The 44,021-nt window shown below is 42.2% G+C and carries 39 protein-coding genes; 25 read left to right on the top strand and 14 right to left on the bottom strand.

Features of this window, described 5'->3' with window-relative positions:
- Nucleotides 1–646: 646 nt before the first annotated feature.
- The gene (tsgA, locus tag L2748_RS17625) at nucleotides 647–1,828 is read left to right on the top strand and encodes an MFS transporter TsgA (RefSeq protein ID WP_220782864.1); all 1,182 of its coding nucleotides are present in this window, start codon (nucleotides 647–649) and stop codon (nucleotides 1,826–1,828) included.
- 278 nt (nucleotides 1,829–2,106) lie between these two features.
- Here tsgA and L2748_RS17630 read toward each other — a convergent pair whose 3' ends face one another.
- The gene (locus L2748_RS17630; RefSeq protein ID WP_220782865.1) at nucleotides 2,107–3,639 is read right to left on the bottom strand and encodes an Ig-like domain-containing protein; all 1,533 of its coding nucleotides are present in this window, start codon (nucleotides 3,637–3,639) and stop codon (nucleotides 2,107–2,109) included.
- A 197-nt stretch (nucleotides 3,640–3,836) separates the two neighbouring features.
- Here L2748_RS17630 and L2748_RS17635 point away from each other — a divergent pair, with 197 nt between their 5' ends.
- Complete coding sequence (locus L2748_RS17635; protein WP_220782866.1) at nucleotides 3,837–4,370, top strand: MarR family winged helix-turn-helix transcriptional regulator; 534 nt, start codon at nucleotides 3,837–3,839, stop codon at nucleotides 4,368–4,370.
- A 93-nt stretch (nucleotides 4,371–4,463) separates the two neighbouring features.
- Here the strand turns inward: L2748_RS17635 and L2748_RS17640 are convergent, their stop codons facing one another.
- A complete protein-coding gene (locus L2748_RS17640) occupies nucleotides 4,464–5,822 on the bottom strand; it encodes an MATE family efflux transporter (protein ID WP_220782867.1) in 1,359 nt (452 codons plus the stop codon).
- A 35-nt stretch (nucleotides 5,823–5,857) separates the two neighbouring features.
- Here L2748_RS17640 and L2748_RS17645 point away from each other — a divergent pair, with 35 nt between their 5' ends.
- Nucleotides 5,858–6,472, top strand: coding sequence for a riboflavin synthase subunit alpha (locus L2748_RS17645; RefSeq protein WP_220782868.1), 615 nt, complete (start codon nucleotides 5,858–5,860; stop codon nucleotides 6,470–6,472).
- Between the two features lie 73 nt (nucleotides 6,473–6,545).
- Here the strand turns inward: L2748_RS17645 and L2748_RS17650 are convergent, their stop codons facing one another.
- Complete coding sequence (locus L2748_RS17650; RefSeq protein ID WP_220782869.1) at nucleotides 6,546–6,746, bottom strand: CPXCG motif-containing cysteine-rich protein; 201 nt, start codon at nucleotides 6,744–6,746, stop codon at nucleotides 6,546–6,548.
- Between the two features lie 2 nt (nucleotides 6,747–6,748).
- On the bottom strand, nucleotides 6,749–7,486 hold the full coding sequence (locus L2748_RS17655) for a pteridine reductase (protein WP_220782870.1): 738 nt from the start codon (nucleotides 7,484–7,486) through the stop codon (nucleotides 6,749–6,751).
- Between the two features lie 552 nt (nucleotides 7,487–8,038).
- Here L2748_RS17655 and thrS point away from each other — a divergent pair.
- The 5 genes from thrS to L2748_RS17680 all read left to right on the top strand — a co-directional run bounded on the left by thrS (nucleotide 8,039) and on the right by L2748_RS17680 (nucleotide 11,946).
- Complete coding sequence (gene thrS / locus L2748_RS17660; protein ID WP_220782871.1) at nucleotides 8,039–9,967, top strand: threonine--tRNA ligase; 1,929 nt, start codon at nucleotides 8,039–8,041, stop codon at nucleotides 9,965–9,967.
- A gap of 3 nt (nucleotides 9,968–9,970) precedes the next feature.
- A complete protein-coding gene (infC, locus tag L2748_RS17665) occupies nucleotides 9,971–10,513 on the top strand; it encodes a translation initiation factor IF-3 (RefSeq protein ID WP_220764059.1) in 543 nt (180 codons plus the stop codon).
- Between the two features lie 87 nt (nucleotides 10,514–10,600).
- Entirely contained in the window at nucleotides 10,601–10,795 is a 195-nt protein-coding gene (rpmI, locus tag L2748_RS17670; RefSeq protein ID WP_012155497.1) for a 50S ribosomal protein L35, read from the top strand.
- Between the two features lie 18 nt (nucleotides 10,796–10,813).
- The gene (gene rplT, locus L2748_RS17675; RefSeq protein WP_012155496.1) at nucleotides 10,814–11,173 is read left to right on the top strand and encodes a 50S ribosomal protein L20; all 360 of its coding nucleotides are present in this window, start codon (nucleotides 10,814–10,816) and stop codon (nucleotides 11,171–11,173) included.
- Nucleotides 11,174–11,370: 197 nt separating this feature from the next.
- A complete protein-coding gene (locus L2748_RS17680; protein WP_220782872.1) occupies nucleotides 11,371–11,946 on the top strand; it encodes a GNAT family N-acetyltransferase in 576 nt (191 codons plus the stop codon).
- A 146-nt stretch (nucleotides 11,947–12,092) separates the two neighbouring features.
- On the opposite strand, the gene trxB is transcribed toward L2748_RS17680, so the two are convergent.
- Nucleotides 12,093–13,043, bottom strand: coding sequence for a thioredoxin-disulfide reductase (trxB, locus tag L2748_RS17685; RefSeq protein WP_220782873.1), 951 nt, complete (start codon nucleotides 13,041–13,043; stop codon nucleotides 12,093–12,095).
- Between the two features lie 290 nt (nucleotides 13,044–13,333).
- Here trxB and L2748_RS17690 point away from each other — a divergent pair, with 290 nt between their 5' ends.
- The 3 genes from L2748_RS17690 to L2748_RS17700 are packed head-to-tail and all read left to right on the top strand — an operon-like array spanning nucleotide 13,334 to nucleotide 15,085.
- Entirely contained in the window at nucleotides 13,334–14,461 is a 1,128-nt protein-coding gene (locus L2748_RS17690; RefSeq protein WP_220782874.1) for a M14 family metallopeptidase, read from the top strand.
- Between the two features lie 28 nt (nucleotides 14,462–14,489).
- Nucleotides 14,490–14,807 carry a zinc ribbon domain-containing protein gene (locus L2748_RS17695; protein ID WP_220782875.1) on the top strand — a complete coding sequence of 106 codons (318 nt, stop codon included), beginning with the start codon at nucleotides 14,490–14,492 and terminating at the stop codon, nucleotides 14,805–14,807.
- Nucleotides 14,804–15,085: a YeaC family protein gene (locus tag L2748_RS17700; RefSeq protein WP_220782876.1), complete on the top strand. Its 282-nt coding sequence runs from the start codon at nucleotides 14,804–14,806 to the stop codon at nucleotides 15,083–15,085. Before L2748_RS17695 ends, L2748_RS17700 begins: the two co-directional genes overlap by 4 nt.
- A 70-nt stretch (nucleotides 15,086–15,155) precedes the next feature.
- Here the strand turns inward: L2748_RS17700 and ansA are convergent, their stop codons facing one another.
- Both ansA and sppA read right to left on the bottom strand, forming a co-directional pair.
- Nucleotides 15,156–16,172: an asparaginase gene (ansA, locus tag L2748_RS17705; RefSeq protein WP_220782877.1), complete on the bottom strand. Its 1,017-nt coding sequence runs from the start codon at nucleotides 16,170–16,172 to the stop codon at nucleotides 15,156–15,158.
- A 247-nt stretch (nucleotides 16,173–16,419) separates the two neighbouring features.
- A complete protein-coding gene (gene sppA, locus L2748_RS17710; protein WP_220782302.1) occupies nucleotides 16,420–18,261 on the bottom strand; it encodes a signal peptide peptidase SppA in 1,842 nt (613 codons plus the stop codon).
- 155 nt (nucleotides 18,262–18,416) lie between these two features.
- Between sppA and L2748_RS17715 the strand changes: the two genes are divergently transcribed.
- Entirely contained in the window at nucleotides 18,417–20,432 is a 2,016-nt protein-coding gene (locus tag L2748_RS17715; RefSeq protein ID WP_220782303.1) for an NADPH-dependent 2,4-dienoyl-CoA reductase, read from the top strand.
- A gap of 195 nt (nucleotides 20,433–20,627) precedes the next feature.
- Complete coding sequence (locus L2748_RS17720) at nucleotides 20,628–20,990, top strand: NirD/YgiW/YdeI family stress tolerance protein (protein ID WP_220782304.1); 363 nt, start codon at nucleotides 20,628–20,630, stop codon at nucleotides 20,988–20,990.
- 393 nt (nucleotides 20,991–21,383) lie between these two features.
- On the opposite strand, the gene yfaE is transcribed toward L2748_RS17720, so the two are convergent.
- The 5 genes from yfaE to ubiG form a co-directional block, all read right to left on the bottom strand.
- Nucleotides 21,384–21,806, bottom strand: coding sequence for a class I ribonucleotide reductase maintenance protein YfaE (gene yfaE, locus L2748_RS17725; protein ID WP_220782305.1), 423 nt, complete (start codon nucleotides 21,804–21,806; stop codon nucleotides 21,384–21,386).
- The gene (gene nrdB, locus L2748_RS17730) at nucleotides 21,775–22,905 is read right to left on the bottom strand and encodes a class Ia ribonucleoside-diphosphate reductase subunit beta (protein ID WP_220782306.1); all 1,131 of its coding nucleotides are present in this window, start codon (nucleotides 22,903–22,905) and stop codon (nucleotides 21,775–21,777) included. The genes yfaE and nrdB overlap by 32 nt, the downstream gene beginning before the upstream one ends.
- A gap of 72 nt (nucleotides 22,906–22,977) precedes the next feature.
- Nucleotides 22,978–25,266, bottom strand: coding sequence for a class 1a ribonucleoside-diphosphate reductase subunit alpha (nrdA, locus tag L2748_RS17735; protein WP_220782307.1), 2,289 nt, complete (start codon nucleotides 25,264–25,266; stop codon nucleotides 22,978–22,980).
- Between the two features lie 457 nt (nucleotides 25,267–25,723).
- On the bottom strand, nucleotides 25,724–26,392 hold the full coding sequence (locus L2748_RS17740; protein WP_220782308.1) for an HAD family hydrolase: 669 nt from the start codon (nucleotides 26,390–26,392) through the stop codon (nucleotides 25,724–25,726).
- Nucleotides 26,385–27,095 carry a bifunctional 2-polyprenyl-6-hydroxyphenol methylase/3-demethylubiquinol 3-O-methyltransferase UbiG gene (gene ubiG / locus L2748_RS17745; protein ID WP_220782309.1) on the bottom strand — a complete coding sequence of 237 codons (711 nt, stop codon included), beginning with the start codon at nucleotides 27,093–27,095 and terminating at the stop codon, nucleotides 26,385–26,387. The genes L2748_RS17740 and ubiG overlap by 8 nt, the downstream gene beginning before the upstream one ends.
- 290 nt (nucleotides 27,096–27,385) lie before the next feature.
- Here ubiG and gyrA point away from each other — a divergent pair, with 290 nt between their 5' ends.
- A complete protein-coding gene (gene gyrA / locus L2748_RS17750) occupies nucleotides 27,386–30,097 on the top strand; it encodes a DNA gyrase subunit A (RefSeq protein WP_220782310.1) in 2,712 nt (903 codons plus the stop codon).
- 294 nt (nucleotides 30,098–30,391) lie between these two features.
- On the opposite strand, the gene L2748_RS17755 is transcribed toward gyrA, so the two are convergent.
- The gene (locus L2748_RS17755) at nucleotides 30,392–31,549 is read right to left on the bottom strand and encodes a serine hydrolase domain-containing protein (RefSeq protein ID WP_220782311.1); all 1,158 of its coding nucleotides are present in this window, start codon (nucleotides 31,547–31,549) and stop codon (nucleotides 30,392–30,394) included.
- A 315-nt stretch (nucleotides 31,550–31,864) separates the two neighbouring features.
- Here L2748_RS17755 and serC point away from each other — a divergent pair, with 315 nt between their 5' ends.
- Complete coding sequence (serC, locus tag L2748_RS17760; protein ID WP_220782312.1) at nucleotides 31,865–32,956, top strand: 3-phosphoserine/phosphohydroxythreonine transaminase; 1,092 nt, start codon at nucleotides 31,865–31,867, stop codon at nucleotides 32,954–32,956.
- A 114-nt stretch (nucleotides 32,957–33,070) separates the two neighbouring features.
- On the opposite strand, the gene L2748_RS17765 is transcribed toward serC, so the two are convergent.
- Nucleotides 33,071–34,264 carry an amino acid aminotransferase gene (locus L2748_RS17765; protein ID WP_220782313.1) on the bottom strand — a complete coding sequence of 398 codons (1,194 nt, stop codon included), beginning with the start codon at nucleotides 34,262–34,264 and terminating at the stop codon, nucleotides 33,071–33,073.
- 446 nt (nucleotides 34,265–34,710) lie between these two features.
- Here L2748_RS17765 and aroA point away from each other — a divergent pair, with 446 nt between their 5' ends.
- The 10 genes from aroA (at nucleotide 34,711) to L2748_RS17815 (ending at nucleotide 43,932) form a co-directional block, all read left to right on the top strand.
- Nucleotides 34,711–35,991 carry a 3-phosphoshikimate 1-carboxyvinyltransferase gene (aroA, locus tag L2748_RS17770; RefSeq protein WP_220782314.1) on the top strand — a complete coding sequence of 427 codons (1,281 nt, stop codon included), beginning with the start codon at nucleotides 34,711–34,713 and terminating at the stop codon, nucleotides 35,989–35,991.
- 179 nt (nucleotides 35,992–36,170) lie between these two features.
- On the top strand, nucleotides 36,171–36,863 hold the full coding sequence (gene cmk, locus L2748_RS17775) for a (d)CMP kinase (protein WP_220782315.1): 693 nt from the start codon (nucleotides 36,171–36,173) through the stop codon (nucleotides 36,861–36,863).
- Between the two features lie 96 nt (nucleotides 36,864–36,959).
- Entirely contained in the window at nucleotides 36,960–38,627 is a 1,668-nt protein-coding gene (gene rpsA, locus L2748_RS17780; RefSeq protein WP_220782323.1) for a 30S ribosomal protein S1, read from the top strand.
- A 73-nt stretch (nucleotides 38,628–38,700) separates the two neighbouring features.
- The gene (gene ihfB, locus L2748_RS17785) at nucleotides 38,701–38,988 is read left to right on the top strand and encodes an integration host factor subunit beta (protein WP_220782316.1); all 288 of its coding nucleotides are present in this window, start codon (nucleotides 38,701–38,703) and stop codon (nucleotides 38,986–38,988) included.
- Between the two features lie 123 nt (nucleotides 38,989–39,111).
- The gene (locus L2748_RS17790; RefSeq protein ID WP_220782317.1) at nucleotides 39,112–39,444 is read left to right on the top strand and encodes a LapA family protein; all 333 of its coding nucleotides are present in this window, start codon (nucleotides 39,112–39,114) and stop codon (nucleotides 39,442–39,444) included.
- A gap of 1 nt (nucleotide 39,445) precedes the next feature.
- Entirely contained in the window at nucleotides 39,446–40,606 is a 1,161-nt protein-coding gene (gene lapB / locus L2748_RS17795) for a lipopolysaccharide assembly protein LapB (RefSeq protein WP_220782318.1), read from the top strand.
- Nucleotides 40,607–40,667: 61 nt separating this feature from the next.
- Nucleotides 40,668–41,363 carry an orotidine-5'-phosphate decarboxylase gene (gene pyrF / locus L2748_RS17800; RefSeq protein WP_220782319.1) on the top strand — a complete coding sequence of 232 codons (696 nt, stop codon included), beginning with the start codon at nucleotides 40,668–40,670 and terminating at the stop codon, nucleotides 41,361–41,363.
- A 74-nt stretch (nucleotides 41,364–41,437) separates the two neighbouring features.
- Nucleotides 41,438–42,244, top strand: coding sequence for an SDR family oxidoreductase (locus L2748_RS17805; protein ID WP_220782320.1), 807 nt, complete (start codon nucleotides 41,438–41,440; stop codon nucleotides 42,242–42,244).
- Nucleotides 42,245–42,283: 39 nt separating this feature from the next.
- Complete coding sequence (locus tag L2748_RS17810) at nucleotides 42,284–42,826, top strand: DUF2058 domain-containing protein (RefSeq protein WP_220782321.1); 543 nt, start codon at nucleotides 42,284–42,286, stop codon at nucleotides 42,824–42,826.
- Nucleotides 42,827–43,467: 641 nt separating this feature from the next.
- Nucleotides 43,468–43,932, top strand: coding sequence for a DUF6985 domain-containing protein (locus tag L2748_RS17815; protein ID WP_220782322.1), 465 nt, complete (start codon nucleotides 43,468–43,470; stop codon nucleotides 43,930–43,932).
- Nucleotides 43,933–44,021: the final 89 nt, after the last annotated feature.

Raw genomic sequence — 44,021 nt, forward strand, 5'->3', positions numbered from 1 at the left:
GGCGGGGGATGGAGCAGTTTGGTAGCTCGTCGGACTCAACTTTTTATAAAAGATAGGTGAAGGTCGTTGCCAAGCTTTTATGAAAAGTAATTCAGCTCCCGCAACCAATTCTTTTATTAAAAGAATGATGTGATATGTAGGCCAGCGAAAGCTGGTTTTTTTGTGCCTAAAATTAGGCGCTCTCGTCATCTGTGTTTCATGGGCGGGGGATGGAGCAGTTTGGTAGCTCGTCGGACTCAACTTTTTATAAAAGATAGGTGAAGGTCGTTGCCAAGCTTTTATGAAAAGTAATCCAGATCCTGCAACCATTCCTTATTTAAAGAATGATGTGATATGTAGGCCAGCGAAAGCTGGTTTTACTAGTTTCTATATTAATTCAATTATGGGAATTAAAAAGTTGCAAAATAATTAGAGAAATCAAATTGCCTCTCCCTCTTTGTGTTAAATAGCAATCTTGTTGTAAGTGTTATTTGTTGCTTGGTTATTCGAGGGTTAATAATATGTAATGGGAGGCCTTTTTAAAATAATTGATATGGATATTTTTTAATTTAATTAATGTATCAATCTGTATCGTGCTAAAATAACTTAGTTTGAATCGACTTGTAGAGGTCGATTTTTTATTTATTTTAATGATACAGGGCTCGCTATGACCGACAGGAATCGCATCCTACTTACATGGATAAGCTTTTTATCCTATGCATTAACAGGATCTTTGATTATTGTTACCGGTATTGTGATGGGAGATATTGCTAAGTTTTTTAACTTACCAATATCTAGCATGAGTAACACTTTTACATTCTTAAATACTGGTGTATTAATTTCTATCTTCCTGAATGTATGGCTAATGGAAATTATTTCACTGAAAAAACAACTGATTTTTGGTTTTATTTTGATGGTACTGGCTGTACTGGGGTTAATGTTTGGCCACAACCTCGCAATTTTTTCTGGTGCTATGTTTGTTCTCGGTGTAGTGAGTGGTATTACAATGTCAATTGGTACATATTTAATTACTCGTCTATATCATGGTAAGCAACGTGGTTCACGACTGTTGTTTACCGATTCATTTTTCAGTATGGCAGGCATGATATTTCCGCTAATTTCGGCCACATTTCTAGCAAATAATATTGCTTGGTATTGGGTATATGTTGCTATTGGCATTATTTACGTTGCAATTTTTATACTGGCACTCATTTGTGAATTTCCTTTGTTGATTAAGTCTGACGAGAAGCAACAAGTGGGAAGAGAAAATTGGGGGGTAGGTATTCTATTTTTAGCGATTGCTGCACTTTGTTATATCTTAGGGCAAATGGCTTTTATTTCGTGGATGCCTGAATATGCAATTAAATCTTTGGGTATGAGTTTAAGTGAAGCCAGTAAGTTACTGAGTTATTTTTGGGGTGCATACATGCTTGGTATGTGGGGATTTAGTGTGATAATGAAGCGATTTGATATTCAATATTTTGTATTGGCGCTTTCTGCTTTAGCCACAGGTCTAATGTTCTGGTTCAATATGGATAAAAATACAGAACACTTACTTACCATTATTTCAGTATTAGGTTTCTTTAGTAGCGCTATTTATACGACTATTATTACGCTTGCATCACAGCAGACTAAAATTGCGTCGCCTCGTATTGTTAGTTTTATTTTATTCTGTGGCAGTATCGGCACTATGTTGACTTTTGTTGTTACCAGCCCAATCGTAGAGAATTATGGTGCCCATGCAGCATTGCTGACAGGTAATGGTCTATACGGAGTGGTCTTTATAATGTGTTTATTAGTTAGCTTTGTAACTAAACACCGTATTCATGGCCATTCATCGTGCCATTAACCCTAGTTAACTAGTAGGATTATCTCCCATGCATCTAAGTTTATTAATTCTAAATTTACTTAGATTTTAAACAAGACGGGAGAAAAATTTATTTTTTAACCTGCGTTATGTAAGATTTAAGGTAGACTTAGAAGAGTTAGTTTAATTCAATGATTAAAAGAGCTAAGTTACTAACCTTAGCTCTTTAATTACTTGACCTGTTAACCCTCTTTTTAACTATGCTAGATTTTCAAGTTATCTTTACTAGTTGAATAGCTAACCGGGTCAATTGATTTAGTTTAGTTATGCATAACCTTAATTGTTGCAGCCAATTCATCATAGTTATCATGACAACTGCCACAGCTATCTTTTGCTATGTTCCAAGGCTGAACATATTGACGATCTTCTGAGAAGTTCTCAGGACTATCTGAGGTAAACTCAAGGTTTATCTTAAAGAAGTGATTACTCTTAGGCATATGGCAGGTCGTACACTTTGCCTTCGCTTCATGCGCCTCTAAACCTGATATAAAAGTCTTCTCTCCATGGCAATCTATACAATTCTTGACCATTGCATCTTCATGCCCAGGTTGATCTTCATTCGCTTTTGAACGGTGCGGGTTGTGGCAAGTATGGCATGCCATTTCACGCTTCTTACCTGTTGCAACTCCAGTATTCGCATCTAAGCCAAGCATTTGATCGCCTGCCAGTCTTCCTCCATCGAAGTAGGGAATTGAGCGACCACCAATAGTATCTCCACCAAAGTCTGCGTTATGCTCACTGACAAAATCAGGATAGTGACGATTTGTTTTCTTGGAATGACACTCTGAACAAGTGATTGCAAGACCGTAACCCATGTCATCTTTTGTTAAATCAGCTCTAGAGCGTCCTTGGGCAACACGGGAAATATGCTCAGAAGATTGTGTTTTAATGTGAATACTGCCGGCGCCGTGACAAGCTTCACACTGGATCCCCGCTTGATTGAATGTCCCTGCAAACCCTTTTAGATTATCTTGGCGATGTGGGTTCAGATCAGAGTCTGCGGTGTAATCTTTCCAGCCTGTTGAATGGCATAGACCGCAATTAAACAACTGCGAATCGGGTGCTGCATCTGGCTGGTAACCTTGTATATGATTGATGCTGATATCATCACCATTTTGTGGCATTGAAACTGCGACACCTTTACCCGCCAAAATATACCCGTCTTTATCTAAAAAGTTTGCCCATGTATCGTAACCGCCAATAACATAGCTAATATCTTCCCAGCTGTTTGGTGTGCCTAAGCTATTGGTCGCGTCAAACATAAGTTCGACAGCACCATCGATATTACTGAAAGGATACTCTGGCGCTTTTCCATCGATGACTTTATTAAGTTTAAAGTTATGTCCTGTTTCAAAGAAGGTGTCTTTATCACTATGACAGCTAACACAGGTTTTTGAACCGACAAAATCTGCGGTTGCCTGCATCGGATCGACTACAGTAATAGTTAATGAACCGATCGCTTCTGCGCCTTTGGTGTCTGAAATTGTATAGCTTATAAGTGTGGTGCCAGTTGCTTCAGGTATAAACAATAACTTATTGTCCTGAACACTTGCAGAACCCGCACCTTCAGAAATAGAAAAATCCGTTAATGTTAATTCTTCTCCCTCTGGATCAGAATCGTTTTCTAAGACATCTATGCGCTCATTTGTGCCTAAATATACGGTCGCTTGATCGGCAATAGCGATTGGTGGTTGATTTTCACTTGTTGGCGGCGTAGATGAGTCATTGCCACCACATCCAGATAATGCAATGGCGATTAATAGCGTCAATCTGCCTATGTTGAAGGTTTTCATATCATCATTCTCTTGTCGTATTACCCCTCTCTTTGGAGGAGATGATTAATACCATGGCTCCATAAAAGCAGTAGGTTACTGAAATTATGTGGCTTGGTTTTGTTTGTAACTTATCTTTCTGGAAAGATACTAGGTGGATTAAATCTTTCTAGCAAGGTATATTGAGTGGTCTTTTTATATAATTAGAGGTAGATCAGATGAACAAGGGTATGGAAGATGTTCTGCAGTTAAATAAAGATAACTGGCCAGAATGCGCAGAAACTTCATTTCCAGCCTTATTACGTCTGACTCAGGTTAACAATATCTTCATTCAAATTATAAAAGATTGTGTTGAATCCTATGGGCTGCAGAGCGCTGACTTTAATTTACTTACTTGCTTACGCCGTAATCCTACTCCCCATGTTTTATCGCCAACAGAGCTTTATCAAAGTATGTTATTTAGCTCTGGAGGGTTAACTAAAGTATTAAATCGACTACAGAAAATGGAGTTAATTGAACGTTTAGACAACCCAGAAGATAAGCGCAGTAAACTGGTTAAGTTATCAAGTACAGGTAAAGCATTAGTTGAAGAGATCATGCCTGTTTTGCATAAGCAGGAAAAACGGATGGTCGAAGCGATTACATCAGAAGAACTCGTCGTTCTAGATCAGATAATGCAGCGTATTACCTCAAGTATGGACAGGGATGGGCAGCGCTTTTTGCGTTGTATTCGCTTTTCAGGAACCGACTAGTTTTCAGCAACGTTATATAAGGTATTAATCAACAGCTAGAAAATAAAAAGGCTAACTCAAAAGAGTTAGCCTTTGTTGTTTTGTATCTCCGGACTAAATAGCCGAGTGCACTACACCTTGTTTCTGAATATAGCGTAGTCGTGCTGCAAACATGATTGCAGCAGCGGTTAGACCGGCAATTAAGCCAATCCAGAATCCTTGGGCGCCCATATGCGGCACAATAATATCGGTACGGGCTAAGGTATAACCTAAGGTCATGCCGATCCCCCAGTATGCAACCAGCGTAATGTAGAATGCACTACGGGTATCTTTATAACCACGCAGCGCACCTGCGGTAACCACTTGTATAGAATCTGACAGTTGATAGATGGCAGCGAAAAACATCAAGCTGCCCGCTAATGAGATTACCTCAGGATTATCGTTATAAAGCAATGCAATTTCATGTCTAAATAGAATCGTGATCACTGCCGTACAAGCCGCCAATGAAAATGAAATCATCAGTGCTAACTTTGTCACTAAGGCTGCAATTTCTGGTTTATCTTGGCCTAAGTAATATCCAACGCGAATTGAAACCGCGATTCCCAAAGATAGCGGTATCATAAAAACAATTGATGAAAAGTTAAGTGCAATTTGATGGCCTGCAACAACAATCGCACCTAATGGCGCTAAAAGGAGTGCAATGATTGCAAATAAACTCACTTCAAAAAATAGCGCCATAGCTATGGGAAAGCCATGTTTTGTCATATCCAGCATGACTTTTACATCAGGCATATGAAAAGATTTGAAAGGAGCTAGCTCTTTAAACTTTTTATGCAGCTGCATGTAGATAACCATGGCAATTAGCATTGCCCAGAATACTAGCGCAGTCGCTACACCACAGCCTGCACCACCCATTGCAGGCATACCGAAGTGACCATAAATAAAGATATAGTTAGCTGGAATGTTGACGGCTAGACCAACAAATCCAATCACCATAGTCGGTAGCGTGTAAGATATGCCTTCGCTACAGCCTCTAAGTACCTGATATAGCACAAATGCAGGTACGCCCCACATAAAGCCATTTAGGTAACCGACACCCAAGCTCGCCATTTCAGGCTCAAGATCCATCATGGTGAAAATATTCTCTGCAAATGAGAGGATAAGCACCACAATAACACTGCCAATTATGGCAATATAACCAGCTTGGTAGGCTAATGGCTGAATTGCTTTTTGGTTATCCGCACCATGATGATGTGCAAACACAGGAGTAAAGGCCATTAATAAGCCTTGAACAAATAATAGTGCAGGTAGCCAAAGACTGGCGCTAATAGCAACAGCAGCCATATCAACGGCACTAACTCTACCTGCCATTACGGTATCGATAAAACCCATCATTGTTTGGGTAACTTGGGCAATTAGCACGGGTAATGCCAATTGGACTAAGCGTTTGGCTTGAAAGCCAGAATGGTTCATGGGTACAGCCCTTAATATACTAACGAGAGAGAATAATGTTTACAGGTATAGTTCAAGCAACGTGCGAAGTGTTGGCGATTGATAAAAAATCAGGATTAGATACGCTACAAATCGCTATTGGGCCGGATTTGCGCGAGGGACTTTCACTAGGGGCAAGTGTCGCAAATAACGGTGTATGTTTAACAGTCACAAGAATTGACGATGATAGGGTGTTTTTCGATGTAATGGAAGAGACCCTTAGGCTAACTAACCTATCTAAACTGAGAGTTGGATCACAGGTTAACATCGAACGTTCATTAACCTTTGGTAGTGAGATTGGTGGACACATTTTATCTGGTCACGTTCACACCCAAGCTGAAGTCGATTTAGTCAGTGTCACCGACGAGCATTATGACATTCGCTTAACTGTTGAACCGAAATGGATGAACTACATTTTGTATAAAGGCTTTGTTGGTGTAAACGGCTGTAGCTTAACGGTAGGTGAGGTGACTGAGACGAGCTTTATGCTGCACTTAATCCCGGAAACGTTAAAGCTGACCAATCTTGATAGTTATATAAAAGGTGACTCGATAAATATCGAGATTGATAGCCAAACTCAAGCTATTGTAGACACAGTTGAACGAGTGCTCGCTAAGCGATTTGCAAGTTAAGTCTATTAAGCTGTTTTTATATTTAAACCGGCATGCCTAGACCTACTCGCTACAAAACTAAAGAGCAGATCGATTAGTAGATCTGCTCATCGTCTGAATCAATAAAAAACTCGATCTTATGTTGCGCTTCATCCATATGTAATCGCATATGAATTGGGTTACAACATACCCGACAATCTTCATAGTAATCTTGGTCACCGCAAGTCGCATCAATATTAATGTGCTGATGGTGGCCGCAATGGGGACAGCTAATACTCTTGTTAATAAATCGCATCGTTACGCTCCTGTAAAGCCGACTGCGCTTCGTCCTCCATCCACAGCTATTACTTGGCCAGAGATATAAGGAGCGCTGACAAGGTGTGATACAAGCTTAGCGATATCTTCTGGGTGGCCAAGCTTAGCTAACGGTATTGCACTTAATACAGCTTGTTGCGATTGTAGATCTGATTGCTCCGGCCATAAGATTGCCCCCGGCGATACACCATTAACACGTACATTAGGTGCTAACTCTTGAGCCAATGACAAGGTAGCCATTTCAAGTGCAGCCTTTGATATAGAGTATAGCCCATGATCTTTAAGTGGGCGTCTGCCATGTATGTCGAGTAAGTTAATGACGCAGCCATGATGCTCGCTAAGTAGAGGGTGTACAGCTTGGGCAAGCAAATAAGGCGTAACGAGGTTAGTTGCTAGTATTTGCTGTGCTTCTAAGAAAGAGCTTTGTCCTAAAGGTGTCGGATAAAAGCTAGAAGCATTATTGACGAGTACCGATAATGGTAGCTTTGCTTCGATTATTTGAGTCAGTAACGCATTGACTGTGTCTGATTGAGCCAAATCAGCCTGCATTGTTATTGCTGAGCCAATGCGCTTGCCGTTTAGTTTGCTCGCTAATGTTTCAGCCTCAGTGGCTGACTGACCGTAGTGAATAATAATATTGAAACCATCATTATGCAGCTGCGTTGCAATGGTTCGGCCTATTCGTTTGGCTGCACCGGTGATTAAAGCCCAAGTTGTCATATTCCATCCGTGTTGTGATTAATAGAAAGCAGCCTCTAAATCCATCCCAAAGACCTGCGACGATTTGTCGACAAGTATCATATCTAGCTTGAGCACCTTATTGAAGAGGTTCTTTCAATATGCGCGTAAAGCTGTTGCTTTAGGTACATCAACAGTTTGAGAGGAAGCCATAGTAAGAAAAAAGGTTTGTGCAGTTATCTAAAGCTAAATGAATGCTAGCAAATGTCGGCAATAACCCTACTTGTTAGTATTTATGTTTACAGCATCACAAGCTTTGAAATTGATTGCTTTGGAAGTAACTGATAAGCCATATAGATGATTTATAACTATCTAATTGTTTTCATAAAGCTTAATCGTCATATTTTAGAGTGTTTCAGCTTAAAATTTTATTAAAAGCAGCGCTTGCATCCTACAGTCTCTATCACTTAGAATTGACGGCTTGCGCGCTGGATACCGCAGACTACTGTAAGGTCTAGTCCCAGTGGCGTAACCACACTTAATTTTAAAACCAAGTGGCCCTACGTGGGGGTCACCACTGGAAAAGGAAAAATCATGCCTGTTATTACACTTCCTGACGGAAGCAAACGCGAGTTTGCTCACTCTGTTTCTACTTTAGATGTTGCTGCTGACATTGGTCCTGGTCTGGCTAAAGCGTGTATCGCTGGTCGCGTGAACGGTGAACTAAAAGACGCATGTGACTTGATTGAAACTGATTCAGATCTTTCAATCATCACCGCTAAAGATGAAGAGGGTGTTGAGATTCTTCGTCACTCTTGTGCTCACTTGCTAGGTCATGCGATCAAGCAACTGTTCCCAGAAACCAAAATGGCTATTGGCCCAGTTATCGATAATGGTTTCTACTATGACATCGACTTAGACCATAAGTTGACTCAGGAAGATATCGATGCGCTAGAAAAGCGTATGGCTGAACTTGCTAAAACTAACTATGCGGTTGATAAGCGTGTTGTTAGCTGGCAAGAAGCGCGTGATACATTTGAATCTCGCGGTGAAGTTTACAAAATGGCGATTTTGGATGAGAACATTCCAAAAGACTCTACGCCAGCACTTTATCACCATGAAGAATACATCGACATGTGTCGTGGTCCACACGTACCAAACATGAAGTTCTGTCAGAACTTTAAGTTGATGAGTGTAGCTGGCGCCTACTGGCGCGGTAACTCTGACAATAAGATGTTACAACGTGTATACGGCACAGCTTGGGCTGATAAGAAAGCGCTTAAAGTTCACCTTAACCGTCTTGAAGAAGCGGCTAAGCGTGACCACCGTAAAATTGGTAAGCAGTTAGATCTTTACCATATGCAAGAAGAAGCACCAGGTATGGTGTTCTGGCATAACGATGGTTGGAGTCTGTTCTTAGAGCTTGAGAAGTTTATTCGTCAAAAGCTAGGTCAGTACACTTACCAAGAAGTAAAAGGCCCATTAATGATGGACCGTGTACTTTGGGAACGTAGTGGTCACTGGGACAAGTATTCAGAAGCGATGTTTACAACTAGCTCTGAAAACCGTGAATACGCAGTTAAGCCAATGAACTGTCCAGGTCACGTACAGATCTTTAACCAAGGTCTTAAGTCTTACCGAGACTTGCCATTACGTATGGCTGAGTTTGGTTGTTGTCACCGTAATGAGCCATCAGGTTCACTACACGGCCTAATGCGTGTACGTGGTTTCACTCAAGATGACGCGCATATCTTCTGTACAGAAGAGCAAGTGCAGCAGGAAGTGAGCGCATGTATCAAGATGGTTTACGATACATACGAAACATTCGGCTTTAGCAATATCGTTGTTAAGCTATCTACACGTCCAGAAAAGCGTATCGGTGATGACGATATGTGGGATCGTGCAGAGGAAGCGCTTAAGCAAGCATTGACTGCTAATGATATTGAATTTGAAATTTTACCGGGCGAAGGCGCGTTCTACGGCCCTAAAATTGAATTTACATTGCATGATTGTCTAGACAGAGCGTGGCAATGTGGTACAGTGCAGCTCGATTACGCGTTACCTGGTCGTTTAGGTGCAACTTATGTTGCTGAAGATAACAGTCGTCAAACACCTGTTATGATCCACCGTGCGATTTTAGGTTCATTAGAGCGCTTCTTGGGTATTCTAATTGAAGAGTACGCAGGCAAATTCCCAGCTTGGTTATCACCAGTTCAAGTTGTTGTAATGAATATTACCGACAAACAGTCGGATTATGTCGATAATGTCGTCAATTTATTCAAAGAACATGGAATTCGTGCAACTAAAGACTTGAGGAATGAGAAGATAGGCTTTAAAATACGCGAACATACCTTAAGGCGTGTGCCTTATCTGTTGGTCGTAGGTGATCAAGAGATGGAAAATAAGGAAGTAGCGGTGCGTACCCGTGAAGGCGTTGACTTAGGTAAAATGCAAATCGAAGAATTTGCTACTAAGCTCAAGAACCAGATTTCGCTCCGTAGTCTCAATTTGTTGGAGGATTAGGTCATAAAGATCAAAAAAACAGCAGGGCGCCAGGCGGCCCCGAACAGAATCAACGAGCTCATCGTTGGTGTATCTGAAGTCCGTCTAAACGGTTTAGATGGTGAGCAGTTAGGCATCTTAACTATTAAAGAAGCACAAGAAGTTGCTGATGAAGCCGGTGTGGATTTAGTAGAAATTAGCCCTAATGCTGAGCCGCCAGTTTGTCGTGTTATGGACTACGGTAAGTTCCTTTTTGACAAAGCAAAAGCTCAAAAAGAACAAAAGAAGAAGCAGAAAATTGTACAGGTGAAGGAAATTAAATTCCGTCCCGGTACAGACGAAAACGACTACCAGGTAAAACTACGCAACCTGACTCGTTTTCTAGAAGACGGCGACAAAGCGAAAGTAACGCTGCGTTTCCGTGGTCGTGAGATGGCTCACCAAAGTTTAGGTATGGATCTTTTGAACCGTATCAAAGCTGATTTGGAAGTCATAGCAGTAGTGGAGTCTTTCCCGAAAATGGAAGGTCGCCAAGCTGTTATGGTTCTTGCGCCGAAAAAGAAATAGTAAGGCAACCTTAAAAGTAGTAGGGGCCTCTTGAGGTTTCCTACTCGCCTTGCGTTTTATTAATTGTCCCAATGCGGAGTTTTAGCAATGCCTAAAATGAAAACAGACAAGGGTGTACAAAAGCGTTTTAAGAAAACCGCTAACGGTTTTAAGCGCAAGCAAGCCCATTTACGTCATATTTTGACCAAGAAGAGCACTAAGCGTAAACGTCACTTACGTGCAAAATGTCAAGTAGCTAAGTCTGATGTGCCAGCAATCGCACGTCAACTACCATACGCTTAATTAAAGGAGCAATGAACAATGCCTAGAGTTAAGCGTGGTGTAACCGCTCGTGCTCGTCACAAGAAAGTACTTAAATTAGCTAAAGGTTATTATGGCGCTCGTAGCCGTACTTACCGTGTTGCTGTTCAAGCAGTAACTAAAGCTGGTCAATATGCTTACCGTGACCGTCGTCAAAAGAAACGTCAATTCCGTCAACTATGGATTGCACGTATCAATGCGGCATCTCGTCAAAATGGTCTGTCTTACAGCCGTTTCATTAATGGTTTGAAAAAAGCATCAATCGAAATCGACCGTAAGATCCTGGCTGACATCGCTGTTTTCGATAAAGTTGTATTTGCAACTTTAGTTGAAAAAGCAAAAGACGCTTTAGCTAAGTAATTAGTTTAGAATCTTTCGAAAAGGGAGCCTCAGGGCTCCCTTTTTTTATGGCTATAATTTGTGCTCTACTGATTGGCATAAATGTACGTAAAAACAATAAACAGCCACATATCATTATTTTTAGCCAATCAAATATAGACATTATTGCTATCATGGTAAGCCTAAACGCAATTAGATTGATTTGGAGCAGGCCTTAAATGACAACCTTGACCACATCTAGACTGACTATTTCACCTATGTCTTTAGGTGACAGCCAATTACAGTTCGAGTTAGATCAAGATCCTATGGTGATGAAGTACATCAATGGTGGACGTGCACTAAGTCTTGAAGAAATAGAAACGGTTTTCATGCCACGCTTTGCCGCTTATCGAAATTTAGAAAAGGGCTGGGGCTTATGGAAAGTGTTTCTCGAACAAAGCCAACTTAGCGGCAATAATTTTGTTCAAGCTGAACCTTATTTTGTTGGCTGGATCTTAATTAGACCTATGTACTTTTTCACTGATAAGCCTAGGTATAATGATCTAGAAATAGGTTGGCGCTTTAAACAATCAACCTGGGGTAAAGGGATTGCTACCGAGAGTGCGCAGAAGGTTATTGAACATCTACTAGAAACTCAGCCAGACATTGAATACTTTTCTGCTATTGCTGATAAACAAAATCACGCTTCTATTAATATTATGAAGAAGTTGGGTATGCGTTACCAAGGAAAACTTGAGCACCCAGATGTGGGTGATGATGTTGAAGTGGTTCTCTACGTTAAGTCTGTTGATTAACAGGATTAGCTAGGCTAAATGGGTTTTATTGGTTTTGTGGGAACGTCCACTATTCTTTGTAATGTTGAATGTCGCTTTCTAGCTTGAACTTCAGCATTAAAAAAAGCCAACTCATATAGTTGGCTTTTTCGAATCTACATCAAGAATTACTGAGCGTCTAAGAAGCGCTCTGCATCCAATGCAGCCATACAACCGGTACCAGCAGAGGTAATTGCTTGGCGGTAATGTTGATCCATTACGTCACCAGCAGCAAATACGCCTTTAATGCTCGTTTGAGTCGCATTGCCGTTTAAGCCGCTTTCTACTTTGATGTAGCCATTGTTCATTTCAAGCTGACCTTCAAACATAGAAGTGTTTGGCTTGTGACCAATAGCAATGAAAACACCAGCAACTTCTAGTTCGTTAATAGCGCCATCTTTGGTGCTCTTCATCTTAAGACCGGTTACACCCATTTGGTCGCCAACAACTTCATCAAGCGTGTTGTCTAAGTGAAGTACGATATTACCGTTCTCAACTTTATCCATAAGACGCTTAGTTAAGATTTTTTCACTGCGGAATGTATCACGGCGGTGAATAAGGTGAACTTCAGATGCAATGTTACTTAAGTAAAGCGCTTCTTCAACAGCTGTATTACCACCACCTATTACAGCAACCTTTTGGTTGCGGTAGAAGAAACCATCACAAGTAGCGCACGCTGAAACACCGCGACCTTTAAATGCTTCTTCTGACTCAAGACCTAAGTACATCGCTGAAGCGCCTGTAGAGATGATTAGCGAGTCACAAGTGAATTCACCATTGTCGCCTTTCAGTTGGAAAGGGCGCACATTAAGGTTCACTTCGTTGATGTGATCAAAAATGATCTCAGTTTCAAACTTTTCAGCGTGCTTTTGCATGCGCTCCATCAGTGCTGGACCTGTTAGGTCTTCAGCATCACCAGGCCAGTTTTCAACTTCAGTGGTCGTTGTTAGCTGGCCACCTTGCTGCATACCTGTGATCAAAACAGGCTTTAAATTTGCGCGCGCAGCGTAAACTGCTGCTGTGTAGCCTGCAGGGCCTGAGCCCAGAATAAGTAGTTCACAATGTCTAGCTTGGGTCATTAGTTTCTCCGTTCCTTAACGAATGCGGTACAGCAAGGGGAATTGCTTCCCTCTTGTTTTTACGAATTGCTGCGATTGTATGGAATTTCCGGAGGCTGGTAAAGCTCTGTCTTAGTGTTTAATCATGGCTGAAGTTAGCTTATGTAGTGATATTTGAGGGTTTTTGTTGGGTTTAAGCTGCTCCTTATCACATTTTGGTTTATTCTATACCGCAAAGAAAGACAGTTGGCTTGTTTGCAGTGTCAAACTTACAGAGTCATAACCTAAAGCTAAAAGAAAAAGGAAGTGTTATGCGCATTACCGCGAATTTTGATAGTGGCAATATTGAAGTTATCAACCTGGATAACAAAGATGATGTTCAGTTAGCGATCCGTCCTGATGAAGGTGGTGAGTTTTTTCAATGGTTTAACTTTAAGCTTGAAGGTGTTGTAGGTAATCAGTACACACTAAAAATTGTCAATGCTGACAAAGCATCATACACAAAAGGTTGGGAAGATTATCAAGCGGTAGCAACTTACGATAGGCAGACTTGGTTTAGACTACCGACTGAGTACAAAGATGGTCAGCTATCGATTCAAGTTGACCTCGATTGTGACGCGATTCAAATTGCCTACTTTGCCCCTTATAGCTACGAACGTCACCAAGATCTTCTAGCGGCTGTTCAAGTGCATCCGCAAGTAAGCCTTGAACATTTAGGGTTAACGCTAGATGGTCGTGACATGACCTTGGTTAAAATCGGTGACGGCGATGAAGATAAAGCCAACATCTGGATCTCTGCGCGTCAGCACCCAGGTGAAACCATGGCTGAGTGGTTAGTTGAAGGCTTGATGAATAACCTGCTTGATAGCGATTGCCCAACGGCGAAAGCGCTGCTTGATAAAGCGAACTTTTATATTGTACCGAACATGAATCCAGACGGCAGTGCCCGTGGACATTTACGTACTAATGCTGTCGGTACCAACCTTAACCGTGAGTGGAAAACACCTTCTTTAGAGAAGAGCCCAGAAGTTCTGTACGTGGTTAATAAGATGAAAGAAACCGGTGTGGATCTGTTTTACGATGTACACGGTGATGAAGGCTTGCCATACGTGTTCCTTGCCGGTTGTGAAGGTGTGCCTGCCTTTACTAAAGAAGATTCAGCGCGCCAACAAGCGTTTGTTGATGCTTTACTGATGGCGAGCCCAGATTTCCAAGATAAGTTTGGTTACGATAAAGATGAGCCAGGTCAAGCAAATCTAACCGTTGCTTCTAACTGGGTTGCTCATACATTTGGATGCCTTTCAAATACCCTTGAAATGCCATTTAAAGATAACGCCAATATGCCAGATCTAATGGCGGGTTGGTCACCTGAGCGTTGTATTTATCTAGGTGAAGCGTCATTGATTGCAATGAATGCAGTCGTTGATAAACTTAAATAAGTAATTAGGATCAGCTAAGAGGTAGCCAATGGCATTAGTTAATTGTCCTAGCTGTAATAAACGTATCTCAAGTATGGCTAAAGAGTGTAATCATTGTAGAGCAAGCATCACCGCGGACAATGAAAGCCTTAAAGTAATTAGTCATATTAAGCGTTCAAACCAGTTAATGAATCAGAGTTTTTTAGCGCTGACCCTGTTTATTGGTGGCGTAGTGGCTTGGTTTTGGGGCGGGGAGCCTGCCGAAGGAGCTCGCTCCTATGTGGCGATAGGTGCATTTTCTCTTGGTTTTGTAGGCTACTTAATCACACGGGTGCAAATTGTGCTGCATAAACGGAAAAAAGTATGACCGACATAAATAAAGTGATTGATGAAATGCCTGATGAGGTTTATCAGCGATTATTAAGTGGTGTTGAGCTTGGTAAGTGGGAAGATGGCACGGTATTAACGCCTGAGCAGCGTGCATCGACTCAACAAGTTGTGATGTTGTATCAGGCTAGACGTTTGCAGCAAACCGACCACTTTACGATTAATAGTCAAGGTCAGGTAAACGAGTTGTCTAAGTCAGAACTTAAAAAGCAGTTTAAAGGCGAATCGATTGCCGAGTTTAAAGAGCAAGAGCTTTAATCGTTAGATTCAGCTAAATATAAGAATGCCCAAGCCAAGTGCTTGGGCATTTTTTTGCTTTCTATTGACACTAATCGGTAGTTAATTCACCGGCAATTGAGGTTTTCATTGCGGCTCGAATCTCGTCTGGTGAAAGATCTGTAGACAGTAAATAGTGCAGCTTAGTCAACGCCGCTTCTGTTGTCATGTCGTAACCGCTGGTTACACCTGCCTCTGCAAGTGCATTCCCCGTCGCATAGCCATCCATATTGACTCGACCTTGCATGCATTGCGTTAGGTTGATCAGCACGATACCACGCTCTTGAGCATCTTTTAGTGTTTTGAGTAACTCAGGAGTTTGTGGTGCATTACCGACACCAAAAGTGAGCAAGATTAATGCCTTTACCGGTTGCTGTAGAATATTAGCGAAAATCTCGGTATTTATACCGGGGTAGAGAGTGACAACACCAATCGGCTGAGGACTAATCTTGGCAACTTTTAGCTCAACGTTTGGATCCCACTTGGCCCGTTTCCCCGCATGCCAACGAATTTTAATCCCCGCTTCTAAAAGCAGAGGGAAGTTTGGCGACGCAAAAGCATTAAAGCCATCGGCATGTGCTTTAGTGGTGCGATTACCACGAAACAGTTTGTTATTAAAGAATAAGCAAACTTCAGCAACAGGGTAGTTAGCTGCAATATAAAGGGCATTAAGTAGGTTGGTTTGACCATCAGACCTAAGCTGAGCAAGTGGGATTTGCGAACCCGTTACAATAACGGGCTTTTGCAACCCTTGTAACATAAAAGAAAGTGCCGCAGCGGTAAACGCCATGGTGTCAGTACCATGCAGAATCACAAAACCATCATATTGATCATATTTGGCTTTAATATCGTCGGCAATCATTTGCCAATCCGTGGGCTTCATGTTGGCAGAATCAATCAGTGGCGAATATTCGTGAATGACAAAGTTTGGCATTTCATCATGGTAAAACTCTGGCATAGCTTGCACGCAACCGGTTAGAAAGTTGGCAACAGGCGCAAAGCCATGATCGGTTTTTTGCATACCGATAGTACCGCCAGTGTAGGCTACATAGATTGAACGTTTTGTCATGTTTATTTGTCTTTTAGTTCTTAGGGATAGTTCTTAGGTAATAGCGCTTAGGCGTTCGTTGTTAGGTAAAACGCAATAGGCGGATTATATACCCAAAGGGCCTTCGGCGTCAGCGACAAAGCGTAATATTGCGAAGGATCTGCGATTGGTATGCATGAAACGATTGATTGGCGGAGGGCAATCACATTTTTATTGAAAATAAAAAGCCCAGTCGAAGACTGGGCTAAACGATTAATTAAATTATTAATTAGTAGTTACAAGCATCGCAGTATAAGTAAACACCGTTGGGGTCATCAAAAGATTTAAACTCGTCCACTACCGCAGACCACTGCATGATTAATGCGTCTACAGCCGTTGATTGACTCAATGTTTGCGGCATGTAGCTTGCGGCTGAAGCAAACATCTCTTGAACAAACAACTCTTGTGGTGTGAGCTCTCTTTCAATGACATCTGTATCATATTGCTCAAGAGAAGCCATTTGAGCAGCTTTAGTCACAGCATCTTGTAGCTCACCTAAGCCGTCCACCAAACCAAGCTCAAGCGCTTTACGGCCGGTCCATACTCGCCCTTGGGCGATATTATCGACTTGTTCTAACGTCATGTCGCGTTCATTGGCAACAAGAGAGATAAAGTCATGATAGCCACGCTCGATATGACGCTGAATAACGGCTTGTATTTGAGGTGTTAGACCTTTAGTGACTGAGAAACCGGCCCAGTCAGAAGTGCCTACACCATCAGTGTGAACGCCAATGCTGGCTAAAGAGTCTTCAAAGGTTGTAATCATGCCAAAAATACCTATTGAGCCTGTTAGCGTCGTTGGTGTAGCGTAAATATAGTCAGCACTTGCAGAAATCCAGTAACCGCCTGATGCTGCATAGCTACCCATACTCACTACAACCGGCTTATTGGCTGCTTTTAGTGCTAATACTTCCTGTCTAATTTGCTCCGATGCAAATGCGCTACCGCCTGGGCTATCAACTCGCAGAACAACGGCTTTAACCGAGTCGTCAAAACGTGCTTTCCTAAGAAGCTCAGAGGTGCTTTCACCGCCAATTTGGCCAGCAGGTTGCGAACCATTTAAGATGTTACCTTTAGCTACAACAATACCGACTTTGTCATTTAAGCTAAGAACAGGATGGGTTTGCGTTACAGACAGATAATTGTAAAAATCGACATGTTTATAAGATTCACCATCAGCGGATTTACCTACGGCATCAACCATAGCTAATCTGAACTCTTCAGCCGTTTTTAATCCGTCCACCCACTTCATGTTAACTGCCATCTCAGCAGTTTGACCGTTGGTTTTATCCAGTTCTGCGAGGTATTGCTCAGCGCTGAGTGAAAGACTGTTACTGTTTATACCGCGGTTTACTGCGACGGTATCAGCGTAGCTTTGCCATAAATCATTGAGTAATGTCAGATTTGCTTCTTTTGCTGCATCAGACATATCATCACGAATAAACGGCTCAACTGCAGACTTAAAGGTACCTACGCGGAAAACATGGGCATTGATCTTTAACTTCTCAAATGCTGATTTAAAGTAAAGGCGATAACGACTTAGCCCTTCAATTTGTACGCTACCCTGTGGGTTTAGATAGATTTTATCAGCAAAGCTAGCAAGGAAATATTGATTTTGACCATACCAGTCGCCATTGGCCACTACAGATTTACCAGAAGCTTTAAACGCTTCTAGTGCATCACCAATGGATTGCAATTTACTCATACCCGTGCCATTAAGTAGCGCTAAATCAAGCACAATCTGGCTAATTCTGTCGTCGGCTGTGGCGTTATTAATAACGCTAAGCACATCAGAGAGTAATATTTCTCCACTACCGTCGGCTTCACTACCACTATTCATTGCCGCTTCAATGGGGTCGACTTGACGCTTTTGATCAACAATCACGCCAGCTAGGTTTAAGACTAAAGCAGAACCATCTTCAACTTGAATGGTGTCATCACTCGCTAGACTTACAATGATAATGGCAATCAAACCAAAGAAAATAAGATTAAGAAAAAGCTTTCTTAAACCATTTATGGTGTTCCAGGTTAGTAGGAACATCCTTTTAAAAATTGAGGGTTTAGTGGGCATTAGCCACTCCTTTATCACTTAGATAGGATAATGCTAACTGAAATCTTAAAGGAAAGGAAAACACAATTGTAAATGAATCTATTCATTCACTTATTGAGCTTATTGTTTACACAGGGTATGCTGAATTAAATCACTTGTTTAAAAAGGATGTTTGAATGTCGTTTCCGCATTTATTAGAACCCTTAGATCTGGGGTTTACCCAGTTAAAAAACCGCGTATTGATGGGATCAATGCATACAGGTTTGGAAGAAGAAAAGGACGGTTTTGAGAAACTGGCAGCATTTTATAAAGAACGAGCGCTTGGTGGTGTAGGCCTTATTGTTACAGGTGGCATCTCACCAAATCTACGTGGTCGTTTAGCCCCTAATGCGTGTCAGCTAAGCTTTCCTTGGCAAGTAAAAAAGCATACTAAGGTTACCCAAGCTGTGCATGAAGCTGGCGGTAAAATATGCATGCAACTACTGCACGCCGGCCGCTACGGCTATCACCCTTTCTCAAGTGCACCGAGTAAGATCAAATCACCTATCACCCCATTTACCCCGTCAGCGATGTCCGCAAGACAAGTTAACGGCACAATTAAAGATTATGCAACCAGCGCCGCGCTGGCTAAGAAAGCCGGTTATGACGGTGTAGAGGTCATGGGCAGTGAAGGGTATCTGATTAACCAGTTTATCAGTTCGCGTACTAATAAACGTGATGACAAGTGGGGCGGAGAGTTTAAGAATCGCGCCCAATTCCCAATTGAAATCGTTAACAGTATCCGTGAAAAGGTCGGCAGTGATTTTATCATTATCTTTAGACTATCCATGCTTGATCTGGTTGATAACGGCTCAACTTGGGAAGAAGTGGTACAACTTGCTAAATGGTTAGAGCAAGCTGGTGTGACGATTATAAACACGGGCATAGGCTGGCACGAAGCGCGAGTGCCGACCATTTCAACCAGTGTGCCCCGCGGTGCATTTGCTTGGGTTACTGAGCGATTGAAGCAAGAAATGTCGATCCCGCTTATCGCCACCAATCGTATTAATACGCCTGAAATTGGTGAGCATATTATCGCATCAGGTCAGGCAGACATGGTGTCGATGGCGAGACCCTTCCTAGCCGACCCAGACTTTGTCAATAAAGCCGCCGCTAACACTCCAGAGCTTATCAATACCTGTATTGGTTGTAATCAAGCCTGTCTAGATCATACCTTTGCGCTAAAACGCGCGACTTGTTTGGTAAACCCTAGAGCATGTTACGAGACAGAGCTTAACTTTACACCAGCTAACACTAAAAAGCGTATTGCCGTAATGGGCGCGGGTCCTGCTGGTATGGCATTTTCTATTTATGCAGCGAGTCGCGGTCATGAGGTGGTGTTGTTTGAAGCTAAATCAGAAGTTGGTGGCCAGTTCAATTTGGCGCGTAAAATTCCGGGCAAAGAGGAATTTGATGAAACCATTCGCTATTTCCTTAATCAAATTAAGCTACACAAGGTCGAGTTACGATTAAATACTCGTCTAGATGCCAGCGTTGTGCGTGATGAGAAGTTTGATGAAATCGTCATGTCCAGTGGTGTAAAACCTAGAGCAATTGATTTGCCAGGCTTTGATAACCCTAAAGTCGTCGATTATCAAAATGTGCTCAATGGCGAAGTACAAATAGGTCAAAAGGTCGCGTTAATTGGTGCGGGCGGTATTGGTTTTGATATGGCGCATTATCTTTGTGAGTCAGAATCTTTGACACTTGATCTCGACCGTTGGCTAAAGCAATGGGGTATCGATAAAGAGTACAAAGAGGCAGGTGGCCTAACAGAGCCTTTGCCAGAAGAAAAGCATCGCCAAGTATACCTACTGCAACGTAAAACCACCAAAATAGGTAAAGGGCTAGGAAAAACCACAGGGTGGATCCATCGCTCAGTGCTGAAGCAACATCAAGTCATCACAAAAGTTGGTGTGAGTTACGATAAGTTTGATGAGCAAGGCCTACATATTAGCGTTGATGGACAAGCCGAAATTCTAGATGTTGATAATGTGATTTTATGTGCAGGGCAGGTATCTAATACTGAGCTTGTTGACGAAATGAAATCGACAGGGATCCCGGTTCACTTAATCGGTGGCGTTGATGTTGCCGCAGAACTTGATGCTAAGCGTGCCATTCGCCAAGGTGCTGAGCTTGCGATTGCACTTTAAAATTTAAACAACTGCTAAATGAAACCTGCTAGTGCTGTATGCATTCGCAGGTTTTTTTATTGGCTTAACTTTACACATAAACTCACACTTGTTTCACAATCAATTGGCTATTCTGCAAATAAGGTTTCTCGGTATGTACTACAGTATTAATGACTAATGTCGACATGAGAATTTATCTACTAAGGAAATAATGTCATGAAAAGAGCCGTATTAATAATTGGATTGTTACTTGCATCGTCAAGTGTTTTTGCTACATCGAGTCCTGAAAAAGCGGGCGGTTTTATTGGACCGAGCAATGTCAGTGTTAAGACTGTTGCTGTTGCTTTAGAAGCAAAGGACGACACTCTAGTGCAACTGACCGGCTATATAACTGCGGGCTTAGGTAACGAAGAATATAAATTTAAGGACAATACGGGTGAAATCATCATTGAAATTGACGATTCTGATTGGAATGGCGTAAAAGCAACGCCTGAAACCAAAGTCGTCCTACAGGGGGAGGTCGATAGCGGCTGGTCTTATACGGTAATCGATGTCGATACGATTAAGCTCGCTAAATAATAGAGCCTAAAGAATTGTCGTCACTAAGCATGTAAGCATGACGACATAAAAGCAATATTTAGCTGAGGTTTAACAACTCAGTTTTAAGCCTGTTTTTGACACTTGGGTTAAAGCCTATTAACGATTAATGGGCTTTAAATCTATTATTCTTGGTTAATATTGTCAGTTCTAACCTGCTAGTTTTAGATTGAAAGGAATTCAGTCCTGAAAGCTTTTTGTGTTTAAAAGCCAAATCAATCAAACTGCTTTTGAACATAATAGCTAATAAATTCATAAACAAAGGAACACTTTATGACTGCCACACCTGAGATGGCGGATGTAAAATTGAATGTATGCTTGATTAGCAACCTAAGATGTAAATTCTTGAACTAATAATTAGAGAGGACTTATTGCTCAGCCTTGTACTGTGGTGTTGGCAGAAACCACTTCGCTGTTAATCGCTGGTGTATTAGCAGGTTTGGGAGTGGCTACACGCACTACAACTTCAGCACCTTCGGCAGAAAGCGCTAAATCAATGTCACCATCAGGTACGCAGCAGCAGGGTAGGCACTCATCGGCTTCTAGTTCGACTAAAGGCTCTTTAATATAAGCAACACTACCGCTTTTGAGTTTGGTTTTACATTGGCCGCAAAAGCCGCTGCGACATTCGGAGAATATCTTCACTTTCTTTTGCTCAAGTGCTTCCAGCAATGTCAGGTGCTGCTGATTAAACAGCAACACCGGCATGCCTTGAAGGCTCACAATCGGAGCCTTCTTAAAGCTTGCTTGACTAAAGTTGACGGGCTTAAAGGTCAAAATCTGCGAACTCATCTTCATCGATTGAAGAGTCAATTTGGCCGACAAGGTAAGAAGACACTTCTACTTCTTGCGGTGCAACTTGTACAGAATCACTTTCTAACCAGTTCTTCATCCATGGTAGCGGATTACTTTTCTCTTCATAAGGCGAAGCGAAGTTTACCGCTTTCATACGCTCGTTAGTAATGTACTCAACGTATTGGCAAAGAATATGTTCGTTTAGACCAATCATTGAGCCATCTTTGAATAGGTATTTAGCCCACTCTTTTTCTTGCTCAGCGGCTTTAACGAAAATATCAATGGCAGTTTGCTCACACTCTTTCGCAATTTCAGCCATTTCTGGATCGTCTTTGCCAGCGTGCATAATCTTTAAGATATGTTGGGTGCTGTTAAGGTGCAATGCTTCATCACGTGCAATCAGGCGGATGATTTTTGCATTACCTTCCATTACCTTGCGTTCTGCAAAGGCAAATGAACAAGCAAAACTGACGTAGAAACGAATCGCTTCTAATACGTTCACTGACACCATACATAGATAAAGTGCTTTCTTAATTTCACGCTTAGTGACTTCAACCACTTCGCCTTCAATTTCATGATTGCCTTCACCATGTAGGTGATACGCTTGGCTTAGTTTAATCAAGTCATCGTAGTAGTTAGCAATGTCACTTGCGCGCTTTAAGATCTCTTCATTTTCAACGATATCATCAAATACGATTGAAGGATCATTGACGATATTACGAATAATATGCGTGTAAGAACGTGAGTGAATTGTCTCAGAGAAAGACCAAGTCTCAATCCAAGTTTCTAGCTCTGGCAGAGATACCAGCGGCAAGAATGCTACGTTTGGTGAACGGCCTTGAATTGAATCAAGTAGCGTTTGATACTTTAGGTTTGAGATGAAGATATGTTTTTCATGCTCAGGCAGTGCAGCGTAATCGATTTTATCGCGGCTAACGTCGACTTCTTCTGGACGCCAGAAGAACGAAAGTTGCTTTTCAATTAGCTTTTCAAAAACTTCATATTTTTGTTGATCATAACGCGCTACGTTAACTGACTGCCCAAGAAACATAGGCTCTAGCATTGCGTTGTTTGGAGTTTGACAAAATGTTGAATAGGCCATTTTTCTATCTTCCGATAATGGGGGCAGCGCCCCCTTAAATTAACGTTTAATACTAATGATTAAAATCTTGGGTTAGATCTTACATGCGCCGCCAGCGCAACTGTCATCTTCTTTCTCAATGGCAGTGATATCGTCATGACTATCTGAAGCCCCATCACGAGTATTGTGATAGTAAAGTGTCTTCACACCATATTTATAAGCGGTTAATAAGTCTTTTAACAGTACCTTCATTGGTACGCGACCACCCTCAAAGCGAGTCGGGTCATAGTTGGTGTTTGCTGAAATCGACTGATCGACAAACTTCTGCATTAAACCAACTAGTTGTAGATAACCATCGTTATTCGGCATTTGCCATAATAACTCATAGCTGTACTGGTATTTTTCAAAGTCAGGTACCACTTGCTTTAGCTGACCATCTTTACTCGCTTTAACACTGATCAAACCACGTGGAGGCTCAATACCGTTTGTTGCGTTAGAGATCTGTGAAGAAGTCTCTGATGGCATTAACGCTGAAAGCGTTGAGTTACGTAATCCGTGGGTCTTAATCTCTTCACGCAAGGTTTCCCAGTCAAGGTGTAATGGTTCATCACAGATCTTGTCTAAGTCACGCTTATAAGTGTCAATCGGCAAAATACCTTTAGCATAAGTTGTCTCATGGAAAGCAGGGCAAGCGCCTTGCTCTTGAGCCAGCTTCATTGACGCTTTCAATAGGTAGTATTGAATGGCTTCAAATGTTTTATGGGTAATGCCGTTAGCTGAACCATCAGAGTAACGTACACCTTCTTTTGCTAAGTAGTTAGCAAAGTTAATCACGCCGATACCTAAAGTACGACGGTTCATCGATGCTTTTTCAGCAGAGATGATTGGGTAGTCTTGATAATCAAGTAAGTTATCAAGCGCACGCACAGCTAAATCGGCTAATGGTTCAAGCTCTTCAAGCTTCTTAATCGCACCTAAGTTAAGCGCTGATAGTGTACAAAGTGCAATTTCACCATCTGGGTCGTTAATGTTATTTAACGGCTTAGTTGGCAACGCAATCTCAAGACATAAGTTAGACTGACGAACCGGTGCAATTTTAGAATCAAATGGGCTGTGGGTATTACAGTGATCCACGTTCTGAATGTAGATACGACCTGTAGAAGCGCGCTCTTGCATCATCAGTGAGAATAACTCAACCGCTTTGATCTGCTTTTTGCGGATGCTCGGGTCAGCTTCATACTTAAGGTATAGACGCTCAAATTCTTCCTGATCTTCGAAGAATGCATCGTACATACCTGGCACGTCTGATGGGCTGAATAAGCTTATCATGCCACCTTGAACTAAACGCTGGTACATGACTTTGTTAATTTGTACACCGTAATCCAAGTGACGGATACGGTTGTCATCAACACCACGGTTGTTCTTCAGTACCAATAATGACTCAACTTCTAAATGCCACATTGGGTAGAAAAGAGTCGCAGCACCACCACGAACGCCGCCTTGTGAACAAGACTTAACTGCCGTTTGGAAATACTTATAAAATGGCAAACAACCCGTATGGAATGCTTCACCGCCACGAATAGGGCTACCTAGTGCGCGAATACGACCGGCATTGACGCCGATACCAGCACGTTGTGACACGTATTTAACGATAGACGAAGACGTCGCGTTAATAGAGTCTAAGCTGTCACCACACTCAATCAATACACACGAGCTGAACTGGCGAGTAGGCGTACGTACGCCAGCCATGATTGGTGTTGGTAGCGAGATCTTAAATGTAGACGTTGCATCATAGAAGTCTTTAACGTACTTCAAGCGTGTATCTTTTGGATACTTAGCAAATAGGCAAGCAGCAACCAAAATATATAAGAACTGGGCACTTTCGTAAATATCGTGGGTGACACGGTTCTGAACTAAATACTTACCTTCTAGTTGCTTAACAGCTGCATAAGAGAAGTTCATATCACGCCAGTGATCGATATAGCTATCTAGGATATCAATCTCTTCTTGGGTGTAGTCTTCTAGAATATGCTGATCGTATTTACCAAGTTCTACTAGTTTAACCACATGATCGTAAAGCTTTGGCGGTTCAAACTGACCAAAGGCTTTTTTACGTAAATGGAAAACAGCTAGGCGCGCAGACAAAAACTGGTAATCTGGAGATTCCGGAGAAATTAAGTCAGCAGCGGCTTTAATGATAGTCTCATGGATAGCTTCGGTAGCAATGCCGTCGAAAAACTGCAGATGAGAACGCAGTTCTACTTCAGATACTGAGACGTTATTTAACCCCTTTGCCGCCCATTCAATAACGCGATGGATTTTATCGAGATCGATCGTCTCACGTTCGCCACTACGCTTTGTGACTGTCATATTGCTATTCATTAAAGATAGACCTTGGTTTTTATATTTATGAAAGTGACCTGTTCAGGTTCACCGTACGTTTCCCTGTAAACAAACAGTTTTTAACCGTAAAAACGGAGAGTTCCTTTTTGTTGACACAAACGACTGAATAGTGCCTGTTTAAGTCTCTCACACACAATATATGGTGTTTTTAGATTTAATAGCTACAAGATAGTGAGGTTCGCTGATTTTTGCAAGTGTGAATTTGGGGGACAAGTTGTGGATATCTTGAGGATAATCTTAAGTGTTAGTAATGGCTAACCGTTAAAGCTTGTTTTGATTTGATTTCCTTTTGCATGGAGAATAAATGAGCAAATAAAAAGATCGTCTAGATCGCATTTTCCTTGAACGATCAAAAACGATCTTCTGTGCACTTTAGTATTAGAAAAGTTGCAATCTAAACATTAGATTTAACCTTGCTACTCAACAACAGTGCCATTTAGTTATCTAATAAAAAATGTTTTAACGCATCACTGTTTTTGAATCGAATATCTGCTGGCCAATCAGCTGTATTATCATTGTCGCCAATATAGCCCCACTCAACTAACCCCGACACCATTCCGGCAGCTTTGGCTGCAACTAAATCACGTTCAGCATCGCCTAAATAAAGGATATGCTCCGGTGAAATATTAAGTTGCTGTGCGCCTAAAAACATGGGGGCGGTATGCGGTTTTGAGTGCAGGGTGGTATCGCCGCTGACAATAGCGGGCATCTTTGCTGTTAAACCAAGCCGGTTTAATAATGGTCGAGTGAAACGAGCGGGTTTATTAGTGATGACGCCATAAGGAATAGCGCGCTGAGTTAATTGCGCTAAAATGTCGTTCAATCCAGGAAATAGCTGACAATTATCGCCGTTAATTTGCTCATAATCACTAAATAGTGACTGTTGTAACTGAGGAATTAATGCTTCATCAACGTCAGGTAGGGCCGTTTTTATCATGGCAATGCTGCCATGGGACGCGCTAGCTCTTAACTGCTCAAACGCAGCTGGATCATAACCATGGCTTTTCAGCGTCATATTCAGCGCTGCGACCATATCAGGTGCGGTATCAGCCAGCGTGCCATCGAGATCGAATAGCACGCCTTTGATTTGATAAGCCTTAGTCATGTTTAACTGTAGCTATCATGTAATTTACTTCTAGGCTCTTGGTATAGCGGAAGATATCTGTAATTGGATTGTAAGTGATACCCACAGCGTCTTTACAAAAAAGCTCGGCTTGATCAGCAAGACCAATTAATTCAGAAGGTTTAATGAATTTATTATGATCGTGGGTTCCAACCGGCAACATCTTCAATAAGTATTCAGCGCCAAGAATTGTCTCTATATAAGCACGAACATTACGATTGATGGTTGAAAAGAAAACATAACCACCGGGCTTAACCATATCTGCACAGGCTTGAATGACTGAACTAGGGTCGGGAACATGCTCAAGCATTTCCATACAAGTCACGACATCATATTGACCACGATGTTCATCTCTATGCGCTTCTGCGGTGTTTTTAACATAATTGATATTAACACCAGCTTCTAGAGCGTGCAGTCTTGCGACATCTAGTGGTTCGTCACCCATGTCTAGACCTGTTACATTAGCGCCAATTTTTGCCATGCTCTCCGACAAAATACCGCCACCGCAACCAACATCTAATACTTGTTTGCCAAATATACCGCCAGCAGTTTGGTCAATATAGTTAAGGCGTAGTGGATTTAAGTTATGCAGCGGTTTAAATTCGCCATTTGGATCCCACCACGTGGCAGCCATTTTTTCAAACTTCGCGATCTCTTGTGGATCGACATTATTCTGTGTTTGCACTTAAATTACCTCTGAGCGACAAATCCGTCTTTTTCCACATTATAAACATTAGCGCTAAGAAACAAAGCAGTTATGAGGCTGTTTGTTACTTATTGAACAAACTGGACAATTAATGTTCCTGTGCCTTGATTTTAATCAAGTGAATAGCCTTTTTTGGCTTATTTAAAATGAATCTAAATTTGGGTCTAGCGCCATCAAATAACTGTGTTAGAATGCCAAATCACGTTTTCAAGCATAGCTATTCTAGGAAATAGGAATGGCGCGCTAAATTTCAGGGGATCGAGCAGTTTATGACTGATCTGGCTTCATCTATAACACCAATTAATATTGAAGACGAATTAAAAAATTCATATTTAGATTACGCAATGAGCGTAATTGTTGGCCGTGCACTACCGGACGTTCGTGACGGTTTAAAGCCGGTGCACCGCCGCGTACTATTCGCCATGAGCGAATTGAAAAATGACTGGAACAAGCCTTATAAAAAGTCTGCTCGTGTTGTTGGTGACGTAATCGGTAAATATCACCCACATGGTGATACAGCGGTTTATGACACTATCGTACGTTTGGCTCAGCCATTCTCAATGCGCTACCCGTTAATCGACGGTCAAGGTAACTTCGGTTCTGTTGACGGTGATGCAGCGGCTGCTATGCGTTATACCGAAATCCGTATGGACAAGGTTGCGCACCAATTATTAGCTGACTTAGAAAAAGAAACTGTCGATTTTGTACCTAACTACGATGGTACTGAATTTATTCCTGCAGTATTACCGACCCGCATTCCTACCTTACTAGTGAATGGTTCGTCAGGTATTGCTGTTGGTATGGCAACAAACATTCCTCCACATAACTTAAGTGAAGTGATTGCTGGTTGTTTAGCGCTGATTGAAGAACCTGCGCTTTCTATTGAACAGTTAATGGAATACATCCCAGGTCCTGACTTCCCAACTGCAGCAATCATTAACGGCCGTAAGGGCATTATTGATGCGTATAAGACCGGTCGTGGCCGTGCAGTTATGCGTGCTCGCGCTGACATTGAGGAAGAAAATGGTCGTGAACGTATTATCGTTCATGAAATTCCATATCAAGTTAACAAAGCGCGTCTGATTGAAAAGATCGCCGAGCTAGTTAAAGATAAAAAGATCGAAGGCATTAGCGGCTTACGTGACGAGTCTGACAAAGACGGTATGCGTATTGTTGTTGAGATCAAGCGTGGCGAAGTGGGTGAAGTTGTACTGAACAACCTATACGCACAAACGCAAATGCAGTGCTCTTTTGGTATTAACATGGTTGCTCTGACGAATGGTCAGCCAAAACTATTTAATCTAAAAGAGATGCTAGAGTGCTTTATTCTTCACCGTCGTGAAGTTGTGACTCGTCGTACCGTATTTGAACTGCGTAAAGCGCGCGAACGTGCTCATATTCTTGAAGCATTAGCTGTGGCACTGGCTAACATCGATCCAATTATTGCATTGATTAAAGCCTCTCCAACCCCTGCTGAAGCAAAAGTAAAGCTTATTGCACAAGGTTGGGAACTAGGCCACGTTAAAGGCATGCTTGAAAAAGCAGGTGATGACGCAGCACGCCCTGAGTGGTTAGAGCCAGAATACGGTATCCGTGACGGTCAATACTTCTTAACTGAGCAGCAAGCACAAGCGATTCTTGAACTTCGTCTACACCGTTTAACGGGTCTAGAACACGATAAGATTATTGCTGAATACGAAGAGCTTCTACAAATCATTGCTGAACTACTACATATCTTGGGTAGCCCACAGCGTTTGATGGAAGTGATTAAAGAAGAGCTTGAAGAAGTTCTAACAAACTTTGGTGACGAGCGTCGCACTGTCATTAACGCTAACGAAGTTGATATGAGTCTTGAAGACTTGATTAACGAAGAAGATGTGGTAGTGACATTGTCGCACCTTGGTTACGCTAAGTACCAAGTATTGTCTGATTACCAAGCGCAGCGTCGTGGTGGTAAGGGTAAAGCAGCAACTAAAGTAAAAGACGAAGATTTCGTTGAAAAGCTATTGGTTGCTAACACCCATGACACCATCTTGTGTTTCTCTGACTTTGGTAAGATGTACTGGCTTAAAGTGTACCAGTTACCATTGGCAAGTCGCACAGCGCGTGGTCGTCCAATTGTTAACCTGTTACCACTTGCTGAAGGGGAGCGCATCACTGCGATTTTACCTGTACGTGAATATGCTGAAGATAAGTACATTATCATGGCAACATCACACGGTACGGTTAAGAAAACAGCACTAACTGCATACAGCAACCCACGTGCAAACGGCATTATTGCGGTTAACCTGAAAGACGGTGACCAGTTAATTGGTGTTGATATTACCGATGGTAATGACGATATCATGTTGTTCTCGAACGAAGGTAAAGTGGTTCGCTTTAACGAGAAAGCACGTAGCTCTGAAACTGGCGAAGTGAAGATTGACCCAGAAACAGGCGAAGAAGTTGTTGCATTACGTGCCATGGGCCGTACAGCAACGGGTGTGCGTGGTATCAAGCTTGAAGATGGTCAAACTGTTGTGTCGCTAATCGTGCCTAAGGGCGATGGCGCTATCTTAACAGTGACAGAAAACGGTTACGGTAAGCGTACAGACCTTTCTGAGTACCCAGCTAAGAGCCGTGGTACTAAAGGTGTGGTTTCTATTAAAGTGAGTGAACGTAACGGTGCCGTCGTAGGCGCAGTACAAGTAGGCTCTAATGATGAAATCATGCTGATTAGTAACAAGGGCACGCTAGTACGTACACCAGCTGAAGGTGTATCTACGATTGGTCGTAATACACAAGGTGTAACGATTATTCGTACAGCAGCAGATGAGAAAGTAGTCGGTTTGCAGCGTATCGACGAAATTCAGGCTCCAGAAGTAGAACTTGATGAAGACGGTAATCCAATCATCACTGAAACGACTGTTGAAACTGAAGGTCATGTAGCGACTGAAGACGCGCAAGCGGAAAGTGCTGACACGCCTAAGACAGAAGATTAATTACAACTAAAAAGTTGATTAGTTAGTCTTATAAAAAAGGATGCCATAGGCATCCTTTTTTTCTTTATGAAAAAGCATATGAAAACACTTATCGTAGTTTCCAATAAGCTTTACGGCAATTATTTGATTTATTTATAAATTAACATTAGAGCCAATAAACTTGCGATCGCTTCAATAGGAATAGCCTTCCTACAAATATTTCTCGTTGAGACCAGAGTTACCTTTGAAAGACTAAGATAAAAAAGCCACCCTTTAATTGGTGGCTATTTTAAGCTTTAGTGCTAAAACACTGGTTTACATCCCGAGCTTTTCTGCTTGTTTAAATGCGTCACGCCAGAACGTTGAGCTTAACTGTGCAATGACTCGAGATTCGCCATTGAGTAGCATTGCCATACCAATATTGAGTTCAGGAGAGTAAGAGATTTCTGCAACATAACCTGCAACCCAACCAGCGTGATAAATTAATGGGCGTCCATTAAACTCATATACTCGCCAGCCCTTACCATAGTGTGCACTATCAAGGTAAGTACGCCAGTCTCTTCTTCGAAGTTCTCGAGTTGTCTTTACGCCTGGTGTTGTGACGTCGTAAATTACGCTTTGAGGCAGTACATCAGGGTTTTGACCTAAGTTTGCAATGAGCCATTTAGACATGTCGTTAATACTGGCATTAACACCTGCAGCAGGTGCGAGTTGATAGTAGTTAGGTTTTACCTTGACCTGCTTAAATCCATGTTTAGTTTTAACATGTGGCTCAGCGCGGTTTTTAGTTTGTTGAAAAGCCTCAAAGCCAACCGAAGCCGTGTCCATTTTTAGAGGTGAAAAGATCCGCTCATTTATGAGATTTTCATAGCTCTGGTTTGATTGTTGTTCGATAGCATTTTGAATAAACGAGAATGCGACGTTTTGATAGCCATAACACACACCAGGCTTGCAAATTGGCGTCAGCTCATCAAATTTACCAATAATCTTGTCCATTTTTACATTGCTGTTAACTAAGTTGTCATAGCTATTGGGCATCAGTCCTGTGCTATGGCCAATGATATGCCCGAGATTAATCTGCTTTGTTGGTTGCTCACTTGCTAAGGAAAACTCAGGTAAGTAACCCACAATAGGTTGTTGCCAGTCGAGTTTGCCCTCATCGACTAACATTGAGGCAAGTGTGCCTGCAAAGGTTTTTGATACTGACGCAAGCCTAAAAACTGTATTGCCATTAATATTTTGACTACCGCCTTTCGTGCGTTTGCCATAACTACTTAGCTTGATAATTTTATCTGTATCGACAATAACAAATGCGCCACCTGGCACCTTGTTCTTCTTTAATTCTTTATGGAAGCGCTGTTTGAAGTTGTCTGCAAGCGGAGAAAACTGAGATTGCCCGGCAAAGGCATTATCTGCCGGAAACGTTACGCTAATGGCTATCGTGCCAATAACAAACATAGGTTTTACAAACATGTATAAATCCAATTGCCGTTAAAACGGTCTGTTTTAGTATTATCGATCCTAAACGCGGTAAACAATGTTAAAAGCATCATCACAATCCTTAGTCTTAAGCCTGTAATTTACTCAATATTGGTTTAAAAATGCGTAGCGTCAAAGTTTAGCAAAAACAGTCGCCAAAATGTAAATAAAAACACCTTATTAACCATGATGATGGTGAAGAACATTCTATTAATTTTTTCATGTTAGCCATCATGTAGTTAGGATATACTGCTAGCAAGAATACAATTAACCTAATGTATCTACTAATAACGATAGAAGGATAATACTGTGAGCGCGATTTTTAATTTCTGTGCAGGCCCTGCGATGTTGCCTCAAGCTGTAATGCAAAAGGCTCAGAAAGAATTACTAGACTGGAATGGCCAAGGTGTTTCCGTAATGGAAGTGAGTCATCGTAGTAAAGAATTTATCGCGTTAACCGAACAAGCAGAGTCAGATCTACGTCAGCTCATGTCGATACCCTCTAATTACCATGTGCTTTTTATGCATGGCGGTGGACGAGGGCAGTTTTCTGCCGTAGTAAATAACTTTCTAGGTAATGATGGTAAGGCGCTATACCTTGTTGATGGCAGTTGGTCCCAAGCGGCAGTAGAAGAAGCGATAACGCTTGCTGGCGAAAACAATGTTGACACCCTCAACATTGTTGACTTAGTTGACGGTGTAAAGCAGGTTTGTTTGCCTGATTTAAGTGTAATTGATAAAGATTACCGTTATGTTCATTATTGCCCGAATGAGACCGTTGATGGTATCGAGATCTTTGAAAACTTAAATAGTCCTTGGCCAGTAGTCGCCGATATGTCTTCAAATATTTTATCGCGTAATATCGATGTCAGTCAGTTTGGATTGATTTATGCGGGCGCTCAAAAGAACATTGGTCCATCAGGTCTAAGTATTGTGATTGTCCGTGATGATCTGCTGGCACTGCCAAGTTTGCCACAATCATCGATTATGGATTACCGTCTAGCGGTAAAAAATGACTCTATGTATAACACGCCGCCAACCTTTGCTTGGTACCTAGCAGCAGAAGTCTTTAGCTGGCTTAAAGCAAGCGGTGGTGTCACACAAATGGAACAGGCTAACATTAAAAAGGCGCAGCGCCTTTACCAATGCATCGATGAGCTTGATTTTTATGTGAGTGGCGTAGCAAAGCAAAACCGCAGTCGAATGAACGTAACATTCCAATTAGCCAATGAAGGGTTAGATGGATTGTTTTTAGAGCAAGCTAAAGCGGCTGGATTAGTTGCACTTAAAGGCCACCGCAGTGTTGGCGGAATGCGCGCGAGTCTTTACAACGCTATGCCTATCGAAGGTGTTGATGCGTTAGTGAGCTTTATGAAGCAATTCGCTGCAGAAAATAGTTAATATCTGCTGATATTAAAAAAGCCGATAATGACAATATTATCGGCTTTTTATTGTTACTTGCTTTAGCAGATAATGCTTGTGTGCAAGTCCTTGATATCATTGCTGATGCTGACGTTACGAAATCACTTTAGCGATAGACTCCGCTAAGTAATCCACATTACCCGTGCCAATGCCGGCAATACTAATACGGCTAGAGTCAACCATATAGACACTATAGTGCTCCTGCAGTTCCGCAACTTGATCTGGTGTGATCCCAAGGAACGAGAACATGCCTTTTTGCTGTGCAATAAAGTCAAAATTACGCTGTACGCCTTTTTGCTTGAGTTTATTAACCAACATTGCACGGTTACCGTTAATACGCTCGCGCATCACAGTTAACTCGTCAAGCCATTGTTGCTTTAGCTCTTCTGATCCTAAAATCGTTTCAACAATCGCAGCGCCATGGGCTGGCGGCATAGAATAAATACAGCGCACGACATAAAGCAGTACCGAGAATGCAATATCTGCACGAGACGGATCACTACCAATAATGGTACAAGCCCCAATCCGCTCACGGTATAAGCCAAAGTTCTTCGAGCATGAGCTACATAAAATCATGTTATTGACTACAGCAGCCATCTTGCGCACGCCATAGGCGTCTTCATCAACACCGTCTCCAAAACCTTGGTACGCCATATCAATAAGCGGGGTAAAGCCTTGCTCAACTGTAAGCGCAATAATCTCGTCCCATTGCGCTGTGGTTAAGTCCATGCCGCTTGGGTTGTGACAGCAAGCGTGTAGCAGCACGACATCGTCTGAACTGACGTTTGACAGTGCCGCTTTCATTTCGGCGAATTTCAGCGTTTTAGTGTCGTAGTCATAATAAGGGTAGGTTTTTACGGTGATCCCTGCTGCTTCAAATAAACCTGTATGGTTAGCCCAGGTTGGGTCGCTTACCCAAAGCACAGCATTTGGATTGCAGCGCTTAATAAAGTCTGCTGCAACACGAAGGGCGCCGGTACCGCCAGGCGTTGATACTGTGCGTACTCGGTTGGCCAATAAGGCAGGGTTATCGATACCAAAAGCAAGCTCTGACATTAAGCGATTAAAGTCTGGTGATCCTGTTGGACCTATGTAAACTTTAGTTGACTCTGTGTCTAATCTAAACTTTTCCGCTTTTTTAACACAGTCAAGAATAGGTGTATGGCCCGACTCATCTTTATAGACCCCAACTCCTAAGTCCACTTTCTGAGAATGCGTATCTTCACGGTATTTTGTTAGCAAGCCTAAGATAGGGTCCGCCGGCATAGCGGTCAATTTGTTGAACATGGCAGTGGTTACCTTCTTTGTTTTCAGCTATTGATTAGCCGTTTATCTTTATTAACTTAGAGTAACGTATTCGCCATTGGAAAGAACAGGTTTGTCGGCAATTTTTAATGTGAATTCTTTTGGAAATTAAAAATGCCACAATAACATATCGCAAGCAACAGGTAGGTGAATAGGACCTGATTAACTTATCATTTTCGCTACTTGAGTATAATTTGATTATTAAAGGGGTATTTTTGCAAAAAAGTGTTGAATCCTGCCGCTCAATGAGTAATTTTATAGTTACGAAGTTCAAACAAACGCAAAAATGGCTGGCATTTTGTCGTGATGCCGCTAACTCCCATGTTTTTGGGTATTGATAACTCAATTAATTAAAGCCATTTAGCATGAACATCTACTGTTAACCCGCAGGCGAGTTTGACTCCTGCAGCAATAATAAGAAGTACGCAATGAATCAATTACGTTTAGAGCCGATCGAAAAAGTATCAGGTACGATTAATATTCCTGGTTCGAAAAGTATTTCAAATCGCGCTTTATTATTAGCTACCCTCGCCGAGGGCACCACGACACTGACCAATTTGCTCGACTCAGACGATATTCGTTATATGTTGGCATCATTAAAGCAGCTTGGCGTTAATTATAAGCTTACTGATAACAACACAGTATGTGAGTTAGAAGGCTTAGCAGGGACGTTAAATGCCAGTGATGCGCAAACATTATTTTTAGGCAATGCTGGAACAGCTATGCGCCCTTTATGTGCTGCATTAACACTTGGCCAAGGCGAGTTCACGCTTACAGGTGAGCCACGTATGGAAGAGCGTCCAATTGGCGATTTAGTTGATGCTCTACGCCAACTTGGCGCTGAAGTCGATTATCTCAAAAATGAAGGTTTTCCACCGCTAAAAATTACCGCAACGGGCTTAAACGGTGGTGATGTAGAAATCGCTGGTGACTTATCTAGCCAATTCTTAACAGCCCTTTTAATGGTGGCACCACTGGCGCAAGGTGACGTTAACATCAAAATTAAGGGTGAGCTCGTCTCCAAGCCTTATATTGATATTACCTTGGCGTTAATGGCACAGTTTGGTGTGACGGTTGAAAACCATGATTACGCGGCTTTTGTCATTAAAGCGGGTCAGCGCTATGTATCGCCGGGCAAGGTTCTAGTTGAAGGTGATGCTTCGTCTGCCTCTTATTTCCTTGCGGCAGGTGCGATTAAAGGCGGCGAGGTAAAAGTAACTGGCGTTGGTAAGCTATCTATCCAAGGCGATGTTAAATTTGCCGATGTGCTTGAACAAATGGGCGCAGAAATAGAGTGGGGCGATGATTACATTATTGCTCGCCAAGCAAAGTTAACCGCTGTTGATCTAGACATGAATCATATTCCAGATGCAGCGATGACCATTGCAACAGCGGCACTATTTGCAACCGGCACCACCCATATTCGCAATATCTATAACTGGCGCATAAAAGAGACGGACCGTCTTGCTGCAATGGCAACTGAACTGCGTAAAGTCGGTGCTATTGTTGATGAAGGGCACGACTACATTAGCGTGACGCCGCCTGAAGTACTCAACACTGCGGCAATCGATACCTATAATGATCACCGTATGGCGATGTGTTTTTCTATGATGGCTTTTGCTGATTGCGGCATCACCATCAATGATCCTGAATGTACGTCAAAAACATTTCCAGATTATTTCAATCAATTCAAAGCGCTCGCCCAATAACAATACTCATCCTTAAGCTGTGATATAAGTCAGGTTGCGCCCACGTAACCTGACTGCTTGCTGAACCAAACTCCCGAATATTTGAAGTTTTTGCCGCTTTCTCAAGTTACATGGTTTATAATGCGCGCGCTCATTTTTCGGTTATATCAAGGAAGATGGAATTTCTTGTGGAGGATTTTATGTCAGAAAGGGCGCCTGTTGTCACTGTTGACGGCCCAAGCGGTGCGGGAAAAGGTACTATTAGTCAGTTACTTGCTGAGCGTTTAGGCTTCAAGTTACTCGATAGTGGTGCGATCTACCGTGTATTAGCCTTAGCTGCTATTCACCATAATGTAGAACTAGATAATGAAGAATCATTAACTTTACTAGCCGCGCATTTAGATGTGCAATTTGTAACTGGAAATGAAAATAAAGGAATTAAAGTCGTTTTAGAGGGTGAAGACGTGTCACTGACGATACGTAGTCAAGAATGCTCTAATGCGGCGTCTAAAGTAGCGGCGTTTCCTCGAGTGAGGGAAGCGTTACTGCGTCGTCAGCGTGCTTTTGCCGAAGCACCAGGTTTAATTGCTGATGGCCGTGATATGGGAACCGTTGTATTTCCCGCTACGCCAGCGAAACTTTATTTAACCGCAACAGCGGAAGAAAGGGCGCAAAGACGCTATAATCAGTTGCAGGACAAGGGCTTCGATGTTAATATAGATCAGCTTTTGGCTGAGATTAAAGAGCGTGACGACCGCGATATGAATCGTAGTGTCGCTCCTTTGGTGCCTGCTGAAGGCGCATTGGTTATCGATACAACCAATATAAACATTGAAGATGTGCTAGACATGGCGCTAACGCATATTCATAAACAACTTCAAGTACCGGCGTAAGCGGGTACTTAACTATTCGTTACATGGACAGAACGAATTATTAATCTGACTCCACGTCCAGGATGGTCCGTGGTTTATAAAGAAAGTAACTTAAACATGACTGAATCTTTTGCTGATCTATTTGAACAATCCCTTAATGAACTTGAATTCCGTCCTGGTTCTATCGTACGTGGTGTAGTTGTAGCCATCGAAAACGGTATGGTACTAGTTGACGCAGGTCTTAAGTCTGAAAGCCCAATCCCAGCTGAACAGTTCAAGAACGCTCAAGGCGCTCTAGAAATCGCAGTTGGCGACGAAGTTGACGTAGCTCTTGACTCTGTTGAAGATGGTTTCGGTGAAACTCAACTTTCTCGTGAGAAAGCTAAGCGTCACGAAGCTTGGATCGTTCTAGAAAAAGCGTACGAAGATGCTGAAACTGTAATCGGTATCATCAATGGTAAGGTTAAAGGCGGTTTCACTGTTGAATTAAACGGTATCCGTGCATTCCTACCAGGTTCTCTAGTTGACGTTCGCCCAGTTCGCGACACAGCTCACCTAGAAAACAAAGAATTAGAATTCAAAGTTATCAAGCTTGACCAGAAGCGTAACAACGTTGTTGTTTCTCGTCGTGCAGTTATCGAATCTGAAAGCAGCGCAGAGCGTGATGCTCTTCTTGAGAACCTTCAAGAAGGTCAATCAGTTAAGGGTATCGTTAAGAACCTTACTGACTACGGTGCATTCGTTGATCTTGGTGGTGTTGACGGTCTTCTACATATCACTGATATGGCTTGGAAGCGTGTTAAGCACCCATCTGAAATCGTTAATGTTGGTGACGAAATCAACGTTAAAGTTCTTAAGTATGACCGTGAGCGTACACGCGTATCACTAGGTCTTAAGCAACTTGGCGAAGATCCATGGTTAGAAATCAGCAAGCGCTACCCAGAAAACACACGTTTAACTGGTCGCGTAACTAACCTAACTGACTACGGTTGTTTCGTTGAAATCGAAGAAGGCGTTGAAGGTCTTGTTCACGTTTCTGAAATGGATTGGACTAACAAGAACATCCACCCATCTAAGGTTGTTAACCTAGGTGATGAAGTTGAAGTTCTAGTTCTAGACATCGATGAAGAGCGTCGTCGTATCTCTCTAGGTCTTAAGCAATGTAAGACTAACCCATGGGATGATTTCGCTGAGCGTTTCAACAAGGGCGACAAAGTTTCTGGTAAGATCAAGTCAATCACTGACTTCGGTATCTTCATCGGTCTTGACGGCGGCATCGACGGTCTAGTTCACCTTTCTGACATTTCTTGGAACGGTACTGGCGAAGACGCAGTTGCTGAATACAAGAAAGGCGACGAAATCCACGCTGTAGTTCTTTCAGTAGACCCAGAGCGTGAGCGCATCAGCTTAGGCGTTAAGCAAACTGAAGACGATCCATTCAATGCATACCTTGCTGATAAGAAGAAAGGTGTTGTAGTAAATGGTGTTGTTACTGCAGTTGACGCAAAAGGTGTTACAATTGAACTAGCTGAGACTGTTGAAGGTTACCTTCGCGTTTCAGATATCTCTCGTGAGCGTATCGAAGATGCATCTACAGTTTACGCTGTAGGTGATAAAGTAGAATCTAAGTTCATGGGTGTGGATCGTAAGAACCGCACTATCAGCCTATCTATCCGTGCGAAAGATGAAGCTGAAGAGAAAGAAGCAATGGCTAGCTTGAACAAGCAAGATGACGTTGCAATGAGCAGCGCAATGGCTGAAGCTTTCAAAGCAGCTCGTAAATAATCGCCTTGAAGTTCAGGGGTGCTTGCGCCCCTAAAAGGTGACTGTGTTTGGCTTGATAAATAGAGGGTATAGGATGACTAAATCCGAACTAATCGAAAAACTTGCCACTAGGCAGTCGCAGCTGTCTGCGAAAGAAGTGGAAGCAGCTATCAAAGAAATGTTGGAGCAAATGGCCGATACATTAGAAACCGGTGATCGTATTGAGATCCGTGGATTTGGTAGTTTTTCACTTCATTATCGTGCACCACGCACTGGCCGTAACCCAAAGACTGGAACATCAGTTGAATTGGAAGGCAAGTACGTACCGCACTTTAAGCCAGGCAAAGAACTGCGCGAACGTGTTGACGCTGTTAACTCGTAATTTACATTGTATTAAAAGCCTCCATTAGGAGGCTTTTTTATATCTAAAACTTAGGTATAGCTAGCTAGTTCACTCATTTTCTAAGATAATCAATACATACCAACACGTTCAATGGAGCTCAACGTGAAGTCATTTATCATCGCCTTTTTGGTCGCAGCACTTTTTATCCTAGCGCTAATATTTGGAGCTCGAAACGAGCAGGTTGTGACTATCAGTTACTTTGTTGCTCAAGGTGATTTTAGATTACCTGTTGTATTGGCAACTGTTTTCCTTGCCGGTTTTATCGTGAGTTGGATTTTTGCTATGTACCATATCGCCGGGTTAAAACTCGCGTTACGCCGTACTAAAAAGCAATTGGCTAATGCCGAAAGCAAGTTAGATGATCATACTGTAAGTGACGAGCAGCCAAGAACGTTAGTAACAAAGCAAAGTAACGACAAAGAAGTAGACGCTTAATATGTTAGAGATCCTCTTTCTGCTTCTTCCTATCGCAGCCGGATATGGCTGGTATATGGGTCGCAGAAGTGTCAGGCAAAAACAAACCAATCAACGTAAACAATTGAGCCGTGACTATTTCACGGGTCTTAATTTTCTATTGTCGAATGAGTCTGATAAAGCAGTCGATCTGTTTATTTCAATGTTAGACGTTGATGATGACACCATAGATACCCACCTTTCTTTAGGTTCTTTATTTCGTAAGCGTGGCGAAGTTGACCGCTCAATTCGCATTCATCAAAATCTTATCGCAAGACCAAGCCTTACTACCGAGCAAAGAGATATTGCGATGATGGAGCTAGGTAAAGATTACCTCGCTGCAGGCCTATATGATCGCGCAGAAGAAATTTTTATCAATCTAGTCAGTCAAGATGATCACAGCGAAGACGCAGAAACACAGCTGATTGCTATTTACCAAGTGACCAAAGAGTGGCAAAAAGCCATCGATATCGTTAAAAAGCTTAAACGTAAGCGTCAGCAAGAGCTTAAACACGACACTGCACACTTTTATTGCGAACTCGCCAATGAAACTCAAGATGTAGCTTTAAAGCTTAAGCAACTGCAATCTGCAATAAAACAGGACGACAAATGTGGTCGTGCGCTTTTGGTTATGGCAGAGCAATACCTAAAGCTTGAAGAGTTTAAGGCCTGTAAGATCGCGATTGAAAAGATCCTTAACACCGATATCGACTTATTTCCTGATGCACTTTCTATTGCTAAAGAAGCCTACCTGTTAACTGAGGACTGCAGCGGTTATCAAGAGTTACTCAGAGAAGCGATAGAAAAAGGCGCAGGAGCAAGTATCACGATTACGTTAGCACAGCATATGATTGAGCAAGGCAACGTCAAGGACGCTGAGAAACTGATTATGGAAGGGTTAATTAGACATCCCACCATGAAAAGCTTCCAGCATTTGATGAAAATGCACTTGATCCAAGCTGAAGAAGGACAAGCTAAAAAGAGTTTGTCGATGCTTGAACAATTAGTAGAACAACAAATTAAATACCGACCTGGATACCGTTGTCGAGAATGCGGTTTCCCGTCACACAGATTATATTGGCATTGCCCCTCATGTAAGCACTGGGGCAGCATTAAAAGGATTAGAGGTCTAGATGGTGAATAACCGCTAGTCGCTAATTTAAATCACAAAACCGATAATACCCCGCAAAGCGATTGGAGAAATAATGACTGACAAGCCTATTTTAGTTGCCCTAGACTATGATAATAAGAATGATGCTTTGCAGCTAATTGATCAATTAGATCCAGAGATGTGCCGTCTTAAAGTCGGCAAAGAGATGTTTACCCTGTTTGGTCCGCAACTAGTGACTGATATTCACAGCCGTGGATTCGAGTTATTTTTAGACCTTAAGTTTCACGATATCCCAAATACTGTGGCTAAAGCGGTTACTGCAGCAGCAGAGCTAGGCGTATGGATGACCAATATCCATGCAACTGGCGGCTTAGCAATGATGGAAGCGGCTAAACGCGCACTTGAGCCATACGGCGACAAAGCACCACTGTTAATTGCGGTTACTGTCTTAACTTCAATGAGCGATGAAGAGCTTAAGTTACTTGGCATTAATGTACCTGCATCTGAGCATGTATTGCGTTTAGCACAATTGACTAAGCAAGCAGGACTCGATGGTGTCGTCTGTTCAGCCCAAGAATCTAGCCTATTAAAAGCAAAATTCGGCCAAGATTTTAAGCTTATTACACCAGGTATTCGCCCAGAAGGTAGTGACAAGGGCGATCAGCATCGAGTCATGACGCCTTCGCAAGCGTTAACTGCAGGATCTGATTATTTAGTGATTGGTCGTCCTATTACCAAAGCGGCTGATCCACTAAAAGCATTACAAGCTATCTATCAAACAATTGCGTAATGCGTTGATGCCTAGTAGGTTAGGAAACAAATCATATGTAATGGTTTGAATTAACCAATAGGAGAGAAGTCACAATGTTTAGCTATCAAGGAAAGAATGTTGTCGTTGTCGGTGGTACCAGTGGAATTAACCTAGGTATTGCCATTCGCTTCTCCCAAGCCGGTGCAAATGTTGCCGTCGCAAGCCGCAGTGAAGACAAAGTCACTGCGGCAGTTTTACAATTACAGCAAGCAAACAGTAGCGGTAATCATCTGGGTGTTTGTTTTGATGTCAGAGATCTACAAGCCTTAAAACAAGGTTTTGCAGAGATTGAGAAACACTTCGGTCATATCGATGTGTTAGTCAGCGGCGCCGCTGGTAACTTCCCATCGACTGCAGAAAATCTATCTGAAAATGGTTTCAAATCCGTTATGGATATCGATCTGTTAGGCAGTTTTCAGGTACTAAAACAAGCTTATCCGCTGATTAAACAGCAGGGCGGCGCAATTATTCAGATCTCAGCGCCACAAGCCTATGTACCTATGCCAATGCAAGTTCACGTTTGCGCCGCTAAAGCAGGTGTTGATATGTTAACTAAAACCTTAGCAATAGAGTGGGGCTGTAAAGGGATCCGCATCAATTCTATTGTTCCAGGTCCTATCGCTGGCACCGAAGGTTTTGATAGACTAGCACCAACTGCAGAACTACAAGCACATGTCGCTAAAGGCGTACCGTTAAGACGTAATGGGCAATGTGATGATATCGCAAATGCGGCGTTATTCTTAGCGTCAGATATGGCCTCTTACATAACGGGTACCGTATTGCCTGTTGATGGTGGTTGGTCCTTGGGTGGCGCTGGAGCGGCTATTGCCGAGATTGGTCAATTAGCCCAACGTGGTTAAGTACAGAAATAAAGTAAAGTTAAATAGAGAAGTAAAGCTATGGCAAACCCATTTCAAGAGCAGCTGTTAAAAGCAGGCTTAGTCAGTAAACAGAAAGTAAAAGACACTAAAACGCAAAAGCGTCGTGATAGAAAAGCGAAAGTTGATGATGGCTCTGAAGCGTTAAAGCAAGAGATTGCTGCTAAGAAACAAGCGCAGATTGAAAAAGACAAACAGCTCAATGAACAGCGCTTTGCAGAAGCATCTGAAAAAGGCTTGGTACGTGGTCTTGTTACTGAGTTTAAAAAGTTTGCGATTACTGCACCAAAAGACGCAGAAATTAAGTTTAACTTTACCTTCGAGAACAAGATCTACTCATTATACGTCAATGAAAAGATGCAAAGTGAACTGTTAAATGGTCACTTAGGGATCCTTCGTCACGAAGAAGTGAGCTACTTGGTACCACATAAACTCGCTGAGCGGGTTAACTTATTGGTGCCAGCTTGGGTAGGTTACCTATGGACCCAAGAAGAGAGCACTGAAGTTGTTGAAGAAGATGACCCATATGCAGATTATGTCATTCCAGATGATCTAATGTGGTAAGCAAAACACCTTACCAGCATTTAACAAAGCCATAATGAATCCTTCATTGTGGCTTTTTTTTATAGGCCGTTTGAACTTTAGGTATGTCGCTATCAATCGCCACCAGCGGGGGGATGTTTAGACACTGCTGCGAGACGCTGCAAATATGTCCCTATACCCTCTGTGGTTTCATCCCTGAAACCAAAGCCCGCAGCCGTATCTGCACTCGGTTAGCCAAGCATAATTCTGGTGATTCGGAGTATTGGCTATAAGTCTAGTTTATTAACTGTATCTGTCGCTAATTCGCTCCGACCCCTTTATGTATGCGAAAACCGCTGTAATCCTGTACAGGTATAATGAGCTTGATGAATCAGGTAGATTTATCGATGCTCAGAAGTGAAATAATTACATCGATAAATTTTTAACATCTGAAATAGCCATTGCTTATCATACAGTTAGACTTCCGCTATGATCTTACAAGAGACCCGATAAATGTTCTGCATTACTTTGCGGGGGAACTATATTCTACTTTTTTGTTAACATCAGTATATTAACTTATTTACATCAGTGGTTTACGTTGCTAACTTTGACTTTCTTTTAATAAAGAGCTGAGATTTATCCGAGACGCAGGATAATAAGCTGTTAGGCACCAAGGATAGTACGTGGAAATAATCAAGAATATCGAGTCGGGTGAATTTGGAGTAGAGGGCGAAGTCTTCTTTCGTAGCTTCGATAAATACATTGCGCTATCCATAGAAGACGACAATATCGAGTTTGCACAAAAATGTGCAGAATACTTGAATGAACTATCCGACGATGTCATTGATAGTCTATGCAAGGCCTCTATCAGGTATTGCAATAGCTTTCTGGAAGCAATTGGTGAGCCCACCAAGACCTTTGATAAGCCATCGGATATTATTAGTCTAATCTATCCGAGTGTTTTACTAGTTCCATATCCAGAAGAACAAAGTGAACCTGTAATTCATATGGAGCTAAATTGTGAGTGGGAGCCGGAGCATGGCATGGAATGGGTAGTTCGCGGTAATAAAGTGCTTTATGTGGGCGCGTTCAATGGCGAAGACCCGTGGTCCGATTTTAGCGAAAAGGAAACCTGGAACTATGCCTAATCGGGTAGCCGGAGGTATCTAGCCTCCAGCCCCCACACCACCCTGCATGCGGCTCCGCACAGGGCGGTTCATTTAGAACACCTAATTCA

The sequence above is a fragment of the Shewanella sairae genome (genome assembly GCF_023283535.1).
Taxonomy (GTDB): domain Bacteria; phylum Pseudomonadota; class Gammaproteobacteria; order Enterobacterales; family Shewanellaceae; genus Shewanella; species Shewanella sairae.

What these genes read in the sequence shown, in the direction of transcription:
- tsgA (WP_220782864.1), top strand. Translation starts at nt 647, where the DNA reads ATGACCGACAGGAATCGCATCCTACTTACATGGATAAGCTTTTTATCC.
- L2748_RS17630 (WP_220782865.1), bottom strand. Translation starts at nt 3,639, where the DNA reads ATGAAAACCTTCAACATAGGCAGATTGACGCTATTAATCGCCATTGCA.
- L2748_RS17635 (WP_220782866.1), top strand. Translation starts at nt 3,837, where the DNA reads ATGAACAAGGGTATGGAAGATGTTCTGCAGTTAAATAAAGATAACTGG.
- L2748_RS17640 (WP_220782867.1), bottom strand. Translation starts at nt 5,822, where the DNA reads ATGAACCATTCTGGCTTTCAAGCCAAACGCTTAGTCCAATTGGCATTA.
- L2748_RS17645 (WP_220782868.1), top strand. Translation starts at nt 5,858, where the DNA reads ATGTTTACAGGTATAGTTCAAGCAACGTGCGAAGTGTTGGCGATTGAT.
- L2748_RS17650 (WP_220782869.1), bottom strand. Translation starts at nt 6,746, where the DNA reads ATGCGATTTATTAACAAGAGTATTAGCTGTCCCCATTGCGGCCACCAT.
- L2748_RS17655 (WP_220782870.1), bottom strand. Translation starts at nt 7,486, where the DNA reads ATGACAACTTGGGCTTTAATCACCGGTGCAGCCAAACGAATAGGCCGA.
- thrS (WP_220782871.1), top strand. Translation starts at nt 8,039, where the DNA reads ATGCCTGTTATTACACTTCCTGACGGAAGCAAACGCGAGTTTGCTCAC.
- rpmI (WP_012155497.1), top strand. Translation starts at nt 10,601, where the DNA reads ATGCCTAAAATGAAAACAGACAAGGGTGTACAAAAGCGTTTTAAGAAA.
- rplT (WP_012155496.1), top strand. Translation starts at nt 10,814, where the DNA reads ATGCCTAGAGTTAAGCGTGGTGTAACCGCTCGTGCTCGTCACAAGAAA.
- L2748_RS17680 (WP_220782872.1), top strand. Translation starts at nt 11,371, where the DNA reads ATGACAACCTTGACCACATCTAGACTGACTATTTCACCTATGTCTTTA.
- trxB (WP_220782873.1), bottom strand. Translation starts at nt 13,043, where the DNA reads ATGACCCAAGCTAGACATTGTGAACTACTTATTCTGGGCTCAGGCCCT.
- L2748_RS17690 (WP_220782874.1), top strand. Translation starts at nt 13,334, where the DNA reads ATGCGCATTACCGCGAATTTTGATAGTGGCAATATTGAAGTTATCAAC.
- L2748_RS17695 (WP_220782875.1), top strand. Translation starts at nt 14,490, where the DNA reads ATGGCATTAGTTAATTGTCCTAGCTGTAATAAACGTATCTCAAGTATG.
- L2748_RS17700 (WP_220782876.1), top strand. Translation starts at nt 14,804, where the DNA reads ATGACCGACATAAATAAAGTGATTGATGAAATGCCTGATGAGGTTTAT.
- ansA (WP_220782877.1), bottom strand. Translation starts at nt 16,172, where the DNA reads ATGACAAAACGTTCAATCTATGTAGCCTACACTGGCGGTACTATCGGT.
- sppA (WP_220782302.1), bottom strand. Translation starts at nt 18,261, where the DNA reads ATGCCCACTAAACCCTCAATTTTTAAAAGGATGTTCCTACTAACCTGG.
- L2748_RS17715 (WP_220782303.1), top strand. Translation starts at nt 18,417, where the DNA reads ATGTCGTTTCCGCATTTATTAGAACCCTTAGATCTGGGGTTTACCCAG.
- L2748_RS17720 (WP_220782304.1), top strand. Translation starts at nt 20,628, where the DNA reads ATGAAAAGAGCCGTATTAATAATTGGATTGTTACTTGCATCGTCAAGT.
- yfaE (WP_220782305.1), bottom strand. Translation starts at nt 21,806, where the DNA reads ATGAAGATGAGTTCGCAGATTTTGACCTTTAAGCCCGTCAACTTTAGT.
- nrdB (WP_220782306.1), bottom strand. Translation starts at nt 22,905, where the DNA reads ATGGCCTATTCAACATTTTGTCAAACTCCAAACAACGCAATGCTAGAG.
- nrdA (WP_220782307.1), bottom strand. Translation starts at nt 25,266, where the DNA reads ATGAATAGCAATATGACAGTCACAAAGCGTAGTGGCGAACGTGAGACG.
- L2748_RS17740 (WP_220782308.1), bottom strand. Translation starts at nt 26,392, where the DNA reads ATGACTAAGGCTTATCAAATCAAAGGCGTGCTATTCGATCTCGATGGC.
- gyrA (WP_220782310.1), top strand. Translation starts at nt 27,386, where the DNA reads ATGACTGATCTGGCTTCATCTATAACACCAATTAATATTGAAGACGAA.
- L2748_RS17755 (WP_220782311.1), bottom strand. Translation starts at nt 31,549, where the DNA reads ATGTTTGTAAAACCTATGTTTGTTATTGGCACGATAGCCATTAGCGTA.
- L2748_RS17765 (WP_220782313.1), bottom strand. Translation starts at nt 34,264, where the DNA reads ATGTTCAACAAATTGACCGCTATGCCGGCGGACCCTATCTTAGGCTTG.
- aroA (WP_220782314.1), top strand. Translation starts at nt 34,711, where the DNA reads ATGAATCAATTACGTTTAGAGCCGATCGAAAAAGTATCAGGTACGATT.
- cmk (WP_220782315.1), top strand. Translation starts at nt 36,171, where the DNA reads ATGTCAGAAAGGGCGCCTGTTGTCACTGTTGACGGCCCAAGCGGTGCG.
- rpsA (WP_220782323.1), top strand. Translation starts at nt 36,960, where the DNA reads ATGACTGAATCTTTTGCTGATCTATTTGAACAATCCCTTAATGAACTT.
- ihfB (WP_220782316.1), top strand. Translation starts at nt 38,701, where the DNA reads ATGACTAAATCCGAACTAATCGAAAAACTTGCCACTAGGCAGTCGCAG.
- lapB (WP_220782318.1), top strand. Translation starts at nt 39,446, where the DNA reads ATGTTAGAGATCCTCTTTCTGCTTCTTCCTATCGCAGCCGGATATGGC.
- pyrF (WP_220782319.1), top strand. Translation starts at nt 40,668, where the DNA reads ATGACTGACAAGCCTATTTTAGTTGCCCTAGACTATGATAATAAGAAT.
- L2748_RS17805 (WP_220782320.1), top strand. Translation starts at nt 41,438, where the DNA reads ATGTTTAGCTATCAAGGAAAGAATGTTGTCGTTGTCGGTGGTACCAGT.
- L2748_RS17810 (WP_220782321.1), top strand. Translation starts at nt 42,284, where the DNA reads ATGGCAAACCCATTTCAAGAGCAGCTGTTAAAAGCAGGCTTAGTCAGT.